Annotated in this window: 47 protein-coding genes and 1 tRNA gene (2 of these 48 only partly in view); 33 read left to right on the top strand and 15 right to left on the bottom strand. The window is 49.4% G+C overall.

Annotated elements, in window-relative coordinates:
- Both P4D80_RS10610 and P4D80_RS10605 read left to right on the top strand, forming a co-directional pair.
- Positions 1-250, top strand: partial view of a hypothetical protein gene (locus P4D80_RS10610; RefSeq protein WP_421659112.1) — the 3' portion only. 143 nt of this gene lie to the left of the window's left edge; 250 of the gene's 393 nt are visible here — the last part of the coding sequence; the start codon falls outside the window, past its left edge; the stop codon is at positions 248-250.
- Between the two features lie 269 nt (positions 251-519).
- Positions 520-2,244, top strand: a complete 1,725-nt coding sequence (locus P4D80_RS10605) for an asparagine synthetase B family protein (protein WP_421659111.1) — start codon at positions 520-522, stop codon at positions 2,242-2,244.
- Here P4D80_RS10605 and cbiB read toward each other — a convergent pair.
- On the bottom strand, positions 2,237-3,232 hold the full coding sequence (gene cbiB / locus P4D80_RS10600; RefSeq protein WP_421659110.1) for an adenosylcobinamide-phosphate synthase CbiB: 996 nt from the start codon (positions 3,230-3,232) through the stop codon (positions 2,237-2,239). The two genes, P4D80_RS10605 and cbiB, sit on opposite strands and share 8 nt — an antisense overlap.
- A 488-nt stretch (positions 3,233-3,720) precedes the next feature.
- Between cbiB and apcA the strand changes: the two genes are divergently transcribed.
- The 6 genes from apcA (at position 3,721) to P4D80_RS10570 (ending at position 10,485) form a co-directional block, all read left to right on the top strand.
- Positions 3,721-4,206: an allophycocyanin subunit alpha gene (apcA, locus tag P4D80_RS10595; protein ID WP_421659109.1), complete on the top strand. Its 486-nt coding sequence runs from the start codon at positions 3,721-3,723 to the stop codon at positions 4,204-4,206.
- Between the two features lie 124 nt (positions 4,207-4,330).
- Positions 4,331-4,816, top strand: a complete 486-nt coding sequence (gene apcB, locus P4D80_RS10590) for an allophycocyanin subunit beta (protein WP_421659108.1) — start codon at positions 4,331-4,333, stop codon at positions 4,814-4,816.
- A 365-nt stretch (positions 4,817-5,181) separates the two neighbouring features.
- On the top strand, positions 5,182-5,385 hold the full coding sequence (locus P4D80_RS10585) for a phycobilisome linker polypeptide (RefSeq protein WP_421659107.1): 204 nt from the start codon (positions 5,182-5,184) through the stop codon (positions 5,383-5,385).
- Between the two features lie 375 nt (positions 5,386-5,760).
- Positions 5,761-6,456, top strand: coding sequence for a 4'-phosphopantetheinyl transferase family protein (locus P4D80_RS10580; RefSeq protein WP_421659106.1), 696 nt, complete (start codon positions 5,761-5,763; stop codon positions 6,454-6,456).
- Between the two features lie 1,017 nt (positions 6,457-7,473).
- The gene (locus P4D80_RS10575) at positions 7,474-9,834 is read left to right on the top strand and encodes a ribonuclease R family protein (RefSeq protein ID WP_421659105.1); all 2,361 of its coding nucleotides are present in this window, start codon (positions 7,474-7,476) and stop codon (positions 9,832-9,834) included.
- Between the two features lie 33 nt (positions 9,835-9,867).
- Complete coding sequence (locus P4D80_RS10570) at positions 9,868-10,485, top strand: flavin prenyltransferase UbiX (RefSeq protein WP_421659104.1); 618 nt, start codon at positions 9,868-9,870, stop codon at positions 10,483-10,485.
- A gap of 950 nt (positions 10,486-11,435) precedes the next feature.
- Here the strand turns inward: P4D80_RS10570 and P4D80_RS10565 are convergent.
- Entirely contained in the window at positions 11,436-12,011 is a 576-nt protein-coding gene (locus P4D80_RS10565; protein WP_421659103.1) for a GNAT family N-acetyltransferase, read from the bottom strand.
- Between the two features lie 405 nt (positions 12,012-12,416).
- On the opposite strand from P4D80_RS10565, the gene P4D80_RS10560 reads away from it, so the two are divergent.
- Positions 12,417-12,569, top strand: a complete 153-nt coding sequence (locus P4D80_RS10560; protein WP_421659102.1) for a hypothetical protein — start codon at positions 12,417-12,419, stop codon at positions 12,567-12,569.
- Between the two features lie 165 nt (positions 12,570-12,734).
- On the opposite strand, the gene P4D80_RS10555 is transcribed toward P4D80_RS10560, so the two are convergent.
- Positions 12,735-13,700: a pentapeptide repeat-containing protein gene (locus tag P4D80_RS10555; protein ID WP_421659101.1), complete on the bottom strand. Its 966-nt coding sequence runs from the start codon at positions 13,698-13,700 to the stop codon at positions 12,735-12,737.
- A 485-nt stretch (positions 13,701-14,185) separates the two neighbouring features.
- On the bottom strand, positions 14,186-14,920 hold the full coding sequence (locus P4D80_RS10550) for an MBL fold metallo-hydrolase (RefSeq protein ID WP_421659100.1): 735 nt from the start codon (positions 14,918-14,920) through the stop codon (positions 14,186-14,188).
- A gap of 155 nt (positions 14,921-15,075) precedes the next feature.
- Here P4D80_RS10550 and P4D80_RS10545 point away from each other — a divergent pair, with 155 nt between their 5' ends.
- On the top strand, positions 15,076-16,593 hold the full coding sequence (locus P4D80_RS10545) for a site-2 protease family protein (RefSeq protein ID WP_421659099.1): 1,518 nt from the start codon (positions 15,076-15,078) through the stop codon (positions 16,591-16,593).
- On the opposite strand, the gene moaC is transcribed toward P4D80_RS10545, so the two are convergent.
- Positions 16,590-17,126: a cyclic pyranopterin monophosphate synthase MoaC gene (gene moaC, locus P4D80_RS10540; RefSeq protein WP_421659098.1), complete on the bottom strand. Its 537-nt coding sequence runs from the start codon at positions 17,124-17,126 to the stop codon at positions 16,590-16,592. The genes P4D80_RS10545 and moaC overlap by 4 nt on opposite strands.
- Positions 17,127-17,160: 34 nt before the next feature.
- Here moaC and P4D80_RS10535 point away from each other — a divergent pair.
- Positions 17,161-17,234, top strand: a tRNA-Arg gene (locus P4D80_RS10535).
- Between the two features lie 276 nt (positions 17,235-17,510).
- Here the strand turns inward: P4D80_RS10535 and P4D80_RS10530 are convergent.
- From P4D80_RS10530 to ruvB, 3 genes are all read right to left on the bottom strand, one after another.
- Positions 17,511-18,284 carry a hypothetical protein gene (locus tag P4D80_RS10530; protein ID WP_421659097.1) on the bottom strand — a complete coding sequence of 258 codons (774 nt, stop codon included), beginning with the start codon at positions 18,282-18,284 and terminating at the stop codon, positions 17,511-17,513.
- Between the two features lie 411 nt (positions 18,285-18,695).
- Positions 18,696-19,598 (bottom strand): tetratricopeptide repeat protein, encoded by a 903-nt coding sequence (locus P4D80_RS10525; protein ID WP_421659096.1) that lies wholly within the window; start codon positions 19,596-19,598, stop codon positions 18,696-18,698.
- A 198-nt stretch (positions 19,599-19,796) separates the two neighbouring features.
- A complete protein-coding gene (ruvB, locus tag P4D80_RS10520) occupies positions 19,797-20,837 on the bottom strand; it encodes a Holliday junction branch migration DNA helicase RuvB (RefSeq protein ID WP_421659517.1) in 1,041 nt (346 codons plus the stop codon).
- Positions 20,838-21,062: 225 nt separating this feature from the next.
- Between ruvB and P4D80_RS10515 the strand changes: the two genes are divergently transcribed.
- The 4 genes from P4D80_RS10515 (at position 21,063) to P4D80_RS10500 (ending at position 25,548) form a co-directional block, all read left to right on the top strand.
- Positions 21,063-21,617, top strand: coding sequence for a hypothetical protein (locus tag P4D80_RS10515; protein WP_421659095.1), 555 nt, complete (start codon positions 21,063-21,065; stop codon positions 21,615-21,617).
- 236 nt (positions 21,618-21,853) lie between these two features.
- A complete protein-coding gene (locus tag P4D80_RS10510) occupies positions 21,854-22,657 on the top strand; it encodes an ABC transporter permease (protein WP_421659094.1) in 804 nt (267 codons plus the stop codon).
- Complete coding sequence (locus P4D80_RS10505; RefSeq protein WP_421659093.1) at positions 22,658-23,986, top strand: ABC transporter ATP-binding protein; 1,329 nt, start codon at positions 22,658-22,660, stop codon at positions 23,984-23,986.
- Between the two features lie 188 nt (positions 23,987-24,174).
- Positions 24,175-25,548 carry an FkbM family methyltransferase gene (locus P4D80_RS10500; RefSeq protein WP_421659092.1) on the top strand — a complete coding sequence of 458 codons (1,374 nt, stop codon included), beginning with the start codon at positions 24,175-24,177 and terminating at the stop codon, positions 25,546-25,548.
- Between the two features lie 80 nt (positions 25,549-25,628).
- Here the strand turns inward: P4D80_RS10500 and P4D80_RS10495 are convergent, their stop codons facing one another.
- Together P4D80_RS10495 and cimA are read right to left on the bottom strand one after the other, a co-directional pair.
- A complete protein-coding gene (locus tag P4D80_RS10495) occupies positions 25,629-26,654 on the bottom strand; it encodes an ABC transporter permease (protein ID WP_421659091.1) in 1,026 nt (341 codons plus the stop codon).
- A gap of 96 nt (positions 26,655-26,750) precedes the next feature.
- On the bottom strand, positions 26,751-28,475 hold the full coding sequence (gene cimA / locus P4D80_RS10490) for a citramalate synthase (RefSeq protein ID WP_421659090.1): 1,725 nt from the start codon (positions 28,473-28,475) through the stop codon (positions 26,751-26,753).
- 523 nt (positions 28,476-28,998) lie between these two features.
- Between cimA and P4D80_RS10485 the strand changes: the two genes are divergently transcribed.
- From P4D80_RS10485 to P4D80_RS10465, 5 genes are all read left to right on the top strand, one after another.
- Positions 28,999-29,355 (top strand): 2Fe-2S iron-sulfur cluster-binding protein, encoded by a 357-nt coding sequence (locus tag P4D80_RS10485; RefSeq protein ID WP_421659089.1) that lies wholly within the window; start codon positions 28,999-29,001, stop codon positions 29,353-29,355.
- A 5-nt stretch (positions 29,356-29,360) separates the two neighbouring features.
- Positions 29,361-29,657: a hypothetical protein gene (locus tag P4D80_RS10480; RefSeq protein WP_421659088.1), complete on the top strand. Its 297-nt coding sequence runs from the start codon at positions 29,361-29,363 to the stop codon at positions 29,655-29,657.
- Between the two features lie 89 nt (positions 29,658-29,746).
- Complete coding sequence (locus tag P4D80_RS10475; RefSeq protein WP_421659087.1) at positions 29,747-30,574, top strand: thiazole synthase; 828 nt, start codon at positions 29,747-29,749, stop codon at positions 30,572-30,574.
- 168 nt (positions 30,575-30,742) lie between these two features.
- Positions 30,743-30,913 (top strand): photosystem II assembly protein Psb34, encoded by a 171-nt coding sequence (psb34, locus tag P4D80_RS10470; protein WP_421659086.1) that lies wholly within the window; start codon positions 30,743-30,745, stop codon positions 30,911-30,913.
- Positions 30,914-31,152: 239 nt separating this feature from the next.
- Positions 31,153-33,885: a hypothetical protein gene (locus P4D80_RS10465; protein ID WP_421659085.1), complete on the top strand. Its 2,733-nt coding sequence runs from the start codon at positions 31,153-31,155 to the stop codon at positions 33,883-33,885.
- Positions 33,886-33,970: 85 nt separating this feature from the next.
- On the opposite strand, the gene P4D80_RS10460 is transcribed toward P4D80_RS10465, so the two are convergent.
- Together P4D80_RS10460 and P4D80_RS10455 are read right to left on the bottom strand one after the other, a co-directional pair.
- A complete protein-coding gene (locus tag P4D80_RS10460) occupies positions 33,971-36,694 on the bottom strand; it encodes a PAS domain S-box protein (protein ID WP_421659084.1) in 2,724 nt (907 codons plus the stop codon).
- A 331-nt stretch (positions 36,695-37,025) separates the two neighbouring features.
- Complete coding sequence (locus P4D80_RS10455; protein WP_421659083.1) at positions 37,026-37,946, bottom strand: LysR substrate-binding domain-containing protein; 921 nt, start codon at positions 37,944-37,946, stop codon at positions 37,026-37,028.
- A gap of 378 nt (positions 37,947-38,324) precedes the next feature.
- Between P4D80_RS10455 and P4D80_RS10450 the strand changes: the two genes are divergently transcribed.
- Complete coding sequence (locus P4D80_RS10450; protein WP_421659082.1) at positions 38,325-42,077, top strand: hydantoinase B/oxoprolinase family protein; 3,753 nt, start codon at positions 38,325-38,327, stop codon at positions 42,075-42,077.
- A gap of 284 nt (positions 42,078-42,361) precedes the next feature.
- Here P4D80_RS10450 and P4D80_RS10445 read toward each other — a convergent pair whose 3' ends face one another.
- Positions 42,362-43,231 (bottom strand): peptidoglycan recognition family protein, encoded by an 870-nt coding sequence (locus P4D80_RS10445; RefSeq protein WP_421659081.1) that lies wholly within the window; start codon positions 43,229-43,231, stop codon positions 42,362-42,364.
- Between the two features lie 358 nt (positions 43,232-43,589).
- Here P4D80_RS10445 and P4D80_RS10440 point away from each other — a divergent pair, with 358 nt between their 5' ends.
- From P4D80_RS10440 to P4D80_RS10415, 6 genes are all read left to right on the top strand, one after another.
- Entirely contained in the window at positions 43,590-43,820 is a 231-nt protein-coding gene (locus P4D80_RS10440; RefSeq protein ID WP_421659080.1) for a helix-turn-helix domain-containing protein, read from the top strand.
- 326 nt (positions 43,821-44,146) lie between these two features.
- Complete coding sequence (locus P4D80_RS10435; RefSeq protein WP_421659079.1) at positions 44,147-45,241, top strand: glycosyltransferase family 4 protein; 1,095 nt, start codon at positions 44,147-44,149, stop codon at positions 45,239-45,241.
- 24 nt (positions 45,242-45,265) lie between these two features.
- Positions 45,266-46,150 carry a glycosyltransferase family 2 protein gene (locus P4D80_RS10430; protein WP_421659078.1) on the top strand — a complete coding sequence of 295 codons (885 nt, stop codon included), beginning with the start codon at positions 45,266-45,268 and terminating at the stop codon, positions 46,148-46,150.
- A gap of 7 nt (positions 46,151-46,157) precedes the next feature.
- Positions 46,158-47,339, top strand: coding sequence for a glycosyltransferase family 4 protein (locus P4D80_RS10425; RefSeq protein ID WP_421659077.1), 1,182 nt, complete (start codon positions 46,158-46,160; stop codon positions 47,337-47,339).
- Between the two features lie 67 nt (positions 47,340-47,406).
- Entirely contained in the window at positions 47,407-49,110 is a 1,704-nt protein-coding gene (locus P4D80_RS10420; protein WP_421659076.1) for a DUF262 domain-containing protein, read from the top strand.
- Between the two features lie 62 nt (positions 49,111-49,172).
- Complete coding sequence (locus tag P4D80_RS10415) at positions 49,173-49,949, top strand: WecB/TagA/CpsF family glycosyltransferase (RefSeq protein WP_421659075.1); 777 nt, start codon at positions 49,173-49,175, stop codon at positions 49,947-49,949.
- A gap of 45 nt (positions 49,950-49,994) precedes the next feature.
- On the opposite strand, the gene P4D80_RS10410 is transcribed toward P4D80_RS10415, so the two are convergent.
- The gene (locus P4D80_RS10410; RefSeq protein WP_421659074.1) at positions 49,995-51,929 is read right to left on the bottom strand and encodes a S9 family peptidase; all 1,935 of its coding nucleotides are present in this window, start codon (positions 51,927-51,929) and stop codon (positions 49,995-49,997) included.
- A 243-nt stretch (positions 51,930-52,172) separates the two neighbouring features.
- On the opposite strand from P4D80_RS10410, the gene P4D80_RS10405 reads away from it, so the two are divergent.
- The 3 genes from P4D80_RS10405 to P4D80_RS10395 all read left to right on the top strand — a co-directional run bounded on the left by P4D80_RS10405 (position 52,173) and on the right by P4D80_RS10395 (position 53,934).
- Positions 52,173-52,469, top strand: coding sequence for a hypothetical protein (locus tag P4D80_RS10405; protein ID WP_421659072.1), 297 nt, complete (start codon positions 52,173-52,175; stop codon positions 52,467-52,469).
- Positions 52,469-53,065 (top strand): alpha-ketoglutarate-dependent dioxygenase AlkB, encoded by a 597-nt coding sequence (locus P4D80_RS10400; protein ID WP_421659071.1) that lies wholly within the window; start codon positions 52,469-52,471, stop codon positions 53,063-53,065. Before P4D80_RS10405 ends, P4D80_RS10400 begins: the two co-directional genes overlap by 1 nt.
- Positions 53,066-53,310: 245 nt before the next feature.
- Positions 53,311-53,934 carry a molybdenum cofactor guanylyltransferase gene (locus P4D80_RS10395; protein WP_421659070.1) on the top strand — a complete coding sequence of 208 codons (624 nt, stop codon included), beginning with the start codon at positions 53,311-53,313 and terminating at the stop codon, positions 53,932-53,934.
- 248 nt (positions 53,935-54,182) lie between these two features.
- Here P4D80_RS10395 and P4D80_RS10390 read toward each other — a convergent pair whose 3' ends face one another.
- Entirely contained in the window at positions 54,183-54,425 is a 243-nt protein-coding gene (locus P4D80_RS10390; protein ID WP_421659069.1) for a DUF6761 family protein, read from the bottom strand.
- Between the two features lie 274 nt (positions 54,426-54,699).
- Between P4D80_RS10390 and P4D80_RS10385 the strand changes: the two genes are divergently transcribed.
- The 3 genes from P4D80_RS10385 to rimJ all read left to right on the top strand — a co-directional run.
- Complete coding sequence (locus P4D80_RS10385; protein ID WP_421659067.1) at positions 54,700-55,494, top strand: response regulator transcription factor; 795 nt, start codon at positions 54,700-54,702, stop codon at positions 55,492-55,494.
- Between the two features lie 279 nt (positions 55,495-55,773).
- Positions 55,774-57,201 carry a protein adenylyltransferase SelO gene (locus P4D80_RS10380; RefSeq protein WP_421659066.1) on the top strand — a complete coding sequence of 476 codons (1,428 nt, stop codon included), beginning with the start codon at positions 55,774-55,776 and terminating at the stop codon, positions 57,199-57,201.
- Positions 57,198-57,671, top strand: the 5' portion of a protein-coding gene (gene rimJ, locus P4D80_RS10375) for a ribosomal protein S5-alanine N-acetyltransferase (protein WP_421659065.1). 120 nt of this gene lie beyond the right edge of the window; the window shows 474 of its 594 coding nt (coding positions 1-474); its start codon is at positions 57,198-57,200; its stop codon lies beyond the right edge, outside the window. Before P4D80_RS10380 ends, rimJ begins: the two co-directional genes overlap by 4 nt.

Genomic DNA, 57,671 nt, shown 5'->3' with positions numbered 1-57,671 from the left:
GAACTATATGCGAACCGCGAAGGTTGTCAAGCGGACTTTTCCAAAAACTGCTGATAGTAAAGAGGAGATGGAGGTGATGGTTGAAATTTCTTCCTTGACTAAGCGAGACGTTAGTTTGAACAAAGCGCTTGATACAGTTAACGATTCTCAATCACTCACCCCCAGAGTAGATGAAGCCGCTGAGCGCCGCCGTGCTGACACCAGTATGGATATGTTCCGCGATATGGCCCGGAATATTAAGAAGCGCTAGTGTTGTAAACCTTAAATTTTGCAACATTGGGGTGTAGGGATGGAACCCTTGCACCCCTAATAAAATCTTTGTTTGCTAGACTATAGCAATCCTAATAAATAAATCAGTCGTGAGATTGAGAAGCCTTGTAACTTTTCTCACAGTCTGACTTTTCTCACAATCTAAACTGGGATTGCGGTAGACGTTCATGGGAAGCTTCCTGGTTTGAAAATAGCTAATAGTGAGCATTCAAATAACTGATAGCCTGTTTTCATTCAACGCAGTTCACGATGGTGGATTTGTGGTCAAACCAATCTTCTTCCTCAGATACTTCCAGGTTTTTTCATCGCCCCCCCTGGAAGGTTGCCTGGGGAAAGGTTGGCTCTGTGAGTGGCGATGCGGTCTGGAGTGATGACTGCATCGCTATTTTTGTGCCCTCTCAACCTGTGCTGAGTCCGTCACAAAGGTTTGTCCTGATAGGAGACGCCTGGCTGCCTACCGCCTCAGAACTGTTACAAAAGTTAGGAAAACATTCTCCTGAATGGCAGGGCAATTCACTGTTTTTGATCTCCCAACTTTGGGAGCAGTACGGCACAGATACTTGGGGAATGCTTGTTGGTGCCTTTTCCCTTGTTGTATGGGATCGAGACCAGAAAGTGCTCTGGTTGGGGCGCGATCGCGCTGGTGCTTACACCCTCTACTACACTCCAGATGGCTCTCTTCGCTGGGCGGCTTCTCAACTTCGTACCCTGACCGAGCACTGTTCCCCTAACCTGGATCTGGTAGCACTGCGAGATTACCTCTGCTGTGCTTTTGTGCCGGGTGAACGAACCTTGTGGCAGCCCATCCGGGAAGTGCGCCCTGGCACCTGTGTGAACCTGGGAGAGGGGCGCACTCAGGTCTACTGGCAGTTGCAAGAGGCCATTACTGGAGCAGACCAACCGCTGGAATGGCATGGCCATCGCCTTCGCTCCCTACTCAATTCAGTCATCCAAGACCATCTGCCCAAGGGCGAACCCGTTGGTGTCTTTCTGTCTGGTGGGTTAGATTCCAGTTGCGTGACTGCCCTGGCCGCAATGGTTCACGATGCCCCTATCCATACCTATTCGATTCATTTTGGGGCTGACTGTCCCAACGAACTGGAGTTCTCCAGTCAGGTTGCCAAGTATTGGCAGACCAAGCACCACATTCTGGAAATCTCGTTTAGGGCGATGTGGGAGCAGTTGCCCGCTGCGATCGCCCATCTGGATGACCCCATTGGCGATCCGCTCACCGTGCCGAACCTGCTACTCGGACAACTGGCACGCCAATCGGTACGGGTGGTGCTTAATGGTGAGGGTGGCGACCCCTGCTTTGGGGGACCCAAAAACCAGCCCATGTTGATCCATGCCCTCTACGGCACAACGAGCCAACAAGACTTGCTGTCGGCATACCTGGTCTCCTTTCAAAAATGCGCTTCCGATTTGTCCCAGCTCCTGAAACCCGAAATCTGGTCAGCGGTTCAGGCAGAACCTTCCGTTTTTTCAGATGACCTGTATTCCAGTATCCGCTACTTAAACCGTCTGATGGCGCTAAATATCAAGTTCAAGGGAGCAGATCATATTCTCACAAAGGTTAACAATTTAACGCGCGCAGCAGGTCTTGAAGGTCGCTCTCCGTTATTCGATTCGCGAGTAGTTGAACTGAGTATGCAGATTCCGCCGGAGTACAAACTATCCGGCGTTCAGGAAAAAGCCGTTCTTAAGCAAGCCGTCGCCGATCTCCTGCCAGAAAGTATTATCAACCGCCCCAAAAGCGGCATGATGGTTCCGGTACAGCTTGGCTTCCGCCAGTATTGGAACCGGCAAGCAAAAGCGTTGCTGACTGACCGCAAGGCAGCGATCGCTCCCTACCTCAACCAGACCCTGATCCGCGACTGGCTCAACTACCAGGGAGATACCTGGCACCGCTATGGAGTTAAACTATGGCTACTGGTCAGCCTGGAGCTATGGCTTCAGAGCAATGGGTTTAGATAAACAGACTAAATCCCAGTAAAGCAACCCCTAACCAGATCAGAAAGCAGTACCGGGTTAAGCGAAGCGCCTGCTTAATTTTGGAGGGTGCGATCGCATCAATTGCATCCCCCAGCAGAGGTTTCTGTTTAGCCACTCCTCGATACCAGTTCGTTCCCCCCATCTGCACTCCCAGCATTGCTGCATAGGCACATTCACTCCATCCAGAGTTGGGACTGGGATCTTTAGGCGCATCACGCAGGCAAATTCTCCAGATGTGAAAGGGTCTTCCCGATAACAGGGATAGGGTCAGTACTGTCAGGCGGCAGGGTAACCAGGTCAAACCATCTTCCGCTCTGGCACTGAACCAGCCCAGGTAAGTATAAGGTGGTTCCTGATAGCCAACCATTGAGTCCAGCGTACTGGCCGCTTTGTAGGCCAGAGCCAAGGGAACACTGCCAATCCCTGGCAATGCAGCTCCTACCAGGGCATAGAACAGAGGAGCCATTGCCCCATCGGTAGCATTTTCGGTCACCGTTTCCAGAATCGCCCTGAGAATTTCAGGTTCTGAAAGGTTTGCCGTATCTCGCCCAACATAGCGACTGAGAATAGAACGCGCCTCGTCTAAGTTACCCGCCCGTAAGGGCTCCAAAACGCTTTCAGCTGCATTTCTCAGGCTACGGGCTGCAAAGCAACTGGCCAGCAAAAGGACCTCAATCCCCATTCCCAACAGTGGGTGAACCCATCTTGTCATCTCAACCATCCACCATCCAGCCGCACCACTTCCTAGAATCAGCCCCGTGCCCAGGATGATACCCGCCATTCTCTGACTAAAAGGCGATTTGAACCGGGCAAGTACCTGATCCGTGTAGTGAGCGATCGCCCACCCCATCACCTGCACGGGATGCAGCCACCCCACAGGATCGCCAATTAAAAAGTCGAGCAGAGCCGCCAGTAGACAACTCAGCACCTGGGCGATCGACCAGTTTACTTCTGCTTCGTTAGTAATCATCAGCTCACCGCTCTGGGAAGGGAGAGGAGTAGGAGGGTGGATGAGTGGGAAGGGATTGAAGTAATGGAGTGATGAAGTACTGAATATCAAGGACAATGCCCCACCCCTCATCCCCCATCACTTCCCTCATCCGACAAGCAACTTGCCATTCAACATGAGGAGAATTATTACAAACTATTGCGAGTAAATCAGGACGGTGAACCCAATGCCGCAAAATGTTTTCGGAAGGTAACTGAGTCTTAAGCTCCTGCGCTATCTGGTTGCCAGGGGTGCTTTAACAGTACCCACTAGTTTGCCAGATCGGGCAGGCTCAAGCGATAGCAAAACTGCGAGCTTGACGCGTTTAGAAGGCTGCTTGAAGTCCAAGGAACCAGGCAAAATTTAGCGGTTCTACGGTTTTTCGGCAGGTTTCAAGGTAGACTTAGAAACCCAATTGGGGAACTCCCGTTTAAACACAATCGGTTACATTCTTCTGGAGGAATCCATCGATGAGTATTGTCACGAAGTCAATCGTGAATGCAGATGCCGAGGCTCGCTATCTCAGCCCTGGCGAACTCGACCGGATTAAGAGCTTTGTTACTTCCGGTGAAAAGAGACTGCGGATCGCTCAAACCCTGACCGATTCTCGTGAGCGTATCGTTAAGCAAGCAGGTGACCAGCTGTTCCAAAAGCGCCCTGACTGTGTTTCTCCTGGTGGAAACGCTTATGGCGAAGAAATGACTGCTACCTGTCTGCGTGACCTTGACTATTACCTGCGTCTGGTTACCTACGGTGTGGTTGCTGGTGATGTTACTCCCATCGAAGAAATCGGCATCGTTGGCGTGAAAGAAATGTACAAATCTCTCGGCACCCCGATTGATGCAGTGGTTGAAGGTGTGCGGGCGATGAAGAGCGTTGCTAGCTCCCTTCTGTCTGGCGAAGATGCAGCTGAAGCAAACGCTTATTTCGACTACGTGATTGGTGCAATGAGCTAGTTGAGGTACCAGGCGTCAGGTGTCAGGCGATACCAACATTTCCTGTGTCCTGTACTTCGTCCTCCCTACCCTCATCAGATTGCAAAGCATTTCGTAAGATTACGTAATTTAAGGGTTTTCAATCATGCAAGACGCAATTACCGCTGTCATTAATTCCTCTGACGTTCAAGGTAAGTACCTCGATGCTTCCTCCCTGGAAAAGCTGAAGGCTTACTTCAACACAGGTGAAATGCGCGTTCGTGCCGCAACCACCATTGCTGCTAACTCTTCTGCCATCATCAAAGAAGCTGTAGCGAAGTCTCTGCTGTATTCAGACATCACCCGTCCTGGTGGCAACATGTACACCTGCCGTCGCTATGCTGCTTGCATCCGCGACCTCGATTACTACCTGCGCTATGCAACCTACGCGATGCTGGCTGGCGACCCCTCCATCCTGGATGAGCGTGTGCTGAACGGTCTGAAGGAAACCTACAACTCTCTCGGTGTCCCCATCGGTGCTACCGTTGGTGCAATCCAGGCAATCAAGGAAGTTGCTGCTGGCCTGGTTGGTGCTGACGCTGGTAAAGAACTGGGTGTTTACCTTGACTACATCAGCTCTGGCTTGAGCTAGTAATAAATTATGAGTTATGAGTTGTGAGCTGCCTTAACTCAAAACTCAAAATTCAAAACTTTTGTAAGGTCTGGAGGTCCGGAGTGAGTGTTAGCTCGTCAAAGGCTCCTTTATCAAAAAGGTTAGTTTTAGCGGTCTAATATTGATTCTTGACTTCCGACCTTACTGTTTAGAACCAATCCAGGGATTTTTGCGCTAGTTTTGTGGAAAAATATTTCTAGCGTTTTTGGATACGTTCTTACCCCAGCCGCAGTGAATCGTTTCTTAGGATTTTTCTGCTTGAGGGGTATTGATCAATTCAACTGTTACTGCCCTCTTCATTCACATTCAAAATTTCTTGATCCCATCCAGGAGAGATAACCCCTATGCGCATGTTTAAGGTGACTGCCTGCGTTCCCAGCCAAACCCGTATCCGCACGCAGCGTGAGCTTCAAAACACCTATTTCACGAAGTTGGTTCCTTTTGACAATTGGTTTCGTGAACAGCAACGCATTATGAAAATGGGCGGAAAAATTGTCAAAGTTGAACTCGCAACTGGCAAGCCCAATACCAATACTGGCCTGTTGTAGTAGGGTCAGGGGCTTTTGCAGTCTTAAGTTTTTAAATCAAGTGGTGCTGTTAAGGGAGGTCTAACGACCTCTTTTTTGCTGTTAAGGGGGATTTTAGGCTTAATCATGCGGACTGCTGGCTTCAGCCAGAGGCTGTCTCCCAAACTTCAGTTGCAGAGAATGGATACGTCCTCTAACACCAGGAGCTAAAAACTCAAGACTTATAACATTTTGCCAAAACCTCGGAGGTTTAAGCGCCGATGTGGATCATGCAGTGCAGTTTCAGGTTAAAACCTCCGAGACTTGCGTAAGCCCTAATATTTTTTTTTTAAACAAGAATTGCTATCAATGAGAGCAGCGCTCAATTCCCCGCAATGGAGTATCCCTTCTGATTCTTTGGAGTTATCGGTTGGGGAAGTTCATATCTGGTTCGTTCGGCTGGATGTGCCATCAGAAATTTTACAACCACTGACTGAAACCCTTTCGTTGGACGAAAGGCGGCGGGCTGAGCGGTTTCGGTTCGATCGCGATCGCCACCGTTTCCTGGCTGGTCGGGGAACCCTGCGCGCTATCTTAAGCCGCTACGCGAAAACAGACCCAACCCAAATACAGTTTCACTACGGAACAAGCGGCAAACCCGCACTGGTGGATATTTCTGGCCTGGAGTTTAATTTGTCTCACTCCCAAGACCTGATGTTGTGTGCGATCGCCCGTAACAGCCGGGTTGGGGTTGACCTGGAATACCTTCGTCCAGTTTCAGACCTCGACCATCTCACTCAACGATTTTTTTCTCCCCAGGAGTATCTTGCCATTCAAGCATTGCCGGAAGATGAACGGTTGCGATCGTTTTTCCAATACTGGACCTGTAAGGAAGCTTTGCTAAAAGCGATCGGCGATGGCCTGGTGAACTTGAAAGATGTAGAAATTTTGCTGACTGAAGCAGGGGCTGAGATTGTCCGTCTGGAATCGGCCTTTCCTCCCATCCCAAACTGGTCACTTTACCTCTTTGCCCCGGCAGTGGGCTATACGGCTGCGCTGGCAACGGAGGGGGGCGATCGCCCTCTATACTTTTGGCAATGGCAGAGTGAATGAGAGTGGCGTGTTCATCCACTAACAACAACCTTTCGGGCTCAACCGGCTACTACCCCTCAATGTTCAGTGTGCAGTGGGATTGTTGGACTGCACGTTTGACCTCATATACCAGGATATGGCATAACACTGTCCTGATAGCGAGGATGCAAATTGCCCACGCACGCTACAACAGGAGCACCCGCACTTTTCTGACGCATCGAAGCAATGGCAGTACGCTGGGCGTGCCGTATTTGGGTATGAAATAGATGCTGTATGCTCGAAACTTCGTTTCAATTCATGCGGCTTTTCAGCAACGCCATAATATAGCTCTATGCGGGAGCGTTAGGACATTGGAATTAGAGAGGGAGTAGGGGCTTCGCCCTTAGCCAGGGGTTCCACCCCTGCACCCCGTCCTAACCATAATGACTACCGCTATACACTGCATCGAAAACCTGATTGATTCTGTAACAAATAACTCTGTACATGCAGCTACCTATCAATGTCTACCACTTGCTTCTCAGAACATGGCTTCTCCCAGAATCACTTTGCAGGTCTCCTTGCACTCGTACATCACAGGAATTAATCCCTTATCAGGTAGAGTATAAGTGAGGTATAAAGGTCACTAGGTTTATCTAGAATTTGTAATTTGGATAAACCTGACTGCTAATTGACCAATGATCATTGCACGCTGTTTCAGACATCTCTTGGATTTGTCTCGAAGGTAAAGAACCACAAGTCACAATTCAGTTGATATTCCTGAGTTTTGATAAATGGTTCTTTACGCACTGTAAACCTCCAGTATTGGTTCAGGTTCTTGTTCAGGATGCGAACAACTTTCTGAATGCAATTTCAGAACATTGAGCAGAATATTGGGCATCCAGGGGCATTTAGGGAGGTCTGCTGCTCCAGATCAAAGGGGATGTTGGTACGCTGATAGCATTTAGCAGCCACAATTAGCAGCATTTACAGCACAATCTCTCTGCCTCAGGTTTGTGAATTCTGACACGGAAGATCAGTACAACAAGGATTTGTCGCTTCATGGAATTTTCGATCGCCGCTATTCTCGCTAACTTTGCCGACGATAAATTGGTTGCCCCCAAGGCATTGGAAAAGAAACTTGATTGCAACGACGAAGTGAGTCAGCGCAAGTTGCAGATTGCCCTGGATGCCCTGGAGCGTATTGGTATCCTCACAAAAGAACGAGGAAAATATAAGCGGGTGGCTGAAGACGGGGTTGTGGAAGGTAAATTGCGCTGCTCCAGTAAGGGGTTTTGCTTTGCAATCCAGGATGTAGAAGGAGCGGAAGACATCTACATCCGGGAAAGCCAGCTCAGTAATGCCTGGAATGGCGATCGCGTCCTGGTCAAGGTCACAAAGGAAGGGAGCCGCCGCCGGAGCCCGGAAGGCGAAGTACGCCTGATTCTAGAACGTTCGAACCCATCGGTGCTGGCCCGCGTGAAGCAGACCGAGGATGGTTTTCGGGCAGTTCCTTTAGACGATCGGCTACTGTTTGAACTGCAATTGCAGCCCAATGGGGGAAACTTGCAGGAGGCGATCGACAAACTGGTGCATGTCGAAGTCCTGCGCTACCCTCTGGGACAAAACCCTCCCCTCGGCAAAGTAGCTCAAATTTTGGGTACGGACACCGACGCCTCTGATATCGACATTGTTTGTTGTAAGCACGACCTTCCACGTGGCTTTTCTGATGCCGTTTTAGACGCGGCAAGGGATCTGCCTGCCAAAATTAGCAAAACAGACCTGAAGAAACGGCTCGATCTGCGCAAACTCACCACCCTCACCATTAAGGCAGATAGTGCCCAGGAAAAAGGCGATAGCCTGGATGATGCTATTACCCTGGAAAAAACAAAAGAGGGCCACTGGCGATTGGGTATCCACATTGCAGATGTTGCCTATTACGTCGCTTCCGACTCCCCCATTGATCGGGAAGCCAGAAAACGAGGTACTTCTATTTATCTGGGAGATACGGTTGTTCCCATGCTGCCTGAAGCTATTTCTGGGAACCTCTGTGCTTTGAAAGTGGGGAAAGATCGGTTAGCTGTTTCGGTACTGGTGACGCTGAACGCAGAAGGAAACGTCATTGAATATGAGGTGCAGCCAACGGTCATCCAGGTTGACTATCAGCTGAACTATGAGCAAGCCCAGGCTATCCTGGAACGGGACTCTGGCGGATTGCCCGGAGTCTCCATTGAGGAGTTTTCTCCCATCTTCGATCTGTTGGATCAAATTTCCTCCCTCAGCAAAGCGCTAGAGCAACAGCGGCGTAAGCGAGGAGCCTTTGAACTCAATCTGCCAGAGAAGCCAATGTCTGGCAGCAATGCCGTGACCGATGCCGGAAAGCCCCTGTTTACCCCTAAGTTTCACTACGATGATGAGGGCGTTTTGGGCGCGATGGTCGTGACCCCATCAACCCCAATCCATACCATGATTGCCGAACTGATGCTACTCGCCAATCAACTGGTTGCCGAGCACTTGCAGGAACTGGGCGTGCCGGGCATTTATCGGGTTCACCCAACTCCTGACCCTGATGATGTGCAGGAGTTGATGAAGCTAGCGGCCAACATGGATATTGAGTTGCACCTGGAACAGGAAGACTTCGTTCGTCCACAGGACTATCAGTACTTCACTCGAAAATTTGCCGAGTCGGATGCTGAGCGGGTGCTGACCTATTTGTTGTTAGAGACATTGAAACCCGCTTTCTACAGCACAACGCCCAAATCCCACTTTGGGCTGGCACTGGAAAATGGCTATACTCATTTCACCTCACCCGTGCGGCGTTATCCCGACTTGCTGGTGCAGCGAATTCTGCATCTGGTGTTTGAAGAGGGGCGCGATCGCAAATCAATCCGTTCTAAGGAAACGGTGAATTTACGGCACAGTTCCAGCCACGGCAACATTACCTGGAACGTCCTGCCACCCGAAATTCAGCAGGAGTTGGAAACGTTCCTGGCTTCGGTTGTGGTTCATCTGAGCGAGCGTGAGAAGATTGCTCAGGAAGCTGAGCAAGACCTAGAAGGACTGAAAAAAGCCGAATTGATGCGCGAACGCACGGGTGAAATCTTCCACGGTTTAATTACGGGCGTTCAGTCTTACGGTCTGTTCGTCGAGATTGAGGAATTGTTGGTCGAAGGACTGGTCCACGTCAGTTCCCTCAAGGACGACTGGTATGAGTACCGCTCCCGTCAGCAAACATTAGTGGGCCGCAAGAACCGCAAACAATACCGGTTGGGCGATCGCATCGAAGTCCAGGTCAAGAGTGTGGACTACTACCGTCAGCAAATTGACCTGATTGCCATAGGCGGTGGCAGCGAAGCCATTGAGGATGAAGCCGATCTGGAGGAAGAGGATTTAGTTGAAGAGGGGGAAGAACCGTTAGAGTAAAAGAATTCTAGGTAAAAGAATTCTAGGTTTTGAGTGTTGAGTTCAAGGCATCCCCTCATCCTTGGTATTACTGGTGCTTCCGGGCTAATTTACGCCGTCCGGGCACTAAAGTATTTGCTGGCGGCGGATTGTGCCATTGAACTGGTGGCCTCTAAGGCAGTCTACATGGTCTGGCAGGCGGAGCAGAATATCCGCATGCCTGCTGAACCGATGCAGCAGGAGCAGTTCTGGCGCGAGCAAGCAGGGGAAGAAACATCAGGTAAACTCACCTGCCATCCATGGAGCGATGTGGGGGCTGCGATCGCCAGTGGTTCGTTTCGCACCCTGGGGATGGTGGTGATTCCATGCAGCATGAGCACTGTAGGTAAACTGGCGACTGGCCTCAGTTCTGACCTGCTGGAGCGGGCAGCGGACGTGCAATTGAAAGAAGGGCGCAAGCTGGTACTGGTGCCCCGTGAAACCCCGTTTAGCCTGATTCATCTCCGCAATTTAACCACTCTGGCCGAAGCGGGTGCTCGGATTGTGCCTGCGATTCCTGCCTGGTATCACCATCCCCAAACAATTGAAGATCTGGTGGATTTTGTAGTTGCCCGCGCTCTGGATCAACTGGATCTGGATTGTGTACCACTCAATCGGTGGCAGGGTCATTAAGGCCAGTAGATAGAGAAATGCCTCATCTAGGTAAATTGAGGGTTATAGCCATAACCACCAGGCTTAGGACGGGGTGCAAGGGAAAACCCCTGGCTGGGGGCGGAGCCCCCACTCCCGCTCTAATTCCAATGTCCTAACGCACCCGCGTAGAGCTATAGTATACGCACGGACCGCCCAAGCCGAAGCTGCTTAAGATAAGCTGATAGCGTGGTTTCATTTTGAGCGAATCGCTAATCTTAACAGCGAGGCATCATGTTTTTTCGTCTCATCCTACTGCTGGCGATCGCCGGGGCACTGGTCATCTTTACCTGGTCGAATCTGCAACCAATCGCGCTGACGTTTCTGGGGATGCAAACGCCAGCGTTTCCTCTTGCTCTTTGGGTTCTGGGAGCCATTGCAGCGGGTATTTTAACCAATGTGGCAATCAACATTCTGGTTGGTCTCTCCAACTACGCCACAGGAAGAGCCTTGCGCTCTCGGTTCAGGCAATCTCCTCGCAGTCGGTTTGAGCAGTTAAGGCGCGATCGCTTCGGAACCTCAACTCCCAATTCAGAAACAGCCCGCTCCTACCAGTCCACTCCTTCTGGCAGTGATGACGCCACCTGGAAGAACTGGGAAGGCTACGAAGAACCGGTAACGGCCAGGCAATCCGTTGTTACAGAGAAGCAACCTGCTACAGACCCATTAGACGACGATTGGGATCTGGAAACGAGCGATGATTGGGAAGCCCCACAGACGACTCCGGTCGATCGCCATTCGGCTGACCCCACCCCTAACAAACGCACCAGTTATGAAGCTCCGCAAGAACCTAAATCAGTGTCCCGTTCCGGTTCGGTTTATTCCTACGGCTATCGAGATCCTGGCGAAACTGGAGCTGGCAGGAAGGAAAAGGTCGTTGATGCTGAATATCGGGTCATCATTCCTCCCTACAATCCCCTTCCCCCCCCTCCCTATACCCCATCGGTTTCAGAAGAGCCCGAACCAGAAAGAGAGGATGAAGAAAACGCCGATGACTGGTTTGAGGAGGATGGGACTAACTCTACAAATGATGATTGGCGGCGATCACGGTAGATCCTAACATCTGTCACTGCTACGTACCGCATCAGATAAACCGGAACGCGAAGTACTCTGGCTGCCAGGGCAGACAGTCCAAACTTCTGCTTTAAGGACGGGGGGAGTTCCTGCCAGGAAACAGGGACAAATCCAAATCGGGTGTAAAACCGGGCTAATCGTTGACCCAGGCATTCTAGGTAGAGCGGTTGAGTGGCCTGCTCAATTAGGTGTTGAACCATCAGGCTCCCCAGGCCCTGCCTTCTAAGGGCGGGAACAACGACTACACTGCCCAGTTCCTGGGCATCGGGAAAATTGCGCAACTGTCCACAGGCAATGATTTTCCCCTCCTGTGCCATCACCCAAAATTGGGACCAGCGGAGCTGGGTAGGGTCCAGCAGGGCTCCCAGTACCAGCTTGCGAATGGCTCCTATATCTTCAGCGCGGGCTGGGCGAAGGGTATATCCAGGAGGCATACAACGATTATCTTTGGGCACTGGGCAAGATGGTTGAGTTGGGCGATCGCATTTAGATTTAAACAGTGATTTCCATTAATAAAACTACATTAGCTTTTGCTAATAACAGTTAAGTTTATCTCGTTTTTTAGACGCTTGACAAAAAGACTCTTTAATCCTTGGCTAAACTATGAAAATAGTCCAGCAATAAAGTGCATTGATTGAACTTAGATTGAACTTAATCAGGTTTCACACCGATAGTTCATCAGCCCTAATCTGGCAAATATAGCGTTCCCAAACTATTTGTGAACAAGGGAGGGGGGGCTCCACTCCCACGCAAGGGTTCCACCCCTGCACCCCGTTCAAATTTCAAGAAGGATCGCTATACTTTGAAAATTTGATCTGGAAGTTAAACGAGGTGAAATTATGAAACCCATGATTTGGCACCCTGAGGAGAAAGATCAAAAGGTAAATCAGTATCTCGACCAAATCAACCGCGCTCCCTACGAATTAATTGTTGGAATGTTATTGGTCGTGCTGTGTCTCTTTACATTTAGCTTTTTGTTTGTGTTCCTCTAAATTAAACAGGAAGAAACCTATTGGACGATGGCATAAGTCCAGTAACCATTGGGTTGGGGAGTGGGGAGTAGGAGGGAGCCAGAATGGTATCCATGTTCCCGTCGTGCGGTACTATTAACTCTTCGTTGGGTCAGAGCAATCAGCAATTGACCCAGCTTTTTTGTGTCAATCCTTACGCATTCCCCTTCCATCCTTACTAAAACCAACAGGAAATTGTGTTCTGTCGTTGTATTCAGCTCCTTTGAGGTTAGTACCTTCAAGAGATGCACCAATTAAATTTGCATTTCTTAAGTCTGTTTCCTCTAGTTCAGCATTATTGAGGTTCGCATTATTGAGGTTCGCACCATTCAGGATTGAACGACTCAAATCAGCTCCACTCAGGTTAGTTCTCATCAGAAGAGCATTTGTTAAATCAGCTTTTTTCAAAATTGCATCAACTAAATTGGCATCTTGCAAATTTGCTGAATTCATTTGAGCATGCGCGAGAAAAGCTTTGTTTAAATTGGCTGCAATTAGCGTTGCCCTTTTCAGCTGAGCATCAGTCAAATCAATTTCTGGCAAAATCGCTTTGGGTAATCGAGCATCATTCAGCTCAATTCCAGGCATAGGAACGGGACTGTCGAATTGAATATTATCTAACCTTGCGCCACGAAGCCGAAGAAGGGTAGATTGCCGACACGTGTTTGCGCGTCCAGTGAGGGGATTAAATTGGCACTTTCTAACTAAACTTGCTTCATACAGAAATTTAATGAGCTGTCCTTTTTTTTCACCGTCAAGTTGGCGTAGAGTATTCAAAGTCCTCGCTTGAGCAAGGTTTCGTATCGTATCACTACTCCTATCAGATTGATTTGAGCTTTGAATATTCTCTCTAATTAGAAGCTCTGTCATCGCGTCCAGATAATCTGTCATAATTTTGTGACGTTGATTATCTTCATTTCTCACCTCTTGTTGACAGCTGTAAAAACTCAAAACAACAGGAATCGCTGCTGTACAAATAAACTGGAGAAGGTCCCATAGCTTCTTCTCACCAAATCCTGTCCATGTAAAGAAGCGCTTTCTCCAGGAAGTAATACTTTTATTTGAAGTTTCCTTTTTATCAGACTCTAAGTCTTTCTGATTGAGTAACTGCATAAGACCAGATCTATTTATGCTAACAGATTGTCAATGGAAATTAACAGACAAAAGATTTGATAGAGGTGGTTTTCTGGACTTTTAATTCCTCCGAAGATCTACCAGTAATTTGACTATTTAGGTTGCCATGTGCCATTAGGCATGCAAACGTAAGGACCACGAGTTTGGCCCGTTTCATACTTTTTTCCTTCATACCAGCACTCTGCTTTTGCAGGGGCAGCGATGAGGAGCTGAACACCTGCAAATACTAGAAAACTAATTAAAGTTAGTAATGGCAAGGGCTTATGATTTTGATGCCTAAAACTCTTCCAAAACATGATTCTTTCCCCGCTAAATCATGATTTCGTCGCACTTGGAAGATACACCATGGAATTCATCCTAAATAGAATATGGCACGCTAAATTTGACTTCACCCCCCCTCAGTGGGTAATTTTTCGGTCGAGGGGTATTTGCGATCGCCCATTGCACAAACTGCCTCAACAGTGCTAAATATCTTGATTCTTTAATTCCAACTGAGCCAATACTTGATAAGCCTGTTCGATGGCATACTTTCCCCGTAAAAAGCCGATATTTCCTCCAGGGCAAATCCATTGCAATGTTTCGGGGGTGAATCTTTCGATTAAGCGCTGCACACTTTGGAGTTGTCTACGCCAATGGAAGGTCTTGGCAGTTCTGATGGGGAGCAACTTCCCCTGCGGATCGGGTAACAGATGCCGTCCCGTAAACAACACGCCACCAAACTGGCGGTAATACAGGCAGGAGGAGCCAGGAGAGTGTCCCGGAGTCCAGATTGCATGAAGGTCCGGTGTTAGCTCAAACTCCTGGCCAAATCGGGTAATGGTGAGTTCCGGTAGCAGGTAAGCTTCCTGTTCCTGGATCAGAACCTCACAGTCAAAGGTTCGCTGTATCTCTCGTACCTTACCAATTGCTCCCCGATGGGTCAGGAACAGGAAGCGCACCCCTCCCTGCATTTCCAGAAATGCCCGATTTGTCTCGTTCCAGGCGGGACAGTCAACTAGAACATTCCCCTCGTTTACAATAAAGTAGGCGGTTCCTCCCAGGGTGTCGCGATTGGGGGGAAATGCAAAGATGGTAAAGCGAGGGGCTTCCTTCGGGTTGTCTAGAACAGTGTGAGGATGTTTTGAAGAGGTTTGGAGATGTCTGGAATCCTGGCCCTCAGGAGAGGTGAAAGGCGGGTTAGGTGATGAATCTGGGTGCACTGGGTTGAGTCCGTTTGGATAAAGACTTTCTAGATTAACTGTATTGAATATTGAATAGAACGTTTTGAAAACTCTTTATGAATCAACGTTCCCAATTCGTCATCTGGCTTATAAACTAGGTGAGTTTCGGATGCTAGTTGGCTGAGACTAGGCCCATGAATTTGATTTTGCTGTTTCTGCTGGGAATCATCACTTACTTTATCGTGCAGCGTGTTTCAAGCGTTACCCGCACGCCAACCTGGCTGTTGTGGTTGGTTGTGATGACTCCCGCTTTTATCTGGAATGGCTGGGCTCTGGTCAAAGGGGACGAAAAACCTCCGCCAGAATTGTTCATTATTCCGTTTATTGGCTGTCTTTTGCTCTATTGGTTTTTAATTCAATGGGGAAGGATTTCACCACCCCCGGCGGTCAACTCTTCTGCCTCTTCGGAGGAGGGACAATCCCCAAGGGGAGTGACGGAAACGGCGAATGATGCGGTAACTCCACGTCCCATTGATAAAGCTGAAGAGTCGAGTTTACACAATTGTTTTCCCTGGGCGGTTTATTACTTACAAAATATCGAGTTGCGCCCTCAGGCAGTGATTTGTCGGGGGCAGTTGAGAAGCAAGCCAGAGGTAGCCTACCAGACGATTAAGGAGAATATTGAGGAGAAGTTTGGCGATCGCTTCTATGTTGTTTTTCAAGAAGGCTCTAACAACAAACCTTTCTTTGTTCTCGTTCCCAATCCCCAATCTCGCAGCAACATCACCAAAGCAGAATCTTCTCAGGCAAAACTGGCTCAGGAAACCGTCACCCGTCCTGTTCTGGCACTGGGGCTGGTGATTGCGACCTTTTTTACCACGGCTTTTGCCTGGTCAGAATTGGCCGATAAACCTGTCCAGTTTAACCTGACATCCCTCATTGCAGGACTACCTTATGCAGTAGCACTGATGGCTATTTTAGGGGTTCATGAATTGGGGCATTATCTAACTGCCCGTCGCTATCGGATTCAGGCAACGCTACCCTATTTCATCCCGGTCATTCCCATGTCCCTTTTCCCCTTTGGGACGTTTGGTGCTTTTATTCAAATTCGATCGCCTATTCCCAATCGTCGAGCTTTGTTTGATGTCGGCATTGCAGGTCCTGTATGTGGGTTCGTAGTGGCGCTACCGCTACTGATCTGGGGGCTGGCTCATTCGGATGTGGTGCCCATGCTGCCGAAGCCCAATATGTTTAATTTTCAGGCGTTTGACCCCAGCTTCTCAATTCTATTGGCACTGGTGAGCAAGCTGGCAATAGGCAGCAACTTGACCCCAGAAACTGCAATCAAATTGCACCCTGTAGCAGTGGCGGGCTGTTTGGGCATGGTGGTGACGGCTTTTAATTTGATGCCTGTTGGGCAACTGGATGGCGGCCATATTATTCATGCCATGTTTGGTCAGCGGACGGGAGCGGCGATCGGGCAGCTTGCTCGAATATTGCTGTTGCTACTTTCCTTTACCCAACCCCAACTACCTTATTTGATGGTCTGGGCAATTATTCTTTTTCTGGTGCCTGCAACAGATGAACCAGCCCTCAATGATGTCACGGAACTAGACAACCGGCGTGACCTTTGGGGAATTTTGGCAATGGCTTTACTGTTGTTGATCATTCTGCCTGTGCCAGGGTTTCTTAACCGAGCATTGAATATTTAAGGCTGCGGGCTATAGCTATAATCCCCCGATTTGCCGCCTGTTTTACTGACTAAATGGATTTGCTCAATCTGGATGGACTTTTCCAGAGCTTTTGCCATGTCATAAAGAGTCAGCGCGGCTATCGAAACTGCGGTCAAAGCTTCCATTTCCACTCCTGTCTCTGCCGTTGTCTTCACCTCAGCCCGAATCAGGTAACCAGGCAGGTCAGGGGCAGGCAACAATTGCACATCTACTTTTTGCAATGGCAGCGGATGGCAGAGGGGAATCAAATGAGCTGTTTGCTTGGCTGCCATAATGCCTGCTATCCGTGCCACCCCCAAAACATCACCCTTAGGTGCATTGCCAGCCGCGATCGCCGCAAAGGTTTCTGGTAACATCCGCACCCGCCCCTCAGCCACTGCCTGTCGCACAGTCATTTTCTTGGCAGAAACATCAACCATTTGAGCCTGCCCCTGGGAGTCCAGGTGAGATAACGTTGAAGCAGTGCCCTGTGTCTGCGGCTGAGAAAGGAACGAATCAGAAGTTTGTGACATCGTAACGGTTTGTGATAGGATATAAATCTTGCAAGGGCTTGTAGCTCAGTGGACTAGAGCACGTGGCTACGGACCACGGTGTCGGGGGTTCGAATCCCTCCTAGCCCGTCCCACTATTATCCAGGGATGTTATTAGGCAAACTTGATTGCATTGGTTGCCTGCTCCTAACCCTGAAAAAGACGAGGCAGAAGCTTTGGTTGAAAGAAATCAGTGCTGCCTGTGCGATACTGCGTAAATATCAGAACCGGTAGGCAATAAAACCACAACTGCGAGACAGTGAGGCAATGCTTAAGGGTACAGGAAAGGAGCCTTTTTATCGCTGACCATAGCCAGGGGCTGGGCGACGGCCAAACGGTCGATAGGCTGGACCATAGGGCCTATTTTCATCTCCCCGGTAGTAGTAAGGGGGCAGGATTGCCAGATCGGATATAGGTTGAACCATTGGGCGCTCCATTCAAACCCCGGTAGTAAGGATTAGTCCCACTAAATCGGGTATAGCCTGGAGTATGAAGCACTCCATTCGAGCCACGGTAGTAAGGGTCTTGACCACCAAAAGGAACGGCTGTTGAACGGTTTGGAATACCGTTAGGCATCTGGTAATAGGGGTTGCTACTTCTGTAGGGAATAGGATTATAGGCTGGATGTCCCAGCGAATCATCGGCTCCCCGGTCGTAAAAATCGCGGTTGCCGTAGAACGGATAGACAGGGCTGGCTGACGTACTGTTGCCTCTACGATAGTAGGGAGTGTGGTTGCCAAACTGCGTGTAAGCCGGATCCATTGGCATTCCGTTGGGTCCCCGATAGTAGGGAGTATTGTTGCTAAGCTGCCTATAAGCCGGGTCTATAGGCATTCCGTCGGGCTCCCGATAGCTGGGAGTGTTGTTGCCAAACTGCATGAAAGGCGGATCCAGTGGCATTTCACCAGGGTTGCTGTAAGGACTGGAAACGTCAGTGAAGGGAGCATAGGCTGGCTTCCTGGGCTTACCGTCCCGGTTACGGTAGAAGTCAGGGCCAATACCAGATGGGGTGTAATTTGAACCAGGTGGCATGTTGCTGGAACCCCTATCAAAGGGATTTGAATAACTCTGAGCAAAGGCAGGAATCGCTGTAGTTGAGAGACCAGCAATCATAGCTAAAACCGTAATACAGCGTTGCATACTCTGAGGCTCCTAACGGTCAAGGTTAACAACTACAGACCACCAGACTTCTATCCAACCATCGCTTCAGCCGTTATCAATCTAATACTTAACCTCTTGCTTGAGTCAGCAAGCTGTTAAGTTTCTCTCCATTTCATAGGTCTTACTCAGTGGAATCACTTCTTTAAAAAATAAGAAAAAACTAACGAATGTTTTTATCTTAATCTAACTGATTCAGATTTCAATTGAGTTAGCTACCCCTTTTGAGGGGCTAGAGGCTAGTGGTCTGTCAAGACTTATTTTGAGTTGAAAACTCACAAAATAATCACTCTGACTCAATCCGGAGGTACAAAATTAAAACTGGCAAACCACTAGGGGCTAAAGAGTGGTTTATGCCTTTGAAACCAGCTTTAGAACATAGTCAAAAGTCTGTTAACTGGCTGTCGATTCTGCTTTGGACTGGAGTGTAAGGAACTTTTCCATCGCAGTTATCATTTGGGGCGGCCAGCGGCGAATTGTTTTCAGCCAGTTGAGGTCCTTGTAGCGCGAGTCAAGCCCTATGGCTGATACCCATTGACTTTCTGCTTCTCCTTCTTTCCCTTCAGCCCAGAGAGCCGCTGTGAGGGCTGCTCTCATATCGGCAAATTGGGGATACTTACGAACCAAAGCTCGCATAGCACGAATGGCTTCATCGGTTTTGCCCGTCTGGTAAAGGGCGAGGGCGTAGTTGGCGCGGGCCGTGGCGTAGTTGCGGGAAAGATCAACGGCTTTCTTGTAGTCAGCGATCGCTTCATCCCATTTCCCCAATCCCGCCTTAGCATTCCCCCGGTTGTTAAATGCAGCGGGATCCTTGGGGTCAATTTCCAGGACATGGTCATAATCGGCGATCGCTTCGTCATACTTACCCAGGGCTTCCAGAGCGGTTCCCCGATTCAGGTAGGGGTCAGGGATATTGGGAGCCAGTTCAGCGGCTCGATTGTAGTCTGCGATCGCGCTTTGAAACTTGTTTTGTCCAATCTTGGCATTGCCGCGATTGCTCCAGGCCGCCGCATTTTCTGGCAGTAATTCAATGATCTGAGTCCAGTAGTCTTCTGCTAGTTTGAAGTCACCAGCATTGGTCGCGGCAAAGGCTTTGTCAAATAACCCATTCACCTTCTGATACATCTCCAAAACGGAGGGTTGAGGGGTTCCCTTTTCCGTTGATTCGACTGGTGCAGACTCAGCCGCCGGTTGGGCAGCCGCCATAGACTCAGCTGCCGTCGCCTCCAGGAGGAATCCAAAACAGGTCAGGGCAATGACGAAGCAGGAGAGGGCAATTTTTAGGAATTGACGCATGGTTCTAGTGATTTTTTGAGAAGGGTGAGGAGTAGATGGGTGGATGGGATTTCTGTAGGGTTGAGCTTTTCTGCCCTGGAATACAGAATCTAAAGTTCCCCAGTTTGACGGATTAATTTCCCTTAAAGCCTATCTAAAAACTTTTTGAAATTACAGCCATTCTCACCCTATCACCCCATCACCCATCCACTCCTCCACCTAAGACAGGAGTGCAAGCTGGCTATCCGGTGGTTGATAGCCCAAATGTTTCCAGGCTGAGGGGGTTGCCATGCGTCCACGGGGTGTGCGGTTGAGGTAGCCAATTTGCAGTAGGTAAGGTTCGTAAACTTCTTCAATGGTTTGAGAGTCCTCGCCAGTAGCGGCGGCCATGGTATCCAGCCCAACGGGACCGCCATTGAAGTGTTCAATCATGACAGCCAGCAGACGGCGATCGGTCCAGTCCAGTCCACAGGGGTCTACGTTGAACAGTTCCAAGGCTTCGGCAGCAATGGCTTGGGTGATGGCACCCGATGCTTTGACCTCTATGTAATCCCGGACGCGCTTCAGCAGGCGGTTGGCAATCCGGGGGGTGCCGCGCGATCGCCGGGCGATTTCCCCGGCACCTTCGGTTGTAATTGGAGTATTCAGGATGGCAGCGGTTCGCAACACAATCTGAGTTAGCTCGTCCAGTTCGTAAAATCGAAGGCGCTGAATCAGACCGAAGCGATCGCGCAGGGGCGAAGTCAGCGCCCCCACCCGTGTGGTTGCCCCCACTAAAGTAAAGCGATTGAGCGGAATCGAACGAGTCCGGCTGCTGGAACCTTTGCCCAGTACCACGTCAATCCGACAGTCTTCCATCGCCGGGTAAAGAATTTCTTCGGTCACCTTGGGTAGCCGGTGGATCTCATCAATGAATAGAATGTCCCCAGGTTTGAGGCTGACCAACAGCCCAACAATATCTCGCTGCCGCTCCAGGGCGGGAGCGCTAGTGATCTTGCAGTCTACCCCCATTTCATCGGCCAGAATCAGCGCCATGGTTGTCTTACCCAGGCCAGGAGGACCGTAGAGCAGCAGATGGTCTAAGGTTTCCTGTCGGGCTTTTGCAGCTTTAATGGCAATGTTCAAAACTTCCTTTAAGTCTTTTTGCCCGATGTAATCGTTCAGGCGACGGGGGCGTAACCCTTCTTCCTGCTTACCATGCTCTTCTGGCTTGGCTTCCGGTTCTAGCAAAGACTCGCCAGTTGGGTGGGGCTTAGCCATTGGTTGAGCGGATTGGGCTCGACTTGCCTGTCCCTTTACTGCCCCTTCCTCCAGCGGCAGGCGGCGTTGCTGTTGCCCGTCAGAATCGGGTGGCTGTTTCTTAGAAGAAATTATTGCCATACTTAAAACGAAGGGGTCATTAGATAGCAAAGCATTGCCGCCAAATCGGAACTAAAGTACTAGTGGCGGATAACTTTATTCATCATACTCAGAGACTTTGTAGAGATGACAGTTGAGTCCGCATTTACTATTCCTAATGATGTCAGTTTTCAGGATGCGATCGCCCTGACACAGTCCCTTCTGGACGAGACAGAACAGGGGCAGGTCTCAGAATCAATCCTTGAGCAAACGATTCGGGCTCTTGTTCGCACTGAAAATGGGGCACGGGGGTTTTTCGTCACCTACCTCAGTGATGATCGGCCTCTGGTTGAACAAATGATGCCTGTAGTTGTTCAAGCGTTGAAAACTTCGCCTGAAGTTGTTTCCCCCCTCCTGGTCAAGAATCTGGCGATGTCTACTGCCATGGCAATCAGCCACCGACGGAACCAGAATGAGGACCTAGCAAAGGGATCGGATCGAGTGCGATCGCACACCACCGCTCTCATTCAAGCCCTGTCTCTCCCTCCATTACACGAACATGTCCAGCAACTTGCAGCAACCATCCGCACTGGCGCGGGCAAGTATCAAGCATTTCTGGAACGCTGGAGCTACGACACGGAGCAAAAACAGGCCATCTATGCGGCTCTAGAACAGGCTGGACTTGTACAGGGAGCCCATTGAACGACGATGAACTGGTGAATGACTTTTAGCTGTTAGTTGCTCCCTTTCGCCCTTCCCCTTTGGCCTTTTCCCTTCTGGCTCCCGGCTCTTGACTCCTGACTTCTTTACTTCTTTTCTCTTCTCTTTTTCCCCCTTTCTCCTCCCTCCTGCCCCCATTTTCATGTTAAGTAGTTGACATTGGTACCGATACCAGAGAACTTAGATCAGCAATCACGACAAGCGAGCTCAGTTCATCTATGGCAGTCTCCATACAAGGTAAACTGTTCCTTTCTGAGGCACAGCGGTATTGGGAACTGCTGCGGGTTTTTGTTGAACGCAATTTAAGTGCCCGGTACCGGGGTTCTTCCCTGGGGATCTTCTGGTCGCTCCTCAACCCGGTGATTATGACCGGAATCTACACCGCTATTTTTGGGTCTGCCTTTGCAGAGGCCTTTGGCTCTATCTTGAACTATGCCCTGGCAGCTCTGACAGCGCTGGTAATTATTAACTTCTTTTCTGCCTCCACCACTCAGGCTCTCACTAGCGTGGTTGCCAACGGCGCGTTATTGAACAAAATTCGCCTGCCTATCAGTGTTTTCCCAACCGCTGCAATTACGGCGAATATTTTTCAGTTGATGGTCGCCTCTGTGCCGCTGCTTGTTGTAATTACGTTGGTCACCTCTAAAAGCTTGCTAAACGTAGTGGCACTCCCCTTGCCATTGCTATCCCTCATCCTGGTTAGTCTAGGAGTTGGCTATCTGGTCAGCGCACTCTATGTGTTCTTTCGAGATTTGCCTTATTTTTATGAAATCATCGTTTTTGTGCTGTGGATTAGTAGTCCCGTGTTCTACCCAGCCAAAATCGTTCCTCCTCAGGTCAAGCCGTTTCTTGCCTTCAATCCGCTCTCCGCAATCATTGAAAGCACCCGCCAGATCGTACTGTCTGGTCAATTGCCTGACTTTAGTCTCATCTTTGGCACTTTACTTGGCAGTATTATCGTTTTTGGACTGGGGTTGAGCCTTTTTCGGTGGTGGCAACCGCATTTCATGGACTTACTGTAGATGGAAGTTATTCGCCTTGATCAGGTTTCTTTATTACGGCGAACCCAGGAAGAGCTGTCCCGTGATCTTAAGAAGACTATCTTTTCGCTCTTTGAGGGGAAGTACCGTAAGCCCATGCGAAAGCTGGTGCTGGATCAGATTAGTTTGTCGATCCAGTCCGGCGAGAAAGTGGGAATCATTGGGGCAAATGGTTCTGGGAAGTCAACCCTGCTGAAATTGATCTGCAAAATTTTTCAACCCACCTGCGGTCGGGTTTGGGTAAAGGGAAAGGTGGCCCCTCTGATTGAACTGGGTGCGGGTTTTGATGCCGAGCTTTCGGTGATTGATAATATTAAGCTCTATGGCGTTATGCTTGGTTTTTCTGAGCAGGAAATGCGCGATCGCGTCTTCTCCATTCTTGAGTTTGCCGAGCTTGAAGAATATGCCACTGTTCCTGTCAAGGCACTTTCTTCTGGCATGGCTGCCCGCCTGGGTTTTTCGATCGCCACCGATGTCCAACCTGATATTTTGATTTTGGATGAAGTGCTTTCAGTGGGCGATGCCAGCTTCAAGAACAAATGTAAGCAGCGAATTGAACGCTTTTGGGATAGAAATACGACAATTCTGCTTGTATCCCACGACCTGGAATTTATTAAAGACTCCTGTGAACGGGTCATCTGGTTAGAGAGGGGAAAAATCAGTGCTGTTGGCGACCCCAAAGAAACGGTTGATCTCTATCTCGCCAGTGTGAATTTACCGGATGATTCAACCAGTCCTGCGACTACTCCCACCAGTGAACCTCTTCCTCAAAGCTCAGAAGAGTCTGTTCTGGAACAGAAGGATGAAGAATTAATACCCACTGAAATTGCTGTTGGAGCCGCAAAAGTTCCTCCCCCTGAAACGTTAAGTAGTGTGATAATCACCGATGTTTTCATCGCTAATGAAGAAAAGCAAATCGTTGAGGTGGTGGATTATGGAAGCCCGTTCTTTATTGGAATGAAATATCAAGTAAAAGCTCCGACTCAAAATCTGATGTTAGGGGCTTACTTGACTAACGAATATGGAATTATGATTTTGGAACCTGTCACCCAAAACTTTTTACCAATTACTGGAGCCATTAATGAAATTGGTGAACGATTCATTTATGTTAAAATCCCTGCCCCTTTTCTGAGACCAGGGAAATACTACATCGCCGGGGTGGGAGCCTATGAAGAAGGCTTTGGACATCACCATTGGATTATCGAAAAATTATTGTCCTTCAACATTATCCTGCCCGAAAAACATCAACACGAATGGTTTGGACAGGAACTAGTTCATCCTCCTTTGGAGTGGTTTTTAGAAAATAGCTAGTGGAGTTTTCTTTGTTTTTTCATGTCTATACAAAAATCTTGGATCCCTCGTTAAAAAGGGGGAGTTATGCAAGGCTTTTCCTGGTGGCAAAGTCCTTTCACAATCTTTCATAATCTAGATAGAACCGCTATATATCCACCAATCGGGAGGTAGAGGAAGCATTATTATTTTGAGTATCCTGGAAAGTAATGTTTATCCCATCTCAGAATCAGAAAGCTGAGGAAATTAACGATCGAATCATGCAGCTTGAGGAACTTCTGAATCTTCCCGATATTCTCCAGCAAATTTGGGATTACCCTCCAAATAGGGTAATGGAGCTAGCTGAAGAAGTCATATATACTCGCCCGCTTAAACCATACCCAGGCTGGTATTTCAATATTGAATGGGATAGCCCAGAACCTGTAATACGTTTACGGCGTGCAATTTGGGAGTATTTTAGAAAGAAACAACTGGAAGAACGGATTATTATTCCCTGGTATCAGGATCTCCGAATTTTTCTTTATTTGGGTAATGATTTCAGCAGTCAACAATTTATTGCAGGCTGTTACGAGCCGAATGAATTTTATTATCTCAATCAAATACTGCGTCCGGGGATGACATTTCTGGATATCGGTGCGAATGATGGAATCTACGCACTCTTCGCTTCAAGGTGTGTGGGAGAGAGGGGGCTGGTATTGGCGTTTGAACCGAGTCAGCGGGAGTTCAAAAATCTTCAGGAAAATATTAATTTGAATCAACTTTCAAATATTCAAACTTTTCAATTAGCACTTTCAAATACAGAAGGGATTACAACCCTCAAAATTGCTGACTTTGAGCACTCTGGTCAAAATACTTTTGGTGAGTTTGTTCATGATGTCGTAGCCTGTGAGCAAATTGAGAGTGTTCCGGTTAAACGACTGGATAATGTGATCGAAACAGCCAATATTCAAGCAATTGATGTTATAAAAATTGACATAGAAGGAGCAGAGTTCTCAGTTTTGCAAGGAGCCCAAAATCTCCTGAAACAGCATCACCCTTTGTTACTGCTGGAAGTTTTTGATGAAGCACTACAGAGACAGGGAAGTAGCGCTGAGACATTAATGTCCTTTTTGCGATCGCAAGGGTATAAGCTCTTTACTTTTGGTCGATTTGTTGGAGTTCCTGTCCAGTTTGAGAGCGATTACCCACTGAGTAAAAGCTTTAACATTATCGCGGCCCATCCCAACCGGAAATGGGTGGGTTTATCCGAAGCAGAACAACAGCCAATTTTGCATCAAGAATTAGAAGGGACGAGGCAACTTCTTGCCAGAGTTGAAGGGGACTTGGAGCGATCGCAAACAAAATTGCACGACGTTGACCTGGAATTTCAACGTTTAAAGTACAAGCATGACTTGATGGAGTATGAATTATCTGAGAAATTACGACATTTAAAGCAGGGGAATGTTGAACTCAAAGAACAACTACAGCAAACCCAAACGGCTTTAGAACAGGCTCAAACCACCATTACAGCCCTAACCAGTAGTAAGTTCTGGCAGCTCAGGAATTGCTGGCTTGGTCTGAAACGAGCACTGAGCAGGAAGTAATGAGGCGGAAGGGTGGATGAGTTTTGAGTTCTGGTCACACTCATCCACGCCTTTCCCATTTTCCTGGCTTCTACTTTCCTCTAGTACCGAATCCGTGGATCGATGTATGCATTCAGGATGTCAATCAGGATGCTGACCAGCGCCACGATCGCTGCAAAGAACACCACAATTCCCTGCACTGTGGGGTAGTCTCGCTGAGCGATCGCCCGGTAAAGTCGGTTGGCCAGACCGGGCCAGGAGAAAGTCACCTCGGTCAAGATGGCGCCCCCTAACAGGGCTGCAAACGTCAACCCTAAAATGGTGACAACTGGAATTAATGTGTTCCTGAGCCCATGATTCATCAAAATTCGGGATTCGGGAATCCCCCTGGCTCTGGCTGCCTCCACATAATCTGACTGGAGGGTTTGTTTAAGATTGACGCGCACAATTCGCTCAAAGATGCCGCTGATCAAAGTTCCCAGGCTCAGACAAGGTAAAGCCAGGTAGTACAACGATGTCAAGAACTGGGTCAGGTTGCCATGGAGCAGACTATCCAGGGTGTAAAGGCCCGTAGGTCCATCCGGGGCAGGAATATTAATGGGAAAACGGGTACCCAGAGGAAACCAGCCCAACTGCACTGAAAAAATGAGCTGCAACAGCATCCCAAACCAGAACAGGGGCACTGAGTAGGTGAGAATGCCAAATAGCCTGCCAACGGCGTCCAGAACCGTATCTGGTCTGGAGGCGGAAACCATGCCAACGGTGATACCAACTACGAGGGCGATCGCCAGACTAAAAAACGCCAGTTCTACTGTCGCCGGAAAAAACTTCTGAATAATCTCCCACACCGACTGCCCCTGGCTGATCAGCGACTGGCCCAGATCTAATCGCAGCAGCGCTCCCATGTAGTCAAAATACTGGAACCACAACGGCTTGCCCAACCCCAACTGTCCGCGCAACTCATCTTTAGCCGCCTGGGGAGCCCGCGGACCCAATAGCGCATCCACCGGATCTCCCGGCGTTGCCCGCAGCAGTAAAAACACAACCGTTGTGATCACCCATAGCATTAGAGGAGCCAGGAGCAACCGAGCAGCAATGTAGTAGCGTAGGGAACCAGAGCGGGACATGCCAGAGGCGAGAGGGGAAAGGAGTGGATGAGTGAGAGTAGGGGAGTGAGGGAGTGAATGAGTAAGGGAGTGGTGAAGCCAGGAGTTTAGAATAGCCTATGAAGAAGCTAATACAGCTTTTGCTTGATTTTCTAGTAATAGGCCGTATTCCAAACCCTCTACCACTGCCAGGTAAGATGCCTCCAGAATGTTGCCAGAAACTCCTACCGTTGTCCAGCGCTGGTGTCCATTGCTCGATTCCACCAGAACCCGTGTTTTTGCTGAAGTTCCCGCTTTGCTATCCAGAATCCGCACCTTGTAATCGGTCAGGTGGAAGGTTTCAATTTCCGGGTAAAAGTTGATGAGGGCTTTTCGCAAAGCAGCATCCAGGGCGGAAACAGGGCCATTTCCTTCGGCAGCTTCCAAAATATCTTTACCATCAACGGCAACTTTGACGGTCGCTAGAGATGTAGTTTGAATAGTATCGACACCAGGTACACAGTCATAATGAACCTGAAACCCTTTAATTTGAAAGGGTTGCTGACGTTGTCCCAAGGCTTCTCGCATCAATAATTCAAAGCTGGCTTCCGCTGCTTCAAATTGATAGCCTTCACTTTCCAGGTTCTTCAATCGTTGCAAAATCTGACGGCAGGTGGGGTCTTGCTTTTCCAGTTCAATGCCAAAGGTGCGGGCCTTAGCTAGAATGTTGCTCAACCCTGACTGGTCTGAAATCACAATTCGACGCCGATTACCAACCCGCTCTGGTTCAAGGTGCTCGTAGGTCAGGGGGTTGCGTTCAACCGCACTTACGTGAATGCCGCCCTTATGAGCAAAGGCAGATAGCCCAACAAAAGGGGCGTGGTCATCGGGTGCTAGATTCACCACTTCACTCACGTAGCGGCTGGTTTCCGTCAACTTTGTCATTTGCTCATCGCTGATGCAAGAGAATCCCAGCTTCAGTTGCAGATTGGGGAGCAGGGAGCAGAGATTGGCATTACCGCAGCGTTCTCCATAGCCATTGATGGTTCCCTGGACCATACGAACCCCCTGCATTACAGCAGCGAGAGCATTAGCAACAGCAGTGTCGGAGTCGTTGTGAGTGTGGATACCGAAGCGGAGGGGAGAAGGAGGGGGGAATGGATGGATGGGTAGATGGGTGGATGGGTGGATGGGTGGTTTTGAGTTTTGAGTTAACTCCTGGCTTCTGGCTTCTAGCTCCTGAACTGATAAGTTAAAGTGATCAATTACATCGAGAACAATTTGACTGATTTCGTGAGGTAGGGTGCCACCATTGGTGTCGCAGAAGACAAGCCATTCAGCTCCGGCGGCGATCGCCACCTTCAATGTTTCCAGCGCATAGGCTGAATTTTGCTTATAGCCATCAAACCAGTGTTCGGCATCATAAATCACCCGCCGCCCCTGGGCCCGCAAGTACTCAATCGTGTCGCGGATCATGGCTAGATTCTCATCCAGCGTTGTTTTCAGCCCTTCCTTAACATGGAGATCCCAGGATTTGCCAAAGATTGTGACCCAACGAGTTCCCGCTGCCAGGATTGGTTGTAGCATCGTGTCTTCGGCAGCGGAAACCCCTGGTCGGCGAGTGGAACAGAATGCCACCAGCTCTGCCTGGGTCAGCGGCTCTTCCTGAATTTGCCAGAAAAACTGCACATCCTTAGGGTTTGCACCAGGCCAGCCTCCTTCAATGAAAGGAATCCCTAATTTATCGAGCTGGCGAGCAATCCGCAATTTGTCTTCTATCGAAAGCGACAATCCTTCCCGTTGGGCACCATCGCGCAATGTTGTGTCGTAGATCCAGATTTGGCGGCTGTTGTCAAAGGTCATAGGGACTAGAGGTGAAGGAAAATCTAAGTTAAGGTCGTGATATTTAGGCAAAGGTTGCTGTGATGTATAGCGTCCTTCTTGAAATTTGAACGAGGTGCAGGGGTTTCACCCCTGTATTCCGTCCTTAGCCTGGTGACTATAGCTACATTTGAACGCTATAGATGTGACGTTTCTATTACGGAGGGATTCGATGCGATCGCAGCTATTTTTCAGGCAAAACGGAGCAGGATTCTATTTTAAGAAACAGCTTGCTGCCTCAATCGGAAGAAATTCGGTGATTCCGTCAGAAAATCTTGAAATGATTTTCGGCAGCATCTAATCCAATAAATAGCTCCACCCAATTAATCCTCAGAAGAGGGAATGGAGGCTTCGCCCCCAAGCAAAGGGTTCCACCCCCTCCACCCCCAAATCTATTCTTCAATTTAACTTTGCCCAGTTACTTACCCTGCGAAATTGCGGCACACCATATTGATAAAGTCTGCGAGAATTAAACGTAACAGTTGCAGAATTTGGAGCATTTACCATGCCATTCATCAGGGCTCAGGGCAAGATCATTGAGTGCGAAAACGGGGCTAACCTTCGCCAGGCACTGCTCAAGGGTGGAGTAGATGTCTACAATGGTGTAGCAAAAACGATCAACTGTCATGGTCTGGGAACCTGTGGCACCTGTGCGGTTCAGGTAGAAGGGGCGGTTTCAGAATTGAGCTGGCGAGAAAAGACGCGTCTTTCTCTTCCGCCTCACTCCCTCGCCCAGAATCGTCGCTTATCCTGCCAGACTCAGGTTTTAGGAGATGTTTCGGTCACTAAGTTTGATGGTTTTTGGGGACAGGGCGATCGCCCTGTTTGGACTGCGGAAAGTTCAGGTCAGTTTAAGGACTAAGAGCGATGAGCCGTTTGGTACTTGCAATTCTGATCTTGCTGGGGGTGTTGCTGGGGTTAGGTATCATTAGCTTACCTGGTATCCGGCAGTGGTTTTCAAATCAGATTGGAGGGGCACCCCCTACTCAGACGACAGGGTTCAATACTCCCGTTCCTGGCAATATTTCAGAAAATACCCCGATTGCCCCCAGCGGTCCTCCATCCAACGGTTCCCCCCCTACCGATGGCGGCAATGGTGCAGGTGATAGGAGCGATACAGACATTCCCCAAAAACCCCTCCAACCGATTCCTGGAGGATGGTAGAGGAACTCAATTTATAGAATCAACCTGAACCTCGAGCGATAGAAAAACACAAAGCATTATTATGGATACCCAGACTAAAGGATGGGTATATGCAAACATTAGATAAACCATTAGAACATACCAAAGATGACTCTCTGGTCATTGCTGGGCGTACCTTTCGCTCTCGTCTCATGACCGGGACGGGTAAGTATCGCAACTTTGAAGAAATGCGCCAGAGCATTGTGGCCAGTGGATGTGAAATTGTGACGGTTGCGGTTCGTCGGGTGCAAACGAATGCCCCTGGTCACGAAGGGCTAGCCGAAGCTCTGGATTGGACAAAAATCTGGATGTTGCCAAACACGGCTGGCTGCCAGACAGCGGATGATGCCATCCGCGTTGCTCGCCTGGGCAGAGAAATGGCAAAACTTTTGGGACAGGAAGACAATAATTTCGTCAAGCTAGAAGTCATTCCCGATTCCAAATACCTGTTGCCTGACCCAATTGGCACCCTGGAGGCGGCTGAAAAGTTGGTGAAAGAAGGGTTTGCCGTTTTACCTTACATTAACGCCGATCCCTTACTGGCAAAACGACTGGAAGAGGCTGGATGCGTCACTGTCATGCCTCTCGGTTCCCCCATCGGCTCTGGGCAGGGTTTGAAAAACGCCGCTAATATCCAGATCATCATTGATAACGCCAGGGTTCCGGTCGTCGTTGATGCTGGGATCGGTACTCCCAGCGAAGCCGCTCAGGCAATGGAGATGGGAGCAGATGCACTGTTGATTAATACTGCGATCGCCCAGGCCCAAAATCCAATTGCGATGGCACGGGCCATGAATCTGGCAACGGTCGCTGGTCGTCTCGCCTATCAAGCTGGACGCATCCCAGTTAAAACCTATGCCAGTGCTAGTTCTCCCACGACTGGAACCATCTCAGGCTAAGGAACCAGGAATGAAGGGATAGAACGAGGGGTGAGTGAGTAAATAGGTGAATAAGTGTTTCCCCTGCTGGCTCCTGTCTTCTAGTTCCCCCTTCCTGCCATCTTTCTTAAGAATCAGGAAATATATTGCGAACTCTTGTTACAATTAGTAAAACATTGAGGATGATTCATGCGGTATACCATTGAAGACGGCGGTCGTTTGAATAACTTCGCCATTGAACCAAAGATGTACCGGGCTGAGCCCCCAACCAAAAATCAGCAACGGACTTACATTATTATGGGCATTGGTGGAGCAGCTCTTGTGGCTGTACTGATGTACGTAGCGGCATCCGTTTCCTAATCTTCCGCGTATAACAACACCATATTTCCGAAGACAGTCGTTAAGGAAATTAGATGTTTGTAGAATGACCGGATTATCTCATTTGGAGGTATCCGGTTTTTAGTTTTTACTAGGGTGCTCTACGTGTCGTTCTCATAAAGATCAGCCATTCGTCCTGACACTGACGGAAATCTTCTGAAAAGATTTGTATCTCAACCATAGAGGACAGGCTGTCTGCTGGACTCGGCGTAATATCTGCAATGCAACTCGCTGAACGTTCACCTATTGCTTACAAGGCCTTACCTGATGGCGTCTCCCGAACTTTGTCAGGATTAAATCAGAGCGTCTATCAACGGCTAAAAAATTCACTCAGCCTGAACCTGCGTCGTCAAATCTTTCTGGCTGTTTGCGACGATCTGGCCCTGCGTAATCGCCTGGCAGCCCAACTCTATGCAGAACTGGCTTACCCAACTCAAACAGCCACGTTGGCGGGCTATTCTCAATCAAAGACCGAACTTGGGGGCCGTTCTCTCTGTTCTGCTGATCCCATTTTGACTGGCACCCTGGCTGTTGAACCGTCACTCTCCCTCCTTTATCCCCGTCTGGTCAGCCTGAACCTCAATCAGAGTAACCCAGACCCGATCGCCCAGATCCTGCAATGGCTAGAGCAATATCCGCCTCCCAGAGGGTTTCATCAGCCGCCCCATCCTCCGGGGTTCCAGATTTTGGGGGCCGAGCGTTTAACCCGTCAGCCTGCCTGTGTGCAAAAACAATTTCTGAATGCGCTACAGCAAATTGAGAAGTTTCTTCCCAACCTTGAATTTTCCTTACTGCTGTGGTTACCCCGCCCCTGGATTCATGCAGTCCAACAGTCAGCTCCTGCTTTCTGGAACTGGCGGACTGCTTTGTTTGAATTTGAGGGTGATCCAACTCCCGTACCCACTGGCACATTTACGAGTAAGACGGCGGGTAGCACGATCGCTTCAGCCAGCCAGCCGGTTCCCCCCCGGCAGCTACCTGTTGAATCAGCCAGCGATCGCCCCTCTAGCAATGGTTTAAGCCAGGGCAGTTTGGCACAGCCCAGTCAAAGGAAGAAATTGCCAAAAAATTCTGCCCAGCCCAAAACCTCCCATCCCAATGGGACGAAACTTGAACAGACGAAGCCAGCTTCTACTGCGCCTGGGATTGGCTTTAGCGGTGCGAAACCACCTCAGCAGGAAACCACCGCCAAAGAAGACCTGTGGGACATTCTGACCCAGGATCTGGAGAAGTTGACGGAAACGCAAGAAACTCCTGCGAAAAATTTTGAGCAGCAGTTAGGCATTACCAGAAAAGATGGGCACGAACCGCTGCAAAAATTGTCCAATCGGGAACTGCCAGAAACCCAGAAACGGGTAAAACCAGCTACTAAGCCTGAAGCCCAGGGGCGACAGTTGGCAGAAATTCAAAGCCCAGTGGTACCGAAGAAGGAACTCTCTGGAGTTGCCCACCCCCGTGTTTCTGGGCCTTCCCAGGCGATCGCCAAACCCGCTGCTCCCAATCCCATAGCCCTCCCCTACGAACCCCATTCCATTCAGGACTTAGCCAGCCTGGTCATGGCGATCGCCATGCAGGATGAAACGGAAAGCCTGACCAGCGAACATTCAGATTTGATTCAGCCGCTGGAGAGAATTCAGCAACTGCATGTTCAGCAAGCATCCAGTGCCGAGTTGGCCGCCGCTTACCATAGCCTGGGTAACCTCTACCGCACTCATGTTGAACAGGGTGATGACTCCGAATCAACGTTGATGATTGCCATTTGCGCCTACGAACTGGCACTGCAATGGCTGGATGAAACGTCTCCCCTGTCTGCCGATGTTTTGAATGACATTGGTAACCTGTACTGGCTGCTCTCCCGCGGAATAGGCGACGCAGGCAAAGCTCAAATCTATCTGGAACGGGCGATCGCAGTCTACCAGTGTGGGCTCAACTATATCGATCCTCAGGTGCGTCCCCAAAACTATTCCATGATCCAGAACAATCTGGGTTCTGCCTTTGGTGATCTGGCCCGCTATCACAACCCTGCCGAAGCTCTGGAGCACTCCGTTCAAGCCTACGAAGAAGCCCTGCGTTACCGCAAATTGGAAGATGACCCCGCCCGTTATGCCGCCACCCAAAACAATTTAGGAACGGCTTACTGGAACCTGGCCCAGCATCATCAGCCGGTTCTATGCTTGCGACGGGCGATCGCCGCTTACACAGAAGCTCTCCGCTACTACAGCCCGGAGAGGGAACCCCTCTACTACGCCATGATCCAGAACAACCTGGGCACGGCTTACTGGAACCTGGCCCAGCACAAGCAATCTGCTCCCGACGCGATGGAGGTCTGGGAAATGGGAACCACGGGCATGGAGGGCACAGGAGTGCAGGAAGACGGAGATTCCGGGATAACCCCACGTTCTCCTGCTGATTGGCTGCACCGAGCGATCGCAGCGTACCGTGCCGCCCTCACCTACCGCACGATGGAAGTTGCCCCCACTGCCTATGCCGCCACCCAGAACAACCTGGGCACGGCTCACTGGCATCTAGCAAACCTGTCGGGCACCCAACCCAAGGAGCGCAGAAAACACTTGCAGCAGGCGATCGCCGCTTACCAATCTACCCTGGCCGCTGTCAATCATCTCAATGCCGCTGGGTCAGAACACCCCCCCACTCTCACCTTCGATCCTTCTGCCACCCATAACAACCTAGGTTTAGCCTACTACCAGATCGCAACTGACAAACACCACCGGGATGAAGAAGCCAAACGCTCCGCCCATTTAGAAGCGGCCTTGCAACATCACCTCCAGGCTCTCCAGGGCTGGCAACAGAACCCCGACTATCACCAAACGGTCTTTGGCTATGTGCTTCAAACAATCCGCGCCTTTTACACCGAATTTGGCATAAAAGGGCAGAACCTGGCGCTCTCCAAAGTGCCTGCCCACCTCCTACCCGAAGTGATGAAACGACTGTAGGGATGAAATTGTTATCCTACTCCCCTACCCCCTGCTCCTTCCTGGGCAGACTCTTCCACCCCATCTCCTATCACCCTACTACCCATCACACCGCTCCCCCCTTCTGGCGCAACGGAATCTGAATCACGAATTCAGCTCCTTTTCCGGGTTCTGAAAGACAGTAGAGGGAACCCCGGTGCTTTTCTGCCACAATTTGATAGCTGATGGATAGTCCCATGCCGGTTCCCTTACCAACAGGCTTGGTGGTGAAGAATGGGTCAAACAATCGCTGCCGCATTTCTTTAGGGATACCTGGTCCGTTATCAGCAATGCTGATCTTGACGCAATCGTTGTCAAGATACTGAGTGCGGATGGTGATGGTAGGGGGGGAGTTCAGTGTTAAAAGTTGCGCATTAGGCGTTGAAACTCCTTCATTGAGTGCAGTGCGTTTCTTACCTGATAAAAAATTTTCTTCAAGGGCATCGATCGCGTTGCTCAAAATATTCATAAACACCTGGTTAAGCTGTCCAGCGTAGCACTCTACTGGAGGCAAATCACCATAATCTTTGATGATTTCAATAGCCGGACGTTCATCATGGGCTTTGATACGGCTTTGTAAAATCATTAAGGTACTATCGATACCATCGTGGATGTTCACTTCTTTCATTTCGGCTTCATCCATACGGGAGAAAGTACGCAGCGACGCCACAATCTTTTGGATGCGATCGGCTCCTACTTTCATAGAATTTAAGAGTTTAGGCAGATCTTCTATCAGAAAGTCCAGGTCAATTTCTTCAGCTTCCGCCTGGATAGCGGGATGGGGATTGGGATGGTACTCTTTATAGAGTTCCAAAAGCCTGAGCAAGTCCTGAGTATACTTATTGGCATGGGCCAAATTGCCAAAAATAAAACTGACCGGGTTATTGATTTCATGGGCAACACCGGCCACAAGCTGTCCTAAGCTAGACATTTTCTCGCTCTGAACTATCTGGGCCTGAGCTTGCTGGAGTTCCTGAAGTGCCTCTTCCAAATCAGCGGCCTGTTGTTTAAGTTGGGCTTCAGTTCGTTTCCGTTCGGTGATATCTTGCAGGATGACTACAGCACCAATTTTGTGTCCTTCTGCATCAAAGAGTGGATCTCCGCTGGCAAGGATATAGCGGGGTGGCTGTCCTTTTGCCAGAATAGACATCCCTACTTCACGTACCGATTCTCCTTGAAAGGCTCGTAGAAGGGGAGCTTTTTCGGTCGCTAAGGGGGTAATACCATCGGCTTCGTAGAGACTGTAAAGATCAGTCCATTTTTCTGGAGACACGACTCTCAGGTCACATCCATGCCATTCACGGGCCACCCGGTTAAACAGTTTGAGAGTTCCCTGGGCATCGCAGGCAACCACTCCATTGGAGACATTTTCAATGACAACATGGGTAAATTCTTTTTCTAGCCTCAGCGCTTCTTCGGCGGCTTTGCGATCGCGCTCGTTCGCCTTTTGCTCCGTGATGTCTCGCACAATGGTGATAACTTCATTCTCTCCACTGGTGACGATGCGGGCTTCGTAGTCATGGGGCTCACCATTGAGTTCAAGCTGATACTCAATCAGTTGAAGGTTCCCTGTATCTAAGGCTGTGCCAATGGCTGACAGGATTTGCTGAGCCACATTAGCTGGCAATACTTCTTCTACAGATTTTCCCAAAAAAAACTCAACTGGGACGGCTGGGTCCCAGTCTATTGAAGGGAAAAAGTCTAGATAAACGCCATTGCGATCATAGCGAAACAGCATGTCTGGAATTGCCTCCAGCAATGCTCGGTGTCGTGCTTCGCTCTCGAACAATGCGGCTTCTGCTTGTTTGCGTTCGGTGATATCGAGAGCGAGTCCAGCAGTCCCAATGATTTCACCATCAGAATTTACAAGTGGGGTGTTGTGCCACTCACAAATAATTGTTCTGCCATCTTTGGTCAGGTTTCTGTTGATGTTGACTATTCCAGCATGCTGATGGTGAAGGGTGTCAACAATTTGATGCACCTGCGCTCTGGTATCTTCAGGAATCAGAAAGTCAGCATGGCGGCCCAGCACTTCCTGCTTGCAATAACCAAAAATGCGTTCGGCTGCCGGGTTCCATTGAGTAATTTCAAAATTTTTATTCCATTCGACGATCGCAATTGGAGTTTGCTGAACCAGCAGCTCTAAACGTTGTTGGGATTCCCGCAGCTCTTGCAAGGTGCGTTTACGCTCTTCCTCTGCTTCTCCCTGCTGGCGTTGAATGGTGTTTCGTTCAACAATTTCGGTTTGCGAGCGCTCAACGGTTTGCTGGAGTTCAGCAGTCCGTGCTTCCATTCGATCCTCCAGTTCTTCGTTGATTCGTTGCAGCGATAATTCTGCTGATCGCCGCTCAGTAATCAATTCTGTGAACATCATCAATCCGCCAATATTGCCTGCACTGTCGTACCAGGGGCGCATTTCCCAGCGCAACCAATCGACACTACCATCGGGGCGACGAAAGGATTCTCCATCACAACGCTCAACGGCTCCCATCAGGCACCGCTGGTGAATCGCCCGCCAGTGATCAGCTTCAGGAAAGAGATCATAATGACTGCGACCGATTACCTCGCGATCGCCCAGTCCGTAGTATTCCTGCCATTGACGGCTGACCAGCAGATAGCGCATGTCTTGATCGAACATAGCGATCGCAGCAGGGCAATATTCGATAAACAACCGCATCTGCTCTACAGAAGCCGATGAGCCAGTAGGGTAAACTGACTCGGCATGGGTGCTATCTGCTTCCGGGCAAGGCTTAGCCATTTCAGGATGCATTTGCATTGAGAAGTCTTCCATGCCGCTATCAATGAGAGGGCTGTACTTAGTGTTCCCGGTAAATTTTGGGACTAACGGAAACCAGCTTCTGCTAAAGCAGCTATTATGCCGTCTATGGTATCAGTGGGGGGTGGGGCGCAGCACAAGGTTATCTGCAATAGCTTGAGTTTGCAACCTTTAACATCTTCCGATATAAACTGCAGACTAAACAAACTTAGCCCCTCATCCTCCCTAATGATGTTAAGCAGGTCGTCATAATTAATTTGTAAAGGGGGGGCTGCGCCCCTAGAAGGAGGTTTCAGCCCCTCCACCCCTGAAATTATCCTTAATCTAATTGCGAATTTAATTGCGCCTAGCGACTTACTTCCTGGACAACTTTCAAAAACTCGCGCAACACAACAGACGAGTCATCTTTTCGCCACAGGACTGAAATTTGCCTGGTTAAGTCGAGATCCTGGATGGCCCGGTAAACTATGCCATGACGTTGTAAGTTTTGAACATTGCTGGGCAGGATTGCGATTCCAACCCCAGCAACTACCAGGCTCAAAATCGTGAGCATCCAGGTCGCTTTTGCATTGGGCACAAGAATAGGCTCAAATCCTGCCTGGATACAGCGATGGATGAATTCTTTGTAGAAGGGGAATGCCTCTGGCGATGGCAGGATTAGCGGTTCCTTCACTAGAGCATTTAGGGTCAGGTGGGGGTGACTGGTAAGTGGATGGGTTTCTGGGAGTGCAGCCACCAGTGATTCCTGGATGACTGGTAAAACCATTAAGTTGTCATCGTTTTTGGAGGAATTGGAAACCACTTCAAAGCCAACACTCAGACGACGATCGCGCAATTCCTGAATTTGCTGCTCGGCGGTGAGTTCGCGCAATTCCAGCTCTACTTTTGGGAAACGATCGCAGAAGGTTCGTAGAATCTCAGGAAGCAGGGTGTTGGCAATGGAACTAGCAATACCTACGGACAAATAACCGATCTCACCCCGATGTGCCCGTTGTGCTTGTGTAATTGCCTGTTCAAGGGTGATTAACGCTAACTGTGCCTCTTCTAAAAAGACCTTCCCCGCCGCTGTTAACTGAAGCGGTCGTCGTCTGCGATCAAACAACTCAACCTTTAATGTTTTTTCGAGCGATCGAATCCGCTGGCTGAGGGGTGGCTGTTCAATCTGTAACCGCTCTGCAGCTCTGCTGAAGTTGTTATCGGCTTCAGTGATCGCTAGAAAGTAGCAAATCTGACGCAGCTCAATCTGACTGAGACGCAGAAGATCCATTTCAATACTGATTACAATATCTTCAATGATATAGAAGCATCAGTAAACAAGCATTGAAAATATAGTAAAACCCTCTTATCGTTAGCGATGTTAGGGGATGGCAGGAAGAGAGAGGAATTGTGATTGGAGCGCAAGGTCTTACACCATACAGAGGTAGAACCCCTGGCTGGGGGCACCGCTCCCACACCCCCTTTAAGCCCTAATGTCCTAGTGGTTCACCAAAGGAACTTTGCCTGGTTATCTAAACCCGGAAAAACCAATTTAGGGGGTTTTGAAGGGTTACAACGCTTCAAAATCTGCTTGGCAGCCTACTAACGCGTTTGCGTAGAGCTATCTCCGTTCCTGCCCTGGGTTGAGAGTTTTAAGGAGGGCTAAAAAATGTCGAATATAGAGAATCGCTGGCAATTTTGGGTGGATCGGGGTGGGACTTTCACTGACATCGTGGCACGCCGACCGGATGGTAGCCTGATGGTCCACAAATTGCTGTCGGAGAATCCTGAACGCTATCGAGACGCCTCGATACAGGGAATTCGGGAAATTTTGGGACTGTCAGCCGCCGAGCCAATTCCTACTGATCAGATTGCGGCCATCAAAATGGGAACGACCGTTGCCACCAACGCACTGCTAGAACGAAAGGGCGATCGCGTCGTTTTGTTAATTACAAAAGGGTTTCGGGATGCGTTGCGGATTGGCTACCAGAACCGTCCCAACATCTTTGCCCGCCATATCGTGCTTCCCGAAATGCTCTACGAGCGAGTGGTTGAAGTTGAAGAGCGCTACAGTGCCCAGGGAGAAGAACTGGTTCCCCTTAACCTGGAAACAGCTCGCATTGGTTTGCAGGCCGCCTATGAGGATGGTATTCGGGCCTGTGCCATTGTGTTCATGCACGGCTATCGGTATCCAGATCATGAACAGCAAGTGGCTGCGATCGCCCACAAAATTGGCTTCACCCAAATCTCCGTCTCCCACAACGTTAGCCCGCTGATGAAGCTGATCAGTCGAGGAGATACCACCGTCGTTGATGCCTACCTTTCTCCCATTTTGCGCCGGTATGTTGAGCAAGTTTCGGAAGAATTAGGCAACAAATCGGCAATTGACAATGGACAGCTAGAATTCCCGTCGCCTGTCGCTCGTCATCTGTCGCCTCACCTGATGTTCATGCAGTCCAATGGCGGACTGATCGAGGCCCATTCCTTTCAGGGCAAAGACAGCATTCTCTCCGGTCCCGCGGGGGGAATTGTGGGCGCAGTGCAAACCAGCAAAAGGGCAGGGCTGGACAAAATTATTAGCTTTGATATGGGCGGCACTTCCACCGATGTGGCCCACTACGCTGGTGAATATGAACGGGCCTTTGAAACGGAAGTGGCTGGAGTCCGGTTGCGGGCACCGATGATGGCGATTCATACGGTGGCGGCGGGAGGAGGTTCCATTCTCAGCTTTGATGGATCGCGCTACCGGGTTGGGCCGGAGTCAGCGGGAGCAAATCCGGGTCCTGCCTGCTACCGCAAAGGTGGTCCCCTGTCCGTGACGGATTGTAACGTTATGCTGGGTAGAATTCAGCCCGACTTTTTCCCAAAAGTGTTTGGAGTGGATGGCCGGTTGCCGCTGGATGGGGAGGTTGTACGGCGGAAATTTGCCGATTTAGCCACTCAAATTCAAGTAGCTACGGGAGACAATCGATCGCCAGAACAGGTGGCTCAGGGATTTCTGGCGATCGCTGTTGAAAAAATGGCCAGCGCCATCAAGAAAATTTCGGTTCAGCGGGGCTATGACATCACGGAATACACGCTTTGCTGTTTTGGGGGGGCAGGGGGACAACATGCCTGTGCGATCGCCGATGCCCTCGGTATGACTCAAGTCTTCCTCCATCCCTATGCCGGAGTTCTTTCGGCCTATGGCATGGGTTTAGCCAATCAAACGGTTATGAAAGAACGGGCGATCGAAGCTGTTCTGACTGATGATCTCCTGTCCCAGCTTGAACAGATTCAGGCAAACCTGGCGGCAATCGGAATCACCGAACTGGAAAAACAGGGCATTGCAGGCGACCAGATTCAAACATTGCATCGAGTCCACCTGCGTTATCAGGGAACCGACTCTGCTCTAATTGTAAACTCCGGCCCTATCAGGGAAATGATTGCCCAGTTTGAGCAGGCTCACCGCCAGCGTTACGGTTTCATTGCTGAAAATAAACCATTAATCGTTGAAGCTGTTTCCGTCGAAGTCATTGCCCCCGGCGATGCTCCGGAGGAACCCATCATCCTGACCCGCCGTTCAACTCCTCTGCTGCCCACTGCTACGGTTCAGATGTATGCCGGAGATGGCTGGCAGGCAACTCCCGTTTACCTGCGGGAAGACTTGTTACCGGGGGATCAGATCTGCGGCCCTGCCCTGATTATCGAACCCACCAGCACCAACGTAATTGAACCCGGCTGGCAGGCCCAACTGACTGATCGCAACCATCTGATTCTGCAAAAATCAACATCCACCCTGCCTCATTCCCTCACTCCCTCACTCCCTCACTCCCTCACCCTCACCCCCACCCCCGATCCCGTTCTCCTGGAAATCTTTAACCACCTCTTCATGGCGATCGCCGAACAGATGGGCTTCACCCTCCAAAACACCAGCTACTCCGTCAACATCAAAGAACGCCTCGACTTCTCCTGTGCTATCTTTGACCAGCACGGTCAACTGGTCGCCAATGCTCCCCACATTCCAGTTCACCTGGGTTCCATGAGCGAAAGCGTCCAGGCCCTCATTGCAGAAAAGGGGAATACACTCAAACCCGGCGATGTTTACGTCCTCAACAACCCCTATAACGGAGGAACACACCTGCCAGACGTGACCGTCATTACCCCCGTGTTTAGAGAGGGGGGGCAGGAGCAAGGAGGTAGAGGACAAAAAATCAGGAATGGAGCCTCTTCTCCCTTGTTCTACGTGGCTTCCCGTGGGCACCATGCGGATATCGGCGGCATTACGCCAGGGTCGATGCCACCCGACAGCACCCACATTGCCCAGGAAGGCATTTTGATTGATAACTTCCAGGTGGTGGAGCAGGGCCATTTTCGAGAGCAAGAACTGCTTGAACTCCTTACCAGTGGCGAATACCCGGTGCGCAATCCCACCCAAAACCTGGCCGACCTGAAAGCCCAGATTGCTGCAAATGAGAAAGGAGTGCAGGAACTTCGCAAAATGGTAGTTCACTTTGGTTTGGATACGGTGCAGACCTACATGCAGCACGTTCAGGACAACGCCGAAGAATCGGTTCGGCGCGTGATCGATGTCTTACAGGATGGTCACTTCACCTATACAATGGACGATGGTAGCCAGATTGCCGTAACTATCACCATCGATCGCCTCCATCGCCGCGCCAAAATCGATTTCACGGGCACCTCTCCCCAACAGCCCAACAACTTTAACGCTCCAGTTGCCGTCTGTAAGGCTGCCGTACTCTATGTCTTTCGCAGTCTGGTGGAGGATGATATTCCCCTCAATGCAGGCTGTCTCAAGCCTTTGGACATCGTTATTCCAGAAGGCTGTCTGCTCAATCCCCGCTATCCGGCAGCGGTAGTAGCTGGCAATGTGGAAACTTCTCAGGTAGTTACAGATACGTTGTATGGGGCGTTGGGAGCGATCGCCGCTTCCCAGGGCACCATGAACAATTTCACCTTTGGCAACCAGCGCTATCAGTACTACGAAACCATCTGCGGCGGATCGGGGGCTGGACCCACCTTTCATGGAACCGATGCCGTCCACACCCATATGACCAACTCCCGCCTCACCGATCCAGAAGTGCTGGAATGGCGGTTCCCGATTCTCCTGGAAAATTTTGCTATCCGTCCCAACAGTGGCGGACAGGGCCTCTACCGGGGTGGCAATGGTGTCATTCGCCGGATCCGCTTTCGTGAAGCAATGACAGCCGCCATCCTCTCTGGACATCGGATTGTCCCACCATTTGGACTGTGTGGCGGGAAACCAGGTAGCGTTGGACGAAACTGGGTGGAACGAGCCGATGGAGCGATCATAATCCTGGGTAGCAAGGCAGAAGTGACCATGCAGCCCGGTGATGCATTTGTGATTGAAACGCCAGGTGGAGGTGGATATGGGGAAGGGGTAGGGGGAGTAGGAGGGTGAATGGGGAGTGGGGGAGTAAGAGGGTGGATGAGTGGATGAGTGGGAGGAGTAACAGAGTGGCGGAGTGATAGAGCCCTGGATGTAAAAAGCAATCCCCCTAATCCCCCCATCCCCCACCCCTCACTTCCTAACTCTGAGGTGTCTCTGCTGGCTCCGTGCAGCCAATCACAATTTCTGACGTGCGGGGATAGGTTTTGAGCAAAGCCATGAATCTGGAGAACTGGAAACTGCGGGGGTCAATACGAGATCGGGAGCGATCTACATCTCTATGGGTGGTAATTCGGTCATCGGGAACTCCAGTTTTTGCCACCAGCCAGGCAAGGGACTGGTACTGAGCCTGGGTATAACCACTGTGGGTGTAACCATTGTCGTTGCCGTCGTAGGGGGGTTTCCAGGGAAATGTGATAAGCGAAGTTATTTACCGATCCGGGAAGGTCGGCATTAGTTTTCACCGATTTTCCCCTAAAGGAGGAGTTGCCTGCTCCATAGGCTCGTTTGTCGGGAGGAACCATATAGACAATCGTGCCATCCAACTTGATCAGAGTGTGGTAACTGGCCTGGTCTTCATCTCTGGGATGGGGGGTGCGAAAAAAGTTGAGAGTGCTGTAGGCCGAACCAACGGTTTCATGGAGCACAACGATTGGGTCTAGAAGTGCTGGGTTGCCATTGATATCCTTGAAGTAGCGATCGCCATAGTTAGTCGGGTCGATCAAGACAATTTCCTCTTTTGGAGTGAATGTCGTCAGTCTGCGGCTGAACAAACTGGCGGTCGGCGCTTTATCCTCTGAACTGATCTCACTTCTGTCCTGACGAAATCGGCTGAGGGTAATCGAACCTGGTACCACTCCCAGGGCTTGAACCGTTGATCGAAACGGGGAAGTTTTTCCTTTCTTTTCGGGCCGAAGCGCGCATTGGGTTGAAAACCCCGGTGCCAAGGGCGGAGATTTAACTTCAGGCTCAGATGCAGGGCGTCCGGGAGTCTCGAACCCCGATACATCGCGAAGTTGGGCAACCCCCGAACTAATCGTCAGCGTTAGAGTGATCAGGCACAGGGCCACTAGTGCCACAACAGTCAAGAACCTTCGTTTCATTTCATCTACTTCAGCGGAGACAGCATTGACAGCATTTTTCAGTTGAGTTAACCACCCCTGCATAGGGGCTGGGGGTTAGGGGCTAAAGTGGAGCTTGGGTATTTGGAAATGGGCGATCGCGTACTGCAAAAACCATAACGAACCCAAAAGACGGAGCCATCTACCCCTGGCTAATATCCACTAGAGATGGAACCCACGGTTCCTGATAGACACCCTGCATCCGCATACTCCACACCCACCACAAACAATCTTCGATGCAATCCTACATCAGGCTGCCAGTCCAAACTCAAAATTTCGCTACCAAATCTCGATCATTTTACAAATTCCACCGCCCCTAATGCGACTTCAGCGCACCGATTATGCAATTAGCAGGAATCAAAGATACTCTAGATGAGTCACTTTCCACTGGCTCATAACCCTGATGCTTCCCCCTCTATACGTGTGTCCCTTGAGTGAAACCCAACAAGCTGCCCTCAAACAAGGACTACGCTGCAAAGATGCTTTTACCCTGCGGCGCTGCCAAATCTTGCTGGCTAGGGCTAGACGTATCCAGCCCAGAGACATTGCCACCACGGTCGGTGGTAGTGTCCAAACTGTTTGCAAGGTGATTCGTGCCTTCGAGCAGCAGGGGTTAGCTTGTTTGCACGCCTGATCGAGTCGTCCTAAAACGGTCAAACTCATCTTGGATGAGGACAAGCGCGCCCAATTGCGGCAGGTGCTCCATGCTATAGCTCTACGCGGGTGCGTTAGGACATTGGAAATTAGAGAAGGAGTGGGGGCTGCGCTCCTAGCCAGGGGTGGAACCCTTGTACTCCGTCCTAAGCCTAGTGGCTATCGCTATACTAAGCGCACAAGAAGTTAAGACCAGAGTTTATGACTATTTTGATTGTCCCTTGCTAAAAGCCTTAGCAAAAAAGGTTTCCTGAAAATGTACTAGGAATTTCCCATCTTGTATTATCCACCGTGAATACCAGGAACATGAAACTGACTTATGACTATCAAATATTTTCCTTGCAGAGGTATGGAGGTGTTTCCCGATACATCTATGAACTAGCAGGGCGGATTGCACTCCGCAATGAATTTGAAGTCAGTGTTCCTGCATTCTTATATATCAATCAATATCTAAAGAACTCTAATTCTCGCTACTGTTTAGGAGTATCCATTCCTCCTATTCCTAAAACAAGAAAAATACGACTGACAATTAATCATCTGCTGAGCAAAGCTTACTTCCAGTATCAAATTCCAGATATTGTTCATGAAACCTATTATTCCTTCGAACGGTCTGCTCCCCAGAAGAGTAAGATAGTTTTAACTGTTCATGACCTGATTCATGAGAAGTTTAATTACCTCTTCCCAAAAATTGATAAGACTGTATGGATGAAGGAAAAAGCAATCCATCGTGCAGATAGAATTATTTGTGTTTCTGAAAATACGCGGAGAGATTTGCTGGAATATTATGATGTCGCTCCAGAAAAGGTATCAGTAATTTACCTGGCTAGTTCCTTAATTCCTGAATCAAAAATTAATAGGAAGAATCTATCTACCCCCTATATCCTGTATGTAGGAGAACGCAAAGGATATAAGAACTTCTCTCGCTTGTTGGAGGCTTTTGCTTTATCAAAGGAGTTAAGTTCTGAACTGAATCTCATTTGTTTCGGTAGTCTGCCATTTTCTAAGGAAGAATTGAGTTTATTACATAAACTTGGACTCAATCCAGAACGGGTAAGGCATGTATCCGGGGATGAGGAGACTTTGGCATCCTGGTATGCGGGTGCTGCTGTGTTTGTCTATCCGTCTCTCTATGAAGGATTTGGTATTCCTCCCTTGGAGGCAATGGCTTGTGAATGCCCGGTTGTCTGTAGTAGAACCAGTTCCATTCCTGAAGTTGTGGGAAGTGCAGCAGAATTTTTTGATCCCTACCAACCAGAAAGTATTGCAGATGCACTTCTGAAGGTTCTAAACTCTTCAGATAAAACAAAAGATTTAATCCGACTCGGTAGAGAGCAAGTTAAACGGTTTTCTTGGGAAAAATGTGTAGAGGAAACTTGCCTTGTTTATCAATCGCTTATCTAGCTTCATTAAGTCGTGAATCAAAATATGGCTCCCAAAGAGGCCGTTTTTGTGATTATTCCCGTTCACAACCGCAAGTCAATTACATTATCGTGTCTGGCGTCGCTTGCGCAAAATGGGGATTTAGAAAGATGTGTTGTCGTCATCGTAGATGATGGTTCTACTGATGGAACAGAACAGGCGATTGATGATTCCTATCCAGAAGTTACAGTTCTGCATGGAGATGGCAGTTTGTGGTGGACAGGAGCGATCGCCAGAGGAATGAAGTATGCGATTGAACAGGGGGCCGAATACATCATCTGGCTCAATGACGACTGCATCCCCTACCCCAATACCCTATCTTTGTTAGTTGAATTTTGTCGCTCCCACCCTGATGCGATCGCTGGTGCAGCGGGATATCTGGCTGATCTCAACTACTTACATGAAACAGGAGCGCAGGGACGTAAACGGGTGGCGGCTAAACCCGGTGAGGTGGTTCCGGTAGATGAGATGAGTGGGCATTGTGTCTGCATTCCAGGGGCTGTGATTAACCGGATTGGGTTTCCAGATATGAGGCGATTTCCTCACTACCATGGCGATAGCATGTATATCCTCAAAGCGACCCGCTCTGGATTTCCGGCTTACATTGTGGGCGATGCACGAATTGACCATAAAGGCATCATTAAATCAAACGTTCAAGACTTTTTGAGTGAATCGAAAGTTGGGCGATCCCCAATCACAGAATTCAACACATTATTTTTAAGCAAAAAGTCGTTTTATTACTTACCAACCCAATTCTTTTATTACTTAGAGAAGTATGGAGCAGGCAAAGGAATACCAATATTTTTAACAAAATTAATCGGGTGGTTTATCCAGTTTCTGCAACTACAGTTTGGCAAACCTGAGCCGATTGGTCGCTCAGAAATAAAGTGAGAAATCAATGCGTTTACTTTACACAATAACAGCCTATCCACCCAGCGTGGGAGGTGCCCAAATCCATCAGCATCTGCTGGCCCAACAATTGAAAGATCGCCATTCAATCCAAACCATTTGCCATTGGGATAGCAACCGTGCTGATTGGCTCCTGGGAACCACGGTGCGATCGCCTTCCCCCAGCCGTGACTATGCGATCGATGGCATCCCCGTTCATCGACTTGGGCTCTCCCGCTGGGAAAAGCTGAGCCTGCTCCCCTACCTGCCGCTTTACTATCCTTTAATGTCAGTCGCTTTGCCCCCCATTGCCCGCACCCTGGAGCGCCACCTGTTTCCCTTTGCGGCGAAGGCAGACCTGATCCACAATATCCGCATCGGGCGAGAAGGGTTAAGTTACGCCTCTTTTCAGGCTACCAGAAAACACCAGATTCCGTTTGTACTGACGCCTGTCCATCATCCACGCTGGGTGGGCTGGCGTTACCGGGCCTACAATCACCTCTATACGCTGGCGGACCTGGTGATTGCCCTCACCCAGGTGGAGAAGCAAACGCTAATTGAGCTCGGTGTGAAAGAAGAGCGAGTTGCGGTGACAGGAATTGCTCCTTTTTTGGCAGATGATGCAGACCCGATAAGGTTTTTGCAACAATATCAGCTTCAGGAACCGATTGTTTTATTCCTGGGCCAACACTACGCCTATAAAGGTTACCGACAGTTGATTCAGGCCGCATCACTGGTTTGGCAGAAAGTCCCAGAGGCGCAGTTTGTGTTTATTGGTCCCCCTGTGAAGCAGTCTGAGAGGGATTTTGTGGGCCTGGATCGGCGAATTCATCGCCTGGGAATGGTTGATTTGCAAACAAAGACAGATGCGATCGCCGCCTGCACCCTCCTCTGTGTGCCCTCTAACCAGGAAAGCTTTGGTGGTGTGTACACCGAAGCCTGGAGTTTAGGGAAACCTGTGATTGGATGCAACATTCCAGCCGTTGCAGAGGTAGTTAATGATGGGGTTGATGGTTATCTGGTTGACCAGGAACCGGGCCAAATTAGCGATCGCATTCTGCACCTGTTGCTTAACCCCTCCCAGGCACAGGCAATGGGAGCCGCCGGACAGAAGAAGGTTCAGTCCTGCTATACTTGGCAACATTTTGCCCAACTGACCGAAGTAGCGTATCAGCAGGTTCTTAAGGGTTGATAGAGTGACCCAAATAAACAGGCTCTTGATACCTTAGAGGTTAGAACTAGCTTTCCCACCTTAATTTATGGCTCGGATTAATCTGCTAGATACACGCACGACTAATTTTGGTGACTTAATCAGTAATGGCAAGATTTACCAGGTGCTACCTTTTCAGCGCGACTACTCCTGGCATGAAGAAAATTGGGAGGATCTCTGGCAGGATATTCTAGTACTTCACACAAATCCTAATTCCAGTCATTACATGGGGGCAATTGTTTTACAAAGCTCCAGCAATTCAGACAAAGAGTTTACTATCATTGATGGGCAGCAACGGTTAGCCACACTCAGCATCATTGCTATTGCTGTTATTGAGAAAATTCAAAGATTAGTAGAGCGAGAAGAGGAAAAGGAAGCTAATCAAGAACGGCAGGAGATCTTAAAGCGTACATATCTTAGCGATAGAGATCCCCGTTCTCTTCGTTACTCAAGCAAGCTCCTCTTAAATGAGAACAACAATGATTTTTATCAAAACAATTTGATTAATCTTAGAAAGCCACTTAACATTCGATCACTTTCAAAATCTAATCAGTTGCTTTGGCAGGCTTTTCAGTATTTCTCAAATCATTTAGAGGAATTGCGAGAAGTTGTTCAGAGTGGAGAGAAACTGGCTGAATTCTTAACCGATATTGTGGCCCAAAGGCTACTTTTTATTCAGATTAATGTTGAGGATGAGTTAAATGCTTATACAGTATTTGAAACACTAAACGCCAGGGGTATAGAACTGAGTTCAACAGATTTACTGAAAAATTATTTGTTTTCTCTCTTCCAGGGTCCAGATGATTTGCAGGAAGCGCAGAGGCAATGGAGGAGAATTATAAGTACAGTTCAGATGGAGAAATTTCCTGAATTCCTCCGCTACTATCTCAGTCTCAAACAAACCAGGGTAAGACGTAAAAGATTATTCAAAATAGTTCGTGAGTCGGTGAAAGATAGACAACAAGAATTTGAATTACTCGATCAACTTGAAAACTACAGTAGTCTTTTTATTGCTCTCAGTAACTCTACTGATGAGTTCTGGCGTGATGCTCCAAAGAATCAACCTTACATTCGCGAACTTGAGTTATTTCGCGTAAAGCAGGCTTATCCAACTTTATTTGCTGCGTATGAGAGATTTTCCCAGGAGGACTTTACTCGTCTATTAAAGCTTGTATGCATGCTGTCCTTTCGTTATACCGTTGTTAGCAGCCTGAATCCTAATGAGTTAGAAATACTTTATAACAAAATTGCAATTTCGATTATGAACGGTGAAATAACCGGCCCCAGGAATGTATTTGATAACCTTCGTTCAGTATATGTTTCAGATGAGAAATTTTTACAAGATTTTTCCTTACTCTCAATTTCTACAAGGGGACAGAAGAAAAAATTAGTGCGATATATCTTATGCAAACTTGAGGCAGACGCATCTGGTATAGATGTTAATGAAGATAGCTTTTCGATTGAACATATTTTGCCTGAATCACCCAGTAGTGACTGGCGACAAAACTTCACGGATGCCCAGGTAGAAGAAATGGTATATCGCATTGGGAATCTGACACCTTTGGAACCACATTTTAATCGTCAGGTGGGAAATGAGTTTTATTCAGATAAGCGAAAGGTTTATCAGCAGAGTGTGTATAAGCTGACGCAGAATATTTTGGCAGAAGAATGGACTCCAGACACCCTGGCTGCGCGCCAGCGACATCTAGCCCAGCGAGCTACCTATATCTGGAGATCTGATTTTCCTTTATAAGGCATTGATTAGCGTTGAATTACTTTCTGCTTTCTCCCCTTTATCTTCACTTTTTACCTTCTATGCCTCTTCTCCAGTCCCGCTCTATTCTCGGTACTCGTATTGATGGGACGAGTTATGAGGATGCCTGTGATCGCATCCAGAACTGGGCGAGAGAAAACGTTTCTTGCTACATCGTGGCAGCCAATGTGCATGTGGTGATGACGGGATACTGGAATCGCCAGTTTCAGAAAGTGGTGAATGGTGCCGCTCTGGTGACTCCCGATGGAATGCCGTTGGTTCTGGGGCTGCGTTTGTTGGGAATTCGAGATCAATCGCGGGTGTACGGTCCCGATCTGATGCTGGCCTGGTGCGATCGCGCAGCACAGCAAGGTATCCCAATTTACCTCTATGGGGGTACAGAATCCATGCTGGAAAAACTAAGAGTAAATCTGGAGCGGCGGTTCCCAGGGTTGGCGATCGCAGGTTTCTATGCTCCCCCCTTCCGCCCTCTCACCCGTGAAGAAGAAGCACGGGATATTGACCGCATCCATGCTTCAGGTGCTTTGGTGGTGCTGGTGGGACTGGGTTGCCCTAAACAGGAAGAATGGATGGCACGGCAGCAGGGGCGATTGCAAGCCGTGATGATTGGGGTGGGGGCGGCTTTCAGCTTTCACAGTGGGACGGTTTCCCAGGCCCCCCGATGGGTGATGGCCTGGGGGCTGGAGTGGCTGTATCGGCTGGCAATGGAACCAGGAAGGCTATGGCGTCGGTATTTGATAAATAATCCGGCATTTGTCGTATTGTTTGCCATACAGCTTATGACAGGTTGGCTCCATCAAAGTCGAAAGCAGTTTTGAGTCCAGATTCCCGACTTTGGAAGAAGTCGGGAATCTGTCGGGTATCTAGAGGTTATCAATCGGCACAGGCTCTATCTCATCAGCTATTTCAAAACCAAACACTTTGGAGTAGAAGTAAAATTCTCCATCGATGGTGCGCTTGATATTTTCGGCTTTACGAAATCCGTGTTGCTCGCCTTCATAAAGAACGTAGGCGACAGGAACCTTTTTAGCACGAAGGGCGTTGACCATTCTTTCGGCCTGGTTAGGAGGCACAATTTTGTCTTCGTTGCCTTGAAAGAAGATGACAGGGCAGTTGAGGCGATCGCAAAAGTGAATCGGCGATCGCTCAACATACAAATCTTTCCGCTCCGGATAGGAGCCAATCAAGCTATCCAGGTAACGGGACTCAAATTTGTGAGTGTCTGTTGCCAGGGCTTCCAGATCGCTAACTCCATAAAAGCTGGCACCCGCTTTGAAGGTGTTGCGGAAGGTCAAAGCTGCCAGAGTGGTGTAACCGCCTGCGCTACCACCATCAATGACTAGACGGTTCCCATCCACTTCGCCCTTCTCTGCCAGATACTTTGCGCCGTTGACACAATCATCCACATCGACAATGCCCCACCGGCCTTTCAAGCGTTCGCGGTATTCCCGTCCGTAACCAGTGCTGCCTCCATAGTTCACGTCCAGCACTGCAAAGCCTCGACTTGTCCAGTACTGAATCCGGAGGTTAAAAGAGGTGGAAGCGGCGGCAGTAGGTCCACCGTGGCTTTTAACGAGTAGGGGGGGACGTTCGCCTTCAGGAGCGACGTAATCCTTATTTTGAGGCGGGTAATAAATACCATAAGCGGTCAACCCGTTTTCGGTTGGGAATGCGATCGCCTGTGGCACCGACAAATACCCTGAATCAATTTCCAGATTGCTGGAACGTCGCAATACCTGAATCTTTTGAGACTCCAGGTCCAGTTGACAAATGGCAGTTGGTTCGGTTGCTGAGCCAGCACTAAACACAACTTTGCCCAGTGCTGCATGAATTCCGTCAATGTCGGTGTAGGGCGTTTCAATGGATTCTAGCTGCTTGGTGGTGGTATTGAGCAGCGCGAGATAGGAAATTCCCCCCTGGCTGTAGGTGCAAACCAATCGTTCCACCGACAAAAACGCATAGTTTGACATACCAAAGATCCAGTGGGGATAGCCAAATTCTGCTTCCATCGGGCATAGAGGTTCAATCTCTGTCTGTTTCCCCTGCCAGCGGTACAGGTTCCACCAGTTGGTGCGATCGCTGACAAAATACAGTCTCCCATCTGGTGACCACTCCGGTTGCACAATCGACTCTTCCAGCCCACCCGCCACTTTCCAGGTCTCTCCCAAAGAACCATCTGCCTTTACCTCCCCCACCCAGAGTTCTGTGCCATCCCAGGGCATGTTGGGGTGATTCCAGCAAATCCAGGCCAGGTAGGAACCATCTGGGCTGAGTCGGGGTGAAGAGTAAAAGTCATTGCCTGAAACGAGGATGGTTTGCTCAAACTCACTGCCATCCAGACTCAGGCTAACAATCGTATTGACCGCCTCTCCAGCACCCGTATGGTCTTCCCGCACGCAAATCATCCGCTGACGCTGAATGTCAATCACCCCATCGGCATAGCGCCAGGCTTTCTCCGGGGTAATGGGGATTGGTTTTTCTCCAGCCCGGTGGCGGTACAACCGCTGGTCTGCAAAGTTCGAGAAATAAACCATCCCCTCATGAACCAGATAGGAGCCACCCCCATACTCATGCACACGAGTTCTAACGTTGAAGGGAGGTGGAGTGATATCGGTAAGTTCATCGGATGAGAAGCGCACAATTACATTACGTCCCGCTTCTGTGGAACGAAGCTCATTCCAGTAAATATCCTGTCCATCTAACCGCACCTGTCCCAGACCAATGGTTCCAGCCACGATCAGATCTGAAGTGATGGGGGATTTCCAGGAGCCGTAGGGGGCTATTTGAGGGGCAACCATATCCTTATCCTTTCTGGCACATTGAATTTATAGCTGTCGCCAAGTTGCTTAGGACATTGGTTTTAAGGGGGTGCCCCCACACCCCCAGCCAGGGGTTCCACCTCTGTACCCTGTCCTAAGCCTAGTGGCTATCGCTATGATCTCAACAATCAGCAACGTCCAATTCTTAGGATAGTCGTTAGAAGCGCAACGGATGTGCCCCCGCTCCCCTGCCCTTTACCCCCCTGTTACCTGACCCCTGCTATGAGAGCCAGAATCGAAGAGCAAATCGTCTATATTCATCATGAAGATGTGCCGGAGTATAAGAAGGGCGGCTCTATTGTTCGCAATAGCTACTTCTGGGCGTTAAGGTCGATTGCCGCTCAAGCTTACCGCCAGCGCGATTGGGAGTACGAAGCAGAAGTATGGCTGGCACTTCAGCGTATGTTGCTCTCATTTGGGGAATCGGGCTATCTCGGCTTGCGCGAAACGTTGCTGGAGTTTACCCTCAATGAGGGAGAAATTCCCCCAGTTCTAAAACCCGTTTCAACCTGGCAGTAATGTCAATTTCATTCCACCAGTTATCTCTGCTTGAAACCACCCTGGAAGTCCCAGACATTCCGGGGTTGCGGTATTTGCCCAACTACATCACCGAGGCTGAGGAAGCGGCACTGGTGGCAGGGGTTGAACAGGCTGGCTGGCAGAACGCTGGCATGCAACGCCTGGTTCGCCAGTTTGGAATTCGCTACTCCTTCTTCCGCCGTTCGGTTGCACCAGAAGATAGCCATGAACCGTTGCCAGAGTGGGGGCAGGCAATCGCCCTTCGTTTATACCAGGAAAATCTGATGCCTGCTATTCCAAACCAGTTGCTGGCAAACCGCTACCTGCCGGGAGAAGGTATCAGCTTTCATGTGGACGCTTCAGAATTTGCAGAAATTGCTGACCTCAGCCTCCTGTCTGCCTGTGTGATGGAGTTTCGCCACATCAAAACCCAGGAGAAGCGAAAAATTTGGCTGGAACCCCGCAGTCTGTTGATTTTGTCTGACGAAGCTCGATGGGAGTGGGCTCACAGTATTCCTTACCGGCAGCGCGATCGCTTCAATGGCAGAGAGCAGATTAGAAGATTACGGATTTCATTAACCTACCGAATTCTCTAAGGAATGAGAGTTAAATAACTCCGAAAACCTCACCCCGCCTTTGGCACCCCTCTCCGAGTCGGAGAGGAGAAGGGGGAGAGGTCAGTTCACTCAAAGAATGCGGTGTTATTAAATCCATGATCCTAAGTAGCGAGGCGCAATTATTAAATTAAGAATTTTGGGGGTGGAGGGGTGTAACCCTCTGCCTGGAGGCTGCGCCCCCACTTCCCTCCCTTCCAATTAATTAGGACTACTACTTATACCCCATGAATCCGAGTCTATCTGCGATTGTTCTTGCCGGAGGAAAAAGCTCTCGCATGGGGCAGGACAAAGCTCTGATTGCGATTGAAGGGGTTCCCCTGCTCCGGCGGGTGTGTGAAGCGGCCTTGCAGTGTACCCCCAGGGTCTACGTCGTGACTCCCTGGATTGAGCGCTATCAGAAAGTGATTCCGCCTACCTGTCACCTGATTCAGGAGCAGCTTTTACCAGCAGAAACCGGACCTCACGGTCCCCTGGTTGGGTTTGCCCAGGCTCTGGCCCATATAGAAACCGATTGGGTCTTACTCCTTGCCTGTGACCTGCCCTGCCTGCAAAGTGAGGTTTTGCAGCGTTGGGCCAGTGAGTTAGAAGGCAGTGGAGATGCGATCGCTCTTCTACCTCGAACTAAAAAAGGCTGGGATGCGCTCTGTGGATTTTATCAAACCAAATGTCTGGCCAGCTTGATGGCTGCCATTGAGCGAGGAGAACGTTCGTTTCAAGGCTGGCTGGCTCAGGAAACTGTAAAAGAAATAGGAGTTAGCGACCCAAGCATGCTGTTTAACTGCAACACTGTGGAAGACCTGGTCGTCTTAACAGGGAGTGAGAAGTGGAAAGTGAGGTATGGAGAATGAGCTAATTCTGATTTCAGTCCTCAGTTGAGTTGGGCATTCTGGACTATGCTGTGAGGAGTGTAGGATGTGAGGCGTTGCTGAAAAGCAATATGAATCGAAACGAAGTTTCAAGCATACAGCACCTATTTCATACCCAAATTCAGCAACGCCGTGTAGGATGTGAAGAATAAGAAATTCTGGTTTCAGTCCCCAGTCTTCATTAGTCCGCACTATCCGGGCGGAATGGTCAAAGCTTTCCGATGGCCCCATCAGTAATAGTCTCGCTCAGTTTCAGGTTTTTCAAAGTTAGAGGGGTCGTACAGATAGCGAGTGATTTCCTCTTCCAGACGGTGAATCAGATAGGGCTCTAGGCTATTGGTATGTTTGAGAGCGGCAATGTAACCATCCACATACAGACGCAACTCATCAAAGCGATAACCCCGATTCCACAGATCCACCACAGCATCGGATAGCTTCTGGTAGTAGCGAATGGTAAGAGTATCCTGCAACATGGTCGGTGAGAAGTTATTGGAACGAAGACGGCAACTGAAGGACTATGGACAACCCTGATCTATGCTGTTTCCGTGAGTTAACTTCAAATAAGACAAACATCATCCTGGATTGCCATCCTATCAAAACAGGTCTCCATATTTATTTTAACTTTGTTAAACTAAGTTCTTGCTCTATCTCAGGGTTGTTATGGATTTACCACAGCAACTCACAGTAACAGCGATTACAAACCCGGATAAAAGGCTCTGTTAGGTTTAAATTCACAAACTTAAAGGAATGCACGCCTCCGTGGGAGCTTTTTGTATTCAAATCGTTGAGGGAAATCCCCATCTGCGATCGCTACTAGGCTGGCACCTCCAGCAGGCGGGGCACTCAGTTCACCAGTCCGCAGATATTCACCAGGCAAGGGAAGTATTTTTGCATCGCCAGCCAACGCTGGTGATTCTGGATGCGGAGTTGCCAGATGGGGATGGTTTGGAGTTTTGTCGATGGCTGCAACAACAACAGCAGGCATTGATTCTTATGCTGTCTGCCCGGAACACCGAAGCTGATATTGTGGAAGGTTTACGGGCAGGAGCCGACGATTACCTCACCAAACCCTTTGGAATGCAGGAATTTCTGGCTCGGGTTGAAGCCTTAACCCGTCGCAGCAAGACAACTAGTCCCCCTGCCCTGCTGGACTATGGCGACCTCAAGATCGATCTGGTCCATCGTCGGGTGCGGTTTAAGGGCGAACTCGTTGATCTGACCCCCCAGGAATTCAGTTTGCTTTACGTTCTGGCCCAGGCTGGCGGCATGCCCCTTAGCCGTTCAGAACTTTTGCGACGTGCCTGGCCCGATGCCATTGATAACCCCCGCACGGTTGATACTCATGTACTGTCTCTGCGAAAAAAGGTAGAGTCCGACCCGCGCCAGCCTAGCCTGATTCAAACCGTTCGCAACGTGGGTTATCGATTTAATTTAGAATCTCTCACCGCCAACTCTGACCATCCCAATGATTACCCGAATCACCGCAAACCCCTGACACGCCACTCCCCAAAAATGCTGGCGGGAGAGCGGGGGAGAAGCTAGGAGAAGAAAGGAGAAAATAGAAAAGAGGAACGAGGAGAGAAGGGGATAAGGAGTGGATGAATGAAAGGGTAAGGAGGGATGGAAGGTGTTCTAGCAAAGGGCTCTGACTCCTTAAAGCCCTGATTCCCTCGAACCCCTTTCCAGGATTGTCACAAAAAGTTTGACAAACCCCTAAGTCCCAACGCCTGATCCCTAACCCCCAGCACCCAATCCCTGTCTCCTGGTTTCTTTCTCTTTTCCTCTTTCCCCTTTCTACTTCCTCCCCCCTATCTCCTCCCAATGCCTCATTCAAATCCCCTGTTAACTTTGAACTACGAACCTGTGCTGGAATTGCTGGGAGATGACTATTATGACCCTGTACAGGCAGCCGAATTTCCTGTCCACCTTCTGCGATTTCGAAATGATGACCTGCTGGTAACGCTGGGGTTGGAGCCTCAAACCGTGAGTGATGAGGATTTTATTGAGGCATTTGGAAAATTTCAGAATGCACCGCGTCCGTTTTTGGCGTTGCGTTATCACGGTTACCAGTTTGGGGAGTACAACCCGGCTTTAGGAGATGGCAGAGGTTTTCTCTATGGTCAGGTACGGGGGGTCGATGGTGAACTCTATGACCTGGGTACGAAAGGATCGGGGACAACGCCCTACTCCAGGGGCGGGGATGGCAGGCTAACGCTCAAGGGCGGCGTGCGAGAGGTGATTGCGGCAGAGGCGTTGCATCGGGCAGGTGTCTGCACCTCTCGTTGCCTGAGTTTGATTGAAACAGGGGAATCGTTGTGGCGAGGAGATGAACCCTCCCCCACGCGATCGTCCGTAATGGTGCGGTTCAGTCGTTCTCATATTCGCTTTGGCACGTTTGAACGGCTGCACTATTTCAAGCGCAAAGATTTGATTGCGGTTTTGCTAGATCATGTAATTGAGCATTACTACGCCCATCTGACGAATGAGACAGATCGCTATGCCCGATTCTATGGCGAACTGGTGCAACGGGTGGCAGAGTTGGTTGCCCAATGGATGGCAGCGGGTTTCTGCCATGGAGTGCTAAATACGGACAATATGTCGATTACGGGGGAGAGTTTTGATTATGGCCCCTATGCTTTTATCCCGGCTTATAATCCCAAATTTACAGCAGCCTATTTTGATTACAGTGGACTATACAGTTATGGAAATCAGCCGGGAATTTGTCACCATAACCTGGAAAAATTGCAACGCCCGCTAGGGTTGGCTATCTCTCAGGCCGATTTAGAGGCTGGACTGTCGTCCTTTTGGGATGCTTATCAGCAAGCTTATCAGCGGCAGATGCTGGGAAAGCTGGGGTTTGATAATCTGAATACTACTGAGTCTCAAGAATTGCTGGATCTCACCGTTCAAGTTCTAGAAAAGTTTGAGGTTGGTTATCACGAATTCTTTTCTGAACTGGCGCAACAGTTTTCCCCCGGCTGGCGAGAGGATGTCAACCACATTTTCAACCATGCAACGATCGCCAATGACGACCTCGCCTATCTGTGGAACAACTGGAAGATTGCTTACTTCAACACCTTATTAGGGTTGCCAGAAGAGGCCATGCTGTCGATTCAAGAACGTTTGCGAGCCAATAATCCTGTGACGGTTCCAGTACGATCGCTGATTGAAGCAGCGTGGCAACCGATTACTGAGGCTGATGACTGGTCAACGTTCTATGATTTGCTTGAGCGAATTCGAGCGAAATGATGCCAGCAGAGAATGGGTTACAGAATGCTCCCAAGCTACTAACGGCGAGGCTGATTGTTCGCATGGCAGACTACCGGGATGCCTCGGAAATTGCCCGCTATTACTGTGAAAATCGGGCATTTCTGCAACCCTTTGAACCAGCTCGACCGGAAGCATTTTTTACCGAGGGATTTTGGCGATCGCAAATCGAATACAACCTGATCGAATTCAACCACGATCACTCCCTGCGATTGTTTGTCTTCGAGCAAACGTTTCCCAAAACTGTGATTGGAGTCATTAATTTCACCCAATTCTCTAGAGACCCTTTTCACGCCTGCGTTTTGGGTTACAGTCTGGCAGAAGCGAAACAGAGGCAGGGGTATATGTTCGAAGCCCTGAACGCAGCGATTCACTCCATCTTTGCAGACTTCAACTTTCATCGAGTCATGGCTAACTACATGCCACGCAATCAACGCAGTGGCAATTTGCTG

Origin of the sequence: Leptothermofonsia sp. ETS-13 (assembly GCF_049200465.1) — a bacterium.
In the GTDB taxonomy this organism is placed as follows: Bacteria; Cyanobacteriota; Cyanobacteriia; order Leptolyngbyales; family Leptolyngbyaceae; genus Leptothermofonsia.
The sequence above is the reverse complement of the archived record's forward strand: the minus strand, read 5'-3'. Positions and strand labels throughout refer to the sequence as shown.

Coding starts and splice junctions, on each gene's coding strand:
- P4D80_RS10510 (WP_421659094.1), top strand. CDS start 21,854: ATGGCAGTCTCCATACAAGGTAAACTGTTCCTTTCTGAGGCACAGCGG.
- P4D80_RS10505 (WP_421659093.1), top strand. CDS start 22,658: ATGGAAGTTATTCGCCTTGATCAGGTTTCTTTATTACGGCGAACCCAG.
- P4D80_RS10440 (WP_421659080.1), top strand. CDS start 43,590: ATGCTTCCCCCTCTATACGTGTGTCCCTTGAGTGAAACCCAACAAGCT.
- apcA (WP_421659109.1), top strand. CDS start 3,721: ATGAGTATTGTCACGAAGTCAATCGTGAATGCAGATGCCGAGGCTCGC.
- P4D80_RS10435 (WP_421659079.1), top strand. CDS start 44,147: ATGAAACTGACTTATGACTATCAAATATTTTCCTTGCAGAGGTATGGA.
- moaC (WP_421659098.1), bottom strand. CDS start 17,126: ATGTCACAAACTTCTGATTCGTTCCTTTCTCAGCCGCAGACACAGGGC.
- P4D80_RS10495 (WP_421659091.1), bottom strand. CDS start 26,654: ATGTCCCGCTCTGGTTCCCTACGCTACTACATTGCTGCTCGGTTGCTC.
- P4D80_RS10450 (WP_421659082.1), top strand. CDS start 38,325: ATGTCGAATATAGAGAATCGCTGGCAATTTTGGGTGGATCGGGGTGGG.
- P4D80_RS10395 (WP_421659070.1), top strand. CDS start 53,311: ATGAATCCGAGTCTATCTGCGATTGTTCTTGCCGGAGGAAAAAGCTCT.
- P4D80_RS10585 (WP_421659107.1), top strand. CDS start 5,182: ATGCGCATGTTTAAGGTGACTGCCTGCGTTCCCAGCCAAACCCGTATC.
- P4D80_RS10475 (WP_421659087.1), top strand. CDS start 29,747: ATGCAAACATTAGATAAACCATTAGAACATACCAAAGATGACTCTCTG.
- P4D80_RS10455 (WP_421659083.1), bottom strand. CDS start 37,946: ATGGATCTTCTGCGTCTCAGTCAGATTGAGCTGCGTCAGATTTGCTAC.
- P4D80_RS10575 (WP_421659105.1), top strand. CDS start 7,474: ATGGAATTTTCGATCGCCGCTATTCTCGCTAACTTTGCCGACGATAAA.
- P4D80_RS10415 (WP_421659075.1), top strand. CDS start 49,173: ATGCCTCTTCTCCAGTCCCGCTCTATTCTCGGTACTCGTATTGATGGG.
- P4D80_RS10405 (WP_421659072.1), top strand. CDS start 52,173: ATGAGAGCCAGAATCGAAGAGCAAATCGTCTATATTCATCATGAAGAT.
- P4D80_RS10560 (WP_421659102.1), top strand. CDS start 12,417: ATGAAACCCATGATTTGGCACCCTGAGGAGAAAGATCAAAAGGTAAAT.
- P4D80_RS10555 (WP_421659101.1), bottom strand. CDS start 13,700: ATGCAGTTACTCAATCAGAAAGACTTAGAGTCTGATAAAAAGGAAACT.
- P4D80_RS10385 (WP_421659067.1), top strand. CDS start 54,700: ATGCACGCCTCCGTGGGAGCTTTTTGTATTCAAATCGTTGAGGGAAAT.
- P4D80_RS10460 (WP_421659084.1), bottom strand. CDS start 36,694: ATGGAAGACTTCTCAATGCAAATGCATCCTGAAATGGCTAAGCCTTGC.
- cimA (WP_421659090.1), bottom strand. CDS start 28,475: ATGACCTTTGACAACAGCCGCCAAATCTGGATCTACGACACAACATTG.
- P4D80_RS10480 (WP_421659088.1), top strand. CDS start 29,361: ATGAGCCGTTTGGTACTTGCAATTCTGATCTTGCTGGGGGTGTTGCTG.
- P4D80_RS10515 (WP_421659095.1), top strand. CDS start 21,063: ATGACAGTTGAGTCCGCATTTACTATTCCTAATGATGTCAGTTTTCAG.
- P4D80_RS10445 (WP_421659081.1), bottom strand. CDS start 43,231: ATGCAGGGGTGGTTAACTCAACTGAAAAATGCTGTCAATGCTGTCTCC.
- P4D80_RS10430 (WP_421659078.1), top strand. CDS start 45,266: ATGGCTCCCAAAGAGGCCGTTTTTGTGATTATTCCCGTTCACAACCGC.
- P4D80_RS10545 (WP_421659099.1), top strand. CDS start 15,076: ATGAATTTGATTTTGCTGTTTCTGCTGGGAATCATCACTTACTTTATC.
- P4D80_RS10410 (WP_421659074.1), bottom strand. CDS start 51,929: ATGGTTGCCCCTCAAATAGCCCCCTACGGCTCCTGGAAATCCCCCATC.
- apcB (WP_421659108.1), top strand. CDS start 4,331: ATGCAAGACGCAATTACCGCTGTCATTAATTCCTCTGACGTTCAAGGT.
- P4D80_RS10425 (WP_421659077.1), top strand. CDS start 46,158: ATGCGTTTACTTTACACAATAACAGCCTATCCACCCAGCGTGGGAGGT.
- P4D80_RS10400 (WP_421659071.1), top strand. CDS start 52,469: ATGTCAATTTCATTCCACCAGTTATCTCTGCTTGAAACCACCCTGGAA.
- P4D80_RS10380 (WP_421659066.1), top strand. CDS start 55,774: ATGCCTCATTCAAATCCCCTGTTAACTTTGAACTACGAACCTGTGCTG.
- P4D80_RS10525 (WP_421659096.1), bottom strand. CDS start 19,598: ATGCGTCAATTCCTAAAAATTGCCCTCTCCTGCTTCGTCATTGCCCTG.
- P4D80_RS10565 (WP_421659103.1), bottom strand. CDS start 12,011: ATGCCTCCTGGATATACCCTTCGCCCAGCCCGCGCTGAAGATATAGGA.
- P4D80_RS10485 (WP_421659089.1), top strand. CDS start 28,999: ATGCCATTCATCAGGGCTCAGGGCAAGATCATTGAGTGCGAAAACGGG.
- P4D80_RS10465 (WP_421659085.1), top strand. CDS start 31,153: ATGCAACTCGCTGAACGTTCACCTATTGCTTACAAGGCCTTACCTGAT.
- P4D80_RS10500 (WP_421659092.1), top strand. CDS start 24,175: ATGTTTATCCCATCTCAGAATCAGAAAGCTGAGGAAATTAACGATCGA.
- P4D80_RS10605 (WP_421659111.1), top strand. CDS start 520: ATGGTGGATTTGTGGTCAAACCAATCTTCTTCCTCAGATACTTCCAGG.
- ruvB (WP_421659517.1), bottom strand. CDS start 20,837: ATGGCTAAGCCCCACCCAACTGGCGAGTCTTTGCTAGAACCGGAAGCC.
- psb34 (WP_421659086.1), top strand. CDS start 30,743: ATGCGGTATACCATTGAAGACGGCGGTCGTTTGAATAACTTCGCCATT.
- P4D80_RS10390 (WP_421659069.1), bottom strand. CDS start 54,425: ATGTTGCAGGATACTCTTACCATTCGCTACTACCAGAAGCTATCCGAT.
- P4D80_RS10420 (WP_421659076.1), top strand. CDS start 47,407: ATGGCTCGGATTAATCTGCTAGATACACGCACGACTAATTTTGGTGAC.
- cbiB (WP_421659110.1), bottom strand. CDS start 3,232: ATGATTACTAACGAAGCAGAAGTAAACTGGTCGATCGCCCAGGTGCTG.
- P4D80_RS10530 (WP_421659097.1), bottom strand. CDS start 18,284: ATGCAACGCTGTATTACGGTTTTAGCTATGATTGCTGGTCTCTCAACT.